The sequence below is a fragment of the Azospira inquinata genome (assembly GCF_018905915.1).
GTDB classification, from domain to species: Bacteria; Pseudomonadota; Gammaproteobacteria; order Burkholderiales; family Rhodocyclaceae; genus Azospira; species Azospira inquinata.
In genome coordinates, this window is the sequence record NZ_CP064782.1 from 3,182,631 (window position 1) to 3,240,301 (window position 57,671).

General features: G+C 60.5%; 50 protein-coding genes (2 of these 50 cut by a window edge). 14 read left to right on the top strand and 36 right to left on the bottom strand.

Annotated features, from left to right (window positions below):
* A protein-coding gene (locus Azoinq_RS14315; RefSeq protein WP_216128223.1) for a uracil-DNA glycosylase crosses the window boundary here: on the bottom strand, positions 1-380 show its 5' portion. It extends 280 nt beyond the left edge of the window; only the first 380 of its 660 coding nucleotides appear in the window; its start codon is at positions 378-380; its stop codon lies off the left edge, out of view.
* Positions 381-454: 74 nt separating this feature from the next.
* Between Azoinq_RS14315 and earP the strand changes: the two genes are divergently transcribed.
* Together earP and efp are read left to right on the top strand one after the other, a co-directional pair.
* Positions 455-1,630, top strand: coding sequence for an elongation factor P maturation arginine rhamnosyltransferase EarP (gene earP, locus Azoinq_RS14320; protein ID WP_216128222.1), 1,176 nt, complete (start codon positions 455-457; stop codon positions 1,628-1,630).
* A gap of 38 nt (positions 1,631-1,668) precedes the next feature.
* Complete coding sequence (efp, locus tag Azoinq_RS14325; RefSeq protein WP_216128220.1) at positions 1,669-2,226, top strand: elongation factor P; 558 nt, start codon at positions 1,669-1,671, stop codon at positions 2,224-2,226.
* A gap of 208 nt (positions 2,227-2,434) precedes the next feature.
* Here the strand turns inward: efp and nagZ are convergent, their stop codons facing one another.
* From nagZ to rpoE, 12 genes are read right to left on the bottom strand one after another with little or no spacing between them, the layout of a single operon-like run.
* Positions 2,435-3,472, bottom strand: coding sequence for a beta-N-acetylhexosaminidase (gene nagZ, locus Azoinq_RS14330; RefSeq protein WP_232368506.1), 1,038 nt, complete (start codon positions 3,470-3,472; stop codon positions 2,435-2,437).
* A complete protein-coding gene (gene acpS, locus Azoinq_RS14335; protein WP_216128218.1) occupies positions 3,469-3,849 on the bottom strand; it encodes a holo-ACP synthase in 381 nt (126 codons plus the stop codon). The genes nagZ and acpS overlap by 4 nt, the downstream gene beginning before the upstream one ends.
* A complete protein-coding gene (locus Azoinq_RS14340; protein WP_216128216.1) occupies positions 3,846-4,592 on the bottom strand; it encodes a pyridoxine 5'-phosphate synthase in 747 nt (248 codons plus the stop codon). The genes acpS and Azoinq_RS14340 overlap by 4 nt, the downstream gene beginning before the upstream one ends.
* Positions 4,589-5,305, bottom strand: a complete 717-nt coding sequence (gene recO, locus Azoinq_RS14345; RefSeq protein WP_216128215.1) for a DNA repair protein RecO — start codon at positions 5,303-5,305, stop codon at positions 4,589-4,591. The genes Azoinq_RS14340 and recO overlap by 4 nt, the downstream gene beginning before the upstream one ends.
* 24 nt (positions 5,306-5,329) lie before the next feature.
* Positions 5,330-6,232, bottom strand: a complete 903-nt coding sequence (gene era, locus Azoinq_RS14350) for a GTPase Era (protein WP_216128213.1) — start codon at positions 6,230-6,232, stop codon at positions 5,330-5,332.
* Complete coding sequence (gene rnc / locus Azoinq_RS14355) at positions 6,232-6,909, bottom strand: ribonuclease III (protein WP_216128211.1); 678 nt, start codon at positions 6,907-6,909, stop codon at positions 6,232-6,234. The genes era and rnc overlap by 1 nt, the downstream gene beginning before the upstream one ends.
* A complete protein-coding gene (locus Azoinq_RS14360; RefSeq protein WP_216128209.1) occupies positions 6,906-7,277 on the bottom strand; it encodes a DUF4845 domain-containing protein in 372 nt (123 codons plus the stop codon). Before Azoinq_RS14360 ends, rnc begins: the two co-directional genes overlap by 4 nt.
* A gap of 19 nt (positions 7,278-7,296) precedes the next feature.
* Entirely contained in the window at positions 7,297-8,085 is a 789-nt protein-coding gene (gene lepB, locus Azoinq_RS14365; RefSeq protein WP_216128207.1) for a signal peptidase I, read from the bottom strand.
* A gap of 11 nt (positions 8,086-8,096) precedes the next feature.
* Positions 8,097-9,890, bottom strand: a complete 1,794-nt coding sequence (gene lepA / locus Azoinq_RS14370) for a translation elongation factor 4 (protein WP_216132361.1) — start codon at positions 9,888-9,890, stop codon at positions 8,097-8,099.
* A 57-nt stretch (positions 9,891-9,947) separates the two neighbouring features.
* The gene (locus Azoinq_RS14375; protein ID WP_216128206.1) at positions 9,948-10,220 is read right to left on the bottom strand and encodes a glutaredoxin family protein; all 273 of its coding nucleotides are present in this window, start codon (positions 10,218-10,220) and stop codon (positions 9,948-9,950) included.
* A gap of 3 nt (positions 10,221-10,223) precedes the next feature.
* On the bottom strand, positions 10,224-10,661 hold the full coding sequence (locus Azoinq_RS14380; protein ID WP_216128205.1) for a SoxR reducing system RseC family protein: 438 nt from the start codon (positions 10,659-10,661) through the stop codon (positions 10,224-10,226).
* A gap of 48 nt (positions 10,662-10,709) precedes the next feature.
* Positions 10,710-11,309 carry an RNA polymerase sigma factor RpoE gene (rpoE, locus tag Azoinq_RS14385; RefSeq protein ID WP_216128204.1) on the bottom strand — a complete coding sequence of 200 codons (600 nt, stop codon included), beginning with the start codon at positions 11,307-11,309 and terminating at the stop codon, positions 10,710-10,712.
* Positions 11,310-11,513: 204 nt separating this feature from the next.
* On the opposite strand from rpoE, the gene nadB reads away from it, so the two are divergent.
* On the top strand, positions 11,514-13,094 hold the full coding sequence (nadB, locus tag Azoinq_RS14390; protein WP_216128203.1) for an L-aspartate oxidase: 1,581 nt from the start codon (positions 11,514-11,516) through the stop codon (positions 13,092-13,094).
* Positions 13,095-13,112: 18 nt separating this feature from the next.
* On the opposite strand, the gene Azoinq_RS14395 is transcribed toward nadB, so the two are convergent.
* The 9 genes from Azoinq_RS14395 to Azoinq_RS14435 all read right to left on the bottom strand — a co-directional run bounded on the left by Azoinq_RS14395 (position 13,113) and on the right by Azoinq_RS14435 (position 19,749).
* Positions 13,113-13,559, bottom strand: coding sequence for a protein YgfX (locus tag Azoinq_RS14395; protein WP_216128202.1), 447 nt, complete (start codon positions 13,557-13,559; stop codon positions 13,113-13,115).
* 22 nt (positions 13,560-13,581) lie between these two features.
* A complete protein-coding gene (gene fabF / locus Azoinq_RS14400; protein WP_216128201.1) occupies positions 13,582-14,814 on the bottom strand; it encodes a beta-ketoacyl-ACP synthase II in 1,233 nt (410 codons plus the stop codon).
* Positions 14,815-14,911: 97 nt separating this feature from the next.
* Positions 14,912-15,148, bottom strand: a complete 237-nt coding sequence (gene acpP / locus Azoinq_RS14405) for an acyl carrier protein (RefSeq protein ID WP_216128200.1) — start codon at positions 15,146-15,148, stop codon at positions 14,912-14,914.
* Between the two features lie 107 nt (positions 15,149-15,255).
* Positions 15,256-15,999, bottom strand: a complete 744-nt coding sequence (gene fabG, locus Azoinq_RS14410) for a 3-oxoacyl-ACP reductase FabG (protein ID WP_216128198.1) — start codon at positions 15,997-15,999, stop codon at positions 15,256-15,258.
* A gap of 4 nt (positions 16,000-16,003) precedes the next feature.
* Positions 16,004-16,930: an ACP S-malonyltransferase gene (fabD, locus tag Azoinq_RS14415; protein ID WP_216128196.1), complete on the bottom strand. Its 927-nt coding sequence runs from the start codon at positions 16,928-16,930 to the stop codon at positions 16,004-16,006.
* A gap of 33 nt (positions 16,931-16,963) precedes the next feature.
* Positions 16,964-17,923: a beta-ketoacyl-ACP synthase III gene (locus Azoinq_RS14420; protein ID WP_216128194.1), complete on the bottom strand. Its 960-nt coding sequence runs from the start codon at positions 17,921-17,923 to the stop codon at positions 16,964-16,966.
* A 1-nt stretch (position 17,924) separates the two neighbouring features.
* A complete protein-coding gene (gene plsX / locus Azoinq_RS14425; protein WP_216128192.1) occupies positions 17,925-18,962 on the bottom strand; it encodes a phosphate acyltransferase PlsX in 1,038 nt (345 codons plus the stop codon).
* A gap of 71 nt (positions 18,963-19,033) precedes the next feature.
* A complete protein-coding gene (rpmF, locus tag Azoinq_RS14430; protein ID WP_216128190.1) occupies positions 19,034-19,213 on the bottom strand; it encodes a 50S ribosomal protein L32 in 180 nt (59 codons plus the stop codon).
* Positions 19,214-19,254: 41 nt separating this feature from the next.
* Positions 19,255-19,749, bottom strand: coding sequence for a YceD family protein (locus Azoinq_RS14435; protein WP_216128188.1), 495 nt, complete (start codon positions 19,747-19,749; stop codon positions 19,255-19,257).
* Between the two features lie 125 nt (positions 19,750-19,874).
* Between Azoinq_RS14435 and Azoinq_RS14440 the strand changes: the two genes are divergently transcribed.
* Together Azoinq_RS14440 and Azoinq_RS14445 are read left to right on the top strand one after the other, a co-directional pair.
* Entirely contained in the window at positions 19,875-20,468 is a 594-nt protein-coding gene (locus Azoinq_RS14440) for a Maf family protein (RefSeq protein ID WP_216128186.1), read from the top strand.
* Between the two features lie 3 nt (positions 20,469-20,471).
* Positions 20,472-21,188 carry an SAM-dependent methyltransferase gene (locus Azoinq_RS14445; protein WP_216128185.1) on the top strand — a complete coding sequence of 239 codons (717 nt, stop codon included), beginning with the start codon at positions 20,472-20,474 and terminating at the stop codon, positions 21,186-21,188.
* A 62-nt stretch (positions 21,189-21,250) separates the two neighbouring features.
* Here Azoinq_RS14445 and Azoinq_RS14450 read toward each other — a convergent pair whose 3' ends face one another.
* Genes Azoinq_RS14450 through rluC form a run of 4 tightly spaced genes read right to left on the bottom strand, consistent with a single transcriptional unit; the run spans position 21,251 to position 24,184 of the window.
* The gene (locus tag Azoinq_RS14450) at positions 21,251-22,216 is read right to left on the bottom strand and encodes a S49 family peptidase (protein WP_216128184.1); all 966 of its coding nucleotides are present in this window, start codon (positions 22,214-22,216) and stop codon (positions 21,251-21,253) included.
* A gap of 9 nt (positions 22,217-22,225) precedes the next feature.
* Positions 22,226-22,579 carry a Rieske (2Fe-2S) protein gene (locus Azoinq_RS14455; protein ID WP_216128183.1) on the bottom strand — a complete coding sequence of 118 codons (354 nt, stop codon included), beginning with the start codon at positions 22,577-22,579 and terminating at the stop codon, positions 22,226-22,228.
* Positions 22,558-23,214 carry an HAD family hydrolase gene (locus tag Azoinq_RS14460; RefSeq protein ID WP_216128182.1) on the bottom strand — a complete coding sequence of 219 codons (657 nt, stop codon included), beginning with the start codon at positions 23,212-23,214 and terminating at the stop codon, positions 22,558-22,560. The genes Azoinq_RS14455 and Azoinq_RS14460 overlap by 22 nt, the downstream gene beginning before the upstream one ends.
* Positions 23,198-24,184 (bottom strand): 23S rRNA pseudouridine(955/2504/2580) synthase RluC, encoded by a 987-nt coding sequence (rluC, locus tag Azoinq_RS14465; protein ID WP_216128181.1) that lies wholly within the window; start codon positions 24,182-24,184, stop codon positions 23,198-23,200. The genes Azoinq_RS14460 and rluC overlap by 17 nt, the downstream gene beginning before the upstream one ends.
* Before the next feature lie 413 nt (positions 24,185-24,597).
* On the opposite strand from rluC, the gene Azoinq_RS14470 reads away from it, so the two are divergent.
* Positions 24,598-27,366 (top strand): Rne/Rng family ribonuclease, encoded by a 2,769-nt coding sequence (locus Azoinq_RS14470; RefSeq protein ID WP_216128180.1) that lies wholly within the window; start codon positions 24,598-24,600, stop codon positions 27,364-27,366.
* Between the two features lie 91 nt (positions 27,367-27,457).
* Here Azoinq_RS14470 and Azoinq_RS14475 read toward each other — a convergent pair whose 3' ends face one another.
* Both Azoinq_RS14475 and uvrB read right to left on the bottom strand, forming a co-directional pair.
* A complete protein-coding gene (locus tag Azoinq_RS14475) occupies positions 27,458-27,979 on the bottom strand; it encodes a low molecular weight protein-tyrosine-phosphatase (RefSeq protein ID WP_216128179.1) in 522 nt (173 codons plus the stop codon).
* An 85-nt stretch (positions 27,980-28,064) separates the two neighbouring features.
* Positions 28,065-30,146: an excinuclease ABC subunit UvrB gene (uvrB, locus tag Azoinq_RS14480; RefSeq protein ID WP_216128177.1), complete on the bottom strand. Its 2,082-nt coding sequence runs from the start codon at positions 30,144-30,146 to the stop codon at positions 28,065-28,067.
* A gap of 143 nt (positions 30,147-30,289) precedes the next feature.
* Here uvrB and Azoinq_RS14485 point away from each other — a divergent pair, with 143 nt between their 5' ends.
* The 6 genes from Azoinq_RS14485 to Azoinq_RS14510 all read left to right on the top strand — a co-directional run bounded on the left by Azoinq_RS14485 (position 30,290) and on the right by Azoinq_RS14510 (position 40,748).
* The gene (locus Azoinq_RS14485; RefSeq protein ID WP_216128175.1) at positions 30,290-31,489 is read left to right on the top strand and encodes an amino acid aminotransferase; all 1,200 of its coding nucleotides are present in this window, start codon (positions 30,290-30,292) and stop codon (positions 31,487-31,489) included.
* Positions 31,490-31,784: 295 nt separating this feature from the next.
* Positions 31,785-32,633: a phage tail protein gene (locus Azoinq_RS14490; protein ID WP_216128174.1), complete on the top strand. Its 849-nt coding sequence runs from the start codon at positions 31,785-31,787 to the stop codon at positions 32,631-32,633.
* A gap of 58 nt (positions 32,634-32,691) precedes the next feature.
* Entirely contained in the window at positions 32,692-33,666 is a 975-nt protein-coding gene (locus Azoinq_RS14495; protein ID WP_216128173.1) for a tetratricopeptide repeat protein, read from the top strand.
* A gap of 28 nt (positions 33,667-33,694) precedes the next feature.
* On the top strand, positions 33,695-36,151 hold the full coding sequence (locus Azoinq_RS14500) for a two-partner secretion domain-containing protein (protein ID WP_216178426.1): 2,457 nt from the start codon (positions 33,695-33,697) through the stop codon (positions 36,149-36,151).
* Positions 36,141-39,053: a beta strand repeat-containing protein gene (locus Azoinq_RS14505; protein WP_216178428.1), complete on the top strand. Its 2,913-nt coding sequence runs from the start codon at positions 36,141-36,143 to the stop codon at positions 39,051-39,053. Before Azoinq_RS14500 ends, Azoinq_RS14505 begins: the two co-directional genes overlap by 11 nt.
* Positions 39,054-39,056: 3 nt before the next feature.
* Entirely contained in the window at positions 39,057-40,748 is a 1,692-nt protein-coding gene (locus Azoinq_RS14510; RefSeq protein WP_216128171.1) for a ShlB/FhaC/HecB family hemolysin secretion/activation protein, read from the top strand.
* Between the two features lie 60 nt (positions 40,749-40,808).
* Here the strand turns inward: Azoinq_RS14510 and Azoinq_RS14515 are convergent, their stop codons facing one another.
* A complete protein-coding gene (locus tag Azoinq_RS14515; RefSeq protein ID WP_216128170.1) occupies positions 40,809-41,936 on the bottom strand; it encodes an AI-2E family transporter in 1,128 nt (375 codons plus the stop codon).
* Positions 41,933-42,373 carry a cyclic nucleotide-binding domain-containing protein gene (locus Azoinq_RS14520; RefSeq protein ID WP_232368507.1) on the bottom strand — a complete coding sequence of 147 codons (441 nt, stop codon included), beginning with the start codon at positions 42,371-42,373 and terminating at the stop codon, positions 41,933-41,935. The genes Azoinq_RS14515 and Azoinq_RS14520 overlap by 4 nt, the downstream gene beginning before the upstream one ends.
* Positions 42,374-42,698: 325 nt before the next feature.
* On the opposite strand from Azoinq_RS14520, the gene moaA reads away from it, so the two are divergent.
* The gene (gene moaA, locus Azoinq_RS14525; RefSeq protein WP_216128168.1) at positions 42,699-43,706 is read left to right on the top strand and encodes a GTP 3',8-cyclase MoaA; all 1,008 of its coding nucleotides are present in this window, start codon (positions 42,699-42,701) and stop codon (positions 43,704-43,706) included.
* A gap of 237 nt (positions 43,707-43,943) precedes the next feature.
* Here moaA and typA read toward each other — a convergent pair whose 3' ends face one another.
* On the bottom strand, positions 43,944-45,782 hold the full coding sequence (typA, locus tag Azoinq_RS14530) for a translational GTPase TypA (protein ID WP_216128166.1): 1,839 nt from the start codon (positions 45,780-45,782) through the stop codon (positions 43,944-43,946).
* A gap of 151 nt (positions 45,783-45,933) precedes the next feature.
* Positions 45,934-46,350: a group II truncated hemoglobin gene (locus Azoinq_RS14535; protein ID WP_216128164.1), complete on the bottom strand. Its 417-nt coding sequence runs from the start codon at positions 46,348-46,350 to the stop codon at positions 45,934-45,936.
* Positions 46,351-46,409: 59 nt separating this feature from the next.
* On the opposite strand from Azoinq_RS14535, the gene Azoinq_RS14540 reads away from it, so the two are divergent.
* Positions 46,410-47,705, top strand: coding sequence for an EAL domain-containing protein (locus Azoinq_RS14540; RefSeq protein WP_216128162.1), 1,296 nt, complete (start codon positions 46,410-46,412; stop codon positions 47,703-47,705).
* A gap of 93 nt (positions 47,706-47,798) precedes the next feature.
* Here the strand turns inward: Azoinq_RS14540 and Azoinq_RS14545 are convergent, their stop codons facing one another.
* The 4 genes from Azoinq_RS14545 to Azoinq_RS14560 all read right to left on the bottom strand — a co-directional run.
* Positions 47,799-50,027, bottom strand: coding sequence for a YgiQ family radical SAM protein (locus Azoinq_RS14545; protein WP_232368634.1), 2,229 nt, complete (start codon positions 50,025-50,027; stop codon positions 47,799-47,801).
* 265 nt (positions 50,028-50,292) lie between these two features.
* Positions 50,293-53,298, bottom strand: coding sequence for a bifunctional diguanylate cyclase/phosphodiesterase (locus tag Azoinq_RS14550; RefSeq protein WP_216128160.1), 3,006 nt, complete (start codon positions 53,296-53,298; stop codon positions 50,293-50,295).
* A gap of 202 nt (positions 53,299-53,500) precedes the next feature.
* Positions 53,501-55,102, bottom strand: coding sequence for a peptide chain release factor 3 (locus Azoinq_RS14555; protein ID WP_216128158.1), 1,602 nt, complete (start codon positions 55,100-55,102; stop codon positions 53,501-53,503).
* A 118-nt stretch (positions 55,103-55,220) separates the two neighbouring features.
* Positions 55,221-57,671, bottom strand: the 3' portion of a protein-coding gene (locus Azoinq_RS14560) for an ABC transporter permease (protein WP_216128156.1). 60 nt of this gene lie beyond the right edge of the window; 2,451 of the gene's 2,511 nt are visible here — the last part of the coding sequence; the start codon falls outside the window, past its right edge — the gene reads right to left on this strand; it ends in the stop codon at positions 55,221-55,223.

Sequence of the window (57,671 nt, forward strand, 5' to 3'; positions counted from 1 at the left end):
TCCGCGGCCACCGGCTTGTTTTGGGGGGGCAGACAGCGCACCGCATTGGTAATCCGGCAGTCGTAAAGCGCCATGGCTGGATTGGCCCACCCGGTTTCGTCCAGGGGATTGGGCTGGGAAGCGAAGCCGAACTTGTGCAGAGCCGGATAAAGCAACTCCCCCGCGATGTCCCCGGAAAAAGGCCGTCCGGTACGGTTGGCGCCCCGTTCCCCGGGGCCCAGGCCCACCACCAGAAGGCGGCCGTCCAGGGGGCCGAAGGACGGTACGGCCCGGGCATGCCAATTCGGGTCCCGCTGACGGATGGCGGCTAGGTGATCGGCGAGACGGGGGCAGAGGGTGCAGCGGGAACAATCGGGGGCTTGGGGGCGGAGGCTGGTCATGGCAACGGCGGAGAAGGAAGGAAACGGTGGAGCGATGGAGCGACACTTCGGGAGGGGATGGTACCATCCCGCCCATGAATGCGCCGCGCCAACCAGTCTGGGATATTTTCTGCAACGTCATCGATAATTTCGGGGACATTGGCGTGTCCTGGCGCCTGGCCCGGCAACTGGCTCGGGAACGGGGCTTTCGGGTACGCCTCTGGGTCGATGATCTGGATCGATTCTACCCCCTCCTTCCCAGCCTGGACCCGGGGCGGAAAGGCGCTCCCCAAACGGCGGAGGGGGTGGAAATCCACCGCTGGACAGCGGTTTTTCCTCCGGTCATCCCTGGGGAGGTGGTGATTGAGACCTTCGGCTGCCGCTTGCCCGAGCCCTACCTCCAGGCCATGGCTGCCCTGCCTCACCCGCCGTTCTGGGTGAATCTGGAATATCTCAGCGGGGAAGACTGGGTGGGGGAGTGCCACGGCCTCACCTCCCCCCATCCCCGTCTACCTTTGGTCACCCACTACTTTTTTCCCGGCTTTACCCCAGCCAGCGGCGGCTTACTCCGGGAACGAGATCTGCTGGCCCGGCGGGAGCGCTTTGCCGCCGAGCCAGCCCTAGCCGCCCGCCTACGGGATCGCTTGGGTTTGCCGGCGGATACCCTGGAAGGGGACGCCCTACGCGTACTCCTCTTTACCTACGGCCATCTCCCCGTTGGCCCCTTGCTTGACGCCTGGTCCTGGGGAGAACGGCCGGTCCATTGCCTGTTGCCCCCCTCCCCGGCCCTGCCCCAGATCCAGGCCTGGGTTGGGGATGGGTGGGAGCCGGCCCAGGGATCAGTACAGCGGGGCCAGCTACGCTTGAGTCCCATCCCCTTCCTGCCCCAGGAAGATTTCGATGCCCTGCTCTGGTTTTGCCAGATCAACTTCGTGCGGGGGGAAGATTCCTTTGTCCGGGCCCAATGGGCCGGGCAGCCCCTGGTCTGGCAGATTTATCCCCAGGAGGAAGAGGCCCATCTGGTGAAATTACGGGCTTTTCTCAAACTTTATCTGGCCCAGGCCCCGGCGGATCTGGCTCGGGCTATCCGGGACTTCTGGGAAGCCTGGAATAAGGGGCTGGCGGTGGATGGGCCCTGGCGGGCCCTGATGGAGCGCTTACCCCAATGGCAGCAACACAGCCGCCTATGGAGCCAATCCCTGGCGGCCCAAGGGGATTTATGTAGCCAACTCCTGACTTATATGGGAAAACGCCAGGAATCTCCGGTATAATCCCGCGCTTATTTTTCAAATCCAAAGCAGGACAGACGATGAAAACCGCACAGGAACTCCGCTCCGGCAACGTGATTATGGTTGGCAAAGACGCCCTGATCGTGCAAAAGGCCGAATACAACAAATCCGGCCGTAACGCCGCCGTGGTCAAGATGAAACTGAAGAACCTGCTGACGGGCGCCCCCAGCGAAACCGTTTATCGGGCCGACGACAAGTTCGAACTGGTGCAGCTGGACCGCAAGGAAGTGACCTACTCCTACTTTGCCGATCCCATGTACGTCTTCATGGATGCCGAATACAACCAGTACGACATCGAAGCGGACAACATGACCGATGCCCTGAAGTACCTGGAAGACGGCCTGCCCTGCGAAGTGGTCTTCTACAACGGCAAGGCTATTTCCGTGGAACTGCCCACCTCCGTGGTGCGGGAAGTGGTTTACACCGAACCCGCCGTCAAGGGCGACACCTCCGGCAAGGTGCTGAAGCCCGCCAAGATCGTCAGCGGCTTTGAACTGATGGTGCCCGCCTTCGTGGAAATCGGTGACAAGATCGAAATCGACACCCGCACCGACGAATACCGGAACCGGGTGAAATAAGTTACCCCGCTCCGCAACGAAAAAAGCCCGGAAGTTTCCGGGCTTTTTTGTATCCATTAACACAACTAAAGTATTTTATTAATCAATACATTAAGCAATATTCTTAATAATTAGGATTAAAGCTTGGAGAAAAGCCGGGGCAAAGACCGAAACCCGTCTTCCCCCCGGGGAAGCGTCGCCTCCCAAGCCTTACTTCCCCCCCCCAGCGCTACTCCTGCCCCAGACGCTCCGCCCAGGCAACCCCTTCTTCATAACGGGCTTCCTGCTTGAGTTGTTCCCGACTCAGGGCTTCCCCTTTGGGTTGGAGCCCCATGAGGCGTTGGATCTTGTCTTCCGGCACCTCCACCCGCCAGGCACCCAGCAGTTCATCCACCGCCTCGGGCTGGTTGCACACCAGCAATACGTCGCAGCCCGCATCCCAGGCCGCCTGGGCCCGTTGTTGGATGCCACCCACCACGCCGGCCCCCGCCATGGACAGGTCGTCACTGAAAATCACCCCGGTAAAGCCCAGTTCCCGGCGCAGTTTGTTGATCCAATAGGGGGAAAAGCCCGCCGGATGGCCGTCCATGGCCGGGTAGGTGACGTGGGCGGGCATCACTGCCTTTAGACTGCCGTCCTGGACCAAGGCCTGGTAGGGGGCCATATCCTCCCCCATCTCCGCCAGGCTGCGTTCATCCACGGGAATGCTCACATGGGAATCCGCCGCTACCCAGCCGTGGCCGGGGAAATGCTTGCCGCAATTGGCCATGCCGGCAGCCCCCATGCCCCGGATCAAGGCCCGGGCCAGGTCCGTCACGGCCTGGGGGTTGCGGTGCAGGGAACGGTCTCCGATCACCGAACTGCGGCCGAAATTCAAATCCAGAACCGGCGCATAGGAAAAATCCACCCCAACTGCCCGCAGTTCCGACGCCAGCACATAACCCAAGGCCTCGGCACTGGCCAGGGCTTCCCCTGGATTTCGATCCCAGTGGCGACCCAGGGCGGCCATGGGGGGCAAACGGGTAAAGCCTTCCCGGCAGCGCTGCACCCGGCCGCCTTCATGGTCGATGGAAATCAACAGGGCGGGCTGGCGCAGGCCGTGGATATCCCGACACAGGGCGGCCAGCTGCTCCGGGTCCCGGTAGTTGCGGGAAAACAGGATGACTCCACCCACCAGAGGATGGATCAGGCGTTGCCGGTCTTCCGGCGTCAGGGCAATACCGGCCACGTCCGCCATGAGCGGGCCGAGGGGCAGGGAAGGAATCACAGCAGAGTCTCCAGAACGACAAAGGCCAGCACCGTTTCCTTTTCGTCGCTCAGGGAAAGGTGGGCCCGCAAATGACGGTTTTCCAGGTAACGGGCCAGGGGCGGGGCAAAGGCGAAGCCCGGTTTCCCTAGGGCATCATGGGTAATGGCCAGGGCGGTTAGGGAAGCAGGTGCCCGTACGCCGGTACCCAGGGCCTTGGCAAAGGCCTCTTTGGCGGCAAAGCGCTTGGCCAGCAGGCGGGCCGGGTCGGCACAGACGGAGAATTCTGTCCATTCGTCAGGCGCCAAAATGCGCCGGGCGGCCCGTTCCCCGTGGCGTTGCCACAGGGTTTCCAGGCGGGCCACCTGGACGATGTCCGTGCCGATGCCGAAAATCATTGGGCCACGGCCAGCATCAGGGTTTTCATTTCCGTCACTGCCTGGCGCAGGCCGACAAACACGGCCCGGGCGACGATGGCATGGCCGATGTGCAATTCCCGGATACCCGGCAGGGCGGCCACGGGCTGGACGTTGTAATAATTCAGGGCATGGCCCGCATTAAAGCGCATCCCCGCCGCCAGAATGGCGGCCCCGGCCTGTTTCAGCTTAGCCAGCTCCGCCAGGACGGCCGGGCTTTCCCGGTCCCGCCCCTGGTCGTGGAAGGCGTGGGCGTAGGGGCCGGTGTGCAGTTCGCACACCCGGGCGCCAATATGGGCGGCGGCTTCGATCTGCCCCAGATCGGCATCGATGAAGACGCTACTCACAATTCCCGCATCTTGCAGCCGAGCCACCACGGCCTTCAGATGGGCCTCCTGGCTGCGCACGTCCAGACCACCTTCCGTGGTGATTTCCTGGCGCCCTTCCGGCACCAGCATGGCCATCTGGGGCTTGAGACGGCAGGCGATATCCACCATTTCATCCGTGGGCGCCATTTCCAGATTGAGCTTCACCTGGGTGCTTTCCTTGAGGCGCCGCACGTCCTCGTCCTGGATGTGACGCCGGTCTTCCCGCAGGTGCACCGTAATGCCTTCCGCCCCGGCCAGATGGGCTTCCACCGCCGCCCAGACCGGGTCCGGCTCATAGGTGCGACGGGCTTGGCGCAGGGTAGCTACGTGGTCGATATTGACGCCGAGTTCAATCATAATTCCTGCAACTCCTTGAAAATTTTACGGCTTTCCAGGGGGCGCCCTTCCAGATAATAGCCGATCAGGGCGCGCATCAATTGTTTTGCTTCGCTGCGGGAGCGGGGCCGCTGCCAGTCTTCACTGGCCAGATCCAGGAGGCTTTGGCCGGAGACGCAGAGTTCGCTCCCCTCCCCGCTCTCCAGGGGAACGGCCCCATGCTCGATTTCGTAACGGTAGCGGCGTTGGGGAGCGATGGGCTCACCCCGGGCATCCGCCTCCAGATTCAGGCCGTAGCCCAATTCCTGGAGCAGGGCTTTTTCAAAATGGCGCAGATCCGCTTCCCGCAATCCCTGGGAAATGCGTCCCAGGGTTTCCCCATAGACCTGGAACAGGCCTTCATGGGCGTCTTCCCGGGGCAGGAGTTTGAGCAGCAGCTCATTCAGGTAATAGCCACAAAACAGGGCCTGGCCGGACAGCAGGGGTTGCCCCCCTTGCCATTCAGCCTTCATCAGGGTCAGCACTTCGCCCTTGCCCGCCCAGCCTAGTTCCAGGGGCTGGAAGGCCATGAGCAGGCCCCGGATGGCGGCCCGGGGGCGACGGGCCCCCTTGGCCAGGAGGGCCACCCGGCCAAAATCCCGGGAAAAGACTTCTACAATCAGGCTGGTTTCCCGGAACGGCCGACCATGGAGCACATAGGCCGGTTGCCGATCCACCCGCTGGCGCAGATTCACCTTGGCAGCTCCCCAGACCGGGGCTTATTCGTAACCCAGGCTGCGCAGCAGACGGTCATCGTCCGCCCAGCCGGATTTCACCTTGACCCACACTTCCAGGTACACCTTGCCATCGAACAGGCGCTCCATATCCTGGCGGGCCTCCGTGGAAATGCGCTTCAGAGTGGCGCCTCCCTTGCCGATGACGATAGCCTTATGGCCGGGCCGATCCACCACAATGGCGGCGTAGATGCGCCGCAGGCGCCCTTCTACCTCGAACTTTTCAATCTCCACGGTGGCGGCGTAAGGGAGTTCGTCTCCCAGGAGGCGGAAGAGCTTTTCCCGGATATATTCGGCAGCCAGGAAACGTTCGCTGCGGTCAGTAATTTCATCTTCGCTAAACATCAGCCCCGGATTGGGTAGGTGTTTGCGGGTCTCGGTAAGCAGTTCATCCAGCTGGCGTCCCTTGGCGGCACTGACCGGCAACAGGGCGGCAAAGTTCCGCTTTTCCGCAATCTGGGCCAGGAAGGGCAGCAGCCGCCCCTTGTCCTCCAGCTTATCCACCTTATTCACCACCAGGATCACGGGCCGGTCTTTGGGCAGCAGATCCAGCACCTTCTGATCCTTGGCGTCGAAACGCCCGGCTTCGATAACGAAGAGCACCACATCCACATCCGCCAGGGCCTGGGTCACCCCCCGGTTCATGGCCCGGTTCAGGGCGTTGGTGTGCTGGGTCTGGAAACCCGGGGTGTCCACGAAAACGAATTGGGCGTCATCCTGGGTAAGGATGCCCGTAATCCGGTGCCGGGTGGTCTGGGCCTTGCGGGAGACGATGCTGATCTTTTCCCCGATCAGATGATTGAGCAGGGTGGATTTGCCCACATTGGGGCGACCGACGATGGCCACATAGCCGGAGCGGATTTTTTCGTTATCGGGCGGGGTATCCATTAGCGTCCTTCCAAAAGTTGCAGGGCAGCTTCCGCCGCTTTCTGCTCCGCATTGCGTCGGCTGGAGCCTTCGCCCTGGGTACGCAGACCGAGAAAATCGATATCGCAGGCCACCACGAAATGCTGGGCGTGGGACTGGCCTTGGGCGCCCAGCATGGTGTACTTGGGCAGGGTGTGGTGCCGGGCCTGAACCAGTTCCTGCAAGCGGGTCTTGGGGTCCTTGATGGGCTGGCCGGGAATAATGGCCTCAATGTCATCCTTGAGCATGCGGGCCACCAGAGCGTGGGCCGTATCAAAGGAGCTATCCAGATAGACCGCGCCAATAATGGCCTCGCAGGCATCCGCCAGGATGGAGGGACGCTGGTGGCCGCCACTCTTCAGCTCCCCTTCCCCCAGGCGCAGATAATTGCCCAACTGGAGATGGGTGGCTACCCGGTAAAGACTGTCCTTATTGACCAGATTGGCCCGCAGGCGGGACAAATCCCCCTCGGGCATCTGGGGGAAGCGCAGGAACAGTAAATGGGCAGCCGTGCAGTTAAGGACGCTGTCCCCCAGAAATTCCAGGCGTTCGTTATGGGGAGAACTGTGGCTGCGGTGAGTGACGGCGGTCTGTAACAGTTCCGTGCGTTTAAATTGGTATTGCAGCGCTGTTTCCAGCGCTTTGAGCGGTGCGTTCAATTACCCTTGTCCTTGCCTGCGGTGCTGCCCTTGAAGTCGATATCCAGGCTGACGGGCCCACCCAGGGGAATTTTTTTGGTGTATGCAAAAGCGATCACGATATCCCCGTTATCCTTGGAAATATCCAGATCCGTGCCGTTAATGCTGGTGATGTTGTCGATATCCGCCTGTTTGTCGAAGGCGGTGCGTACCTCGGCCACCGTAGCGGTACTCAGGCTGCCGTTGCCCGTGATGGTCTTCAAGGCCTTGGTAATGCTGAAATATTCCACCACTGCCGGTACCACCCGCATACCGGTAATGGCGATGATGACCACCAGAAAACCGACCACCAGCAGGCCGGAAAGACTCACACCCCGTTGGCGAAACATGGGCTTCTCTCCCTTGAAGTTACTGGAAACCGCCAATGCGCTTCAAATCCCCGAAGTTAAACCAGATGAAGAAGGCCTTCCCCACTAGGTTGGCGTCCGGCACAAAGCCCCAGACCCGACTATCCCGGCTGTTATCCCGGTTGTCGCCCATGGCGAAATAGCTATCGGCGGGCACCTTGCAGATGAAGCCTGCCTCATTGTAGGTGCAGTTTTCCCGATGGGGAAACTGGCTGATTTCCGGAACCCCATCCGGGGCATCCTCATCATTGAGAATGCGGTGCTTGACGCCTCCCAGGGTTTCCTCAAATTGCTTGGAGTAGTAGAGCCGCTCCGGATGCTCGTAATCTCCCAGGGCTTTGACCGGCACGGGCTGGCCGTTGATGGTCAGGCGCTTGTGCTGGTAAGCCACCGTATCCCCAGGCAGCCCCACCACCCGCTTGATGTAGTCCACGGAGGGATCTTCCGGATAGCGGAAGACAAACACATCCCCCCGCTTGGGGTGGCCCACTTCGATGATTTTTTTGTCCAGGATAGGTAGGCGGATGCCGTAGCTGAACTTATTCACCAAGATGAAATCCCCCACCTGCAGGGTGGGAATCATGGATCCGGAAGGAATCTTGAAGGGCTCGGCAACGAAGGAACGGAGCAGAAACACCAGCAGGATCACCGGGAAAAAACCGGAGCCGTATTCCACCCACCAGGGGTCTTTGGCATCCCGGGGGCGTTTTTTCTTCAGCCAGAGGGAATCCGCTATCCAGATCAGCCCGCTGGCTAAAAGCAGCAGGAAAAGAATCAAGGCAAAATTCAAAACGTTCTCCGTTATTTGCTATCCACGCGCAAGACGGCCAGGAAGGCTTCCTGGGGGATTTCCACGGCACCCACCTGCTTCATGCGCTTCTTCCCCGCCTTTTGCTTTTCCAGCAATTTCTTTTTCCGGGTGATATCCCCGCCGTAACACTTGGCCAGCACGTCTTTGCGCATGGCTTTGACGTTTTCCCGGGCGATGATGGTGGAGCCGATGGCGGCCTGGATGGCTACTTCGTACATCTGACGGGGAATCAATTCCCGCATCTTGGCGGCCAGTTCCCGGCCCCGGTATTGGGCATTGGCCCGGTGCACGATGACCGACAGGGCATCCACCTTATCCCCGTTGATGAGGATATCCAGCTTCACCACGTCGGCAGCCCGGTATTCCTTAAATTCGTAATCCAGGGAGGCGTAGCCCCGGGACACGGATTTGAGCTTATCGAAAAAGTCCATCACCACTTCCGCCATGGGCATGTCGTACTTCAATTGCACCTGGCGGCCGTGGTAAGCCATATCCACCTGATTGCCCCGTTTGGCGTTGCACAAGGTAATGACGGCCCCCACGTAATCCTGGGGCACAAAAATGGTGGTGGTAATGATGGGTTCCCGGATTTCCTCGACCTTGGAAACTTCCGGAAGCTTGGCCGGATTTTCCACCTGGATGAGGGTGCCGTCCCGCAGCACCACCTCATAGACCACCGTAGGAGCGGTGGTAATCAGGTCCTGGTCGAATTCCCGTTCCAGACGCTCCTGCACGATTTCCATGTGCAAGAGCCCGAGGAAGCCACAGCGGAAGCCGAACCCCAGGGCCTGGGAGACTTCCGGTTCAAATTGTAGGGCGGCGTCGTTGAGCTTGAGCTTTTCCAGGGATTCCCGCAGGGAGTCGTACTGGTTGGCTTCCACTGGATAGAGTCCAGCGAAAACCTGGGATTTGATTTCTTTGAAACCGGGCAAAGGCGCGGCAGCGGGACGATCCGCCAGGGTGACCGTATCCCCCACCTTGGCAGCGGTTAGTTCCTTGATACCGGAAATGATGAATCCCACGCCCCCGGCGGCCAATTCGGGCAGGCTCTGGGACTTGGGAGTAAACACCCCCACCTGCTCGCAAAGATGGACCGTGCCGGTGGACATGAGGCGAATCCGGTCCTTGGGACGCAGCACCCCATCCACTACCCGGACCAGCATGACCACGCCCACGTAATTATCGAACCAGGAGTCAATGATCAGGGCCTTCAGGGGAGCTTCCGGGTCCCCCTGGGGCGCCGGTATCCGGACTACGACGGCCTCCAGGATGTCTTCCACCCCCAGGCCGGTTTTAGCAGAGGCCAGTACGGCCTCGGATGCATCCAGGCCGATCACATCCTCGATTTCCTGCCGGGCGTTGTCCGGATTGGCTGAGGGTAGGTCAATCTTGTTCAGCACGGGGACGACTTCCACCCCCTGCTCGATGGCGGTATAGCAATTGGCCACCGTCTGGGCTTCCACCCCCTGGGAGGCATCCACCACCAGCAGAGCGCCTTCGCAGGCCGCCAGGGAACGGGATACCTCATAGGAAAAGTCCACATGCCCCGGGGTATCGATCAGATTCAGGTGATAAATCTGCCCGTCCTTGGCTTTGTAGCGCAGCGCCGCTGTCTGGGCTTTGATGGTGATGCCCCGTTCCCGCTCGATATCCATGGAATCGAGCACCTGGGCTTCCATTTCCCGGTCAGACAACCCGCCGCAGCTCTGGATGAGCCGGTCGGCCAGGGTGGATTTACCGTGGTCGATGTGGGCGATAATGGAAAAATTGCGAATGTGCTGCATCAGGTAAAAAAGGGTGCCGCTGGGCACCCTTTATCTGCTGGCCGTAAAGCCAGGATTCTAGCGGATTTTGGCCAAAACAGCACCTACGGCCGCCGGGTCCAGGAAGTAATGACACACCTCCTGCCCCTCATGGAGCAGTACCGGCACCAGTTCCCCCCAGCGCTCTTCCAGTTCAGGAAACTGATCCACGTCCACGGTTTGAACGGGCAGTCCCAAGGGAGCCAGCAGGGGTTCCAGGGCTGCCTCCATGTCATGGCACAGGTGGCAGTAGTTTCGCCCCAGGAGGGCAAAGCCGGAGGACAGGTCCGGCGTCGCAGCCTTATTTCCCATGGTTTAGGACAAAAGCCCCAGAATCACCGGCATGGCCTCGGGGCGCCGCACCAGGCGATGCTGCCAACGCTTGGCCCCCACAAAGCCCAGGAGACCGCCCACCAGGGCGCCCCCTACCCCACCCCACTCTTGCAGAGCCTCGGAAACCAGTCCCTGGCCCAGGGCCGCCCCCGCAAAGACGCAGAGCAGCGGCAGCAGGTAAAGCAGAGCAACGCTTTTCAGCAACACCCCTTCTGCCAGACCGATGGTGACCGTTTGTCCCACCTGGGCGCCGACGCTGTTCCGCACCCGAAAAACCCGGGGAGAAGAACAGAACATTTTGGCGGAGGAAGCACCGCAACCACCAGATTCGTGACAATGGCCACAGCCGCCCCCCATGGCTTCCACCAGGGCGGTATCGCCCTTTTCCAGGGCCCGGACTACTGCTTGGGTTTCGTTCATGATATTTCGCCTCGCCACAGGGCTAGGCGCCTAGGGTTGAGACCGGAACTACCAGCGCCGATCCGGCGCCGTATCCAGCAAGGGCTTCAATTTTCCGGCCACCGCTTCCCGCGCCCGGAAAATCCGGGAGCGCACGGTGCCGATTGGACAGTTCATGATCCGAGAAATTTCCTCGTAGCTCATGCCTTCCAATTCCCGCAACATGATGGCGGTGCGGAGTTCTTCCGGCAGGCCTTCCATGGCGGCGTTCACCGTTTCCCCGATCTGCTTGGATAGGAGCAGGCTTTCCGGGGTGTTGATGTCCCGCAACTGCTCCCCGTCGTCAAAGCTTTCCGCTTCCTCGGAGTCGTATTCCGTGGACGTGGGGGCCCGGCGCCCCTGGGCGACTAGGTAATTTTTCGCCGTATTGATGCCGATCCGATACAGCCAGGTATAGAAAGCGCTGTCGCCGCGGAAGGACGGAAGGGCCCGATAAGCCTTGATAAAGGCTTCCTGGGATACGTCCTCCACTTCCGACGGGTCCCGGATGAAACGGGCGAGCAAGCGGGAAAGCTTGCGCTGGTATTTGGCCACAAGCTGGTCGAAAGCCCCCTTGTCACCGGACTGGGCGCGTTCCACCAACTGCCGGTCTATTTCGCGTTCGCTCATGCCTGTGGGAATGACAAAGAATTAATTGGTTTTTTTGAAATCCCTGGAAGTATAACCCAACCGGCCTTCACCGCCCGTGGGCTATTCAAGAAATGCCCGTTTTGCTCCGCCCATTATCCGTCCCGCCGGATACCCCCGTCCCTGCACCGTGCTATAGTACGGGCCGTCCAAAACCCGCGCCATTGCTAAAGAAAAGGCTTAATCGTGGTTCATAATTTCGACGTTCTCATTATCGGTAGCGGCCTGGCAGGCCAGTCTGCCGCCCTGCGTCTGGCAGACAAATGCCGGGTCGCCCTGATTAGCAAACGCCACCTGGAAGACAGCGCCAGCGCCTGGGCCCAGGGGGGAATTGCAGCGGTTCTCGATAGCCAGGACTCCATTGAAGCCCACATTCGGGACACCTTTACTGCCGGCGCTTTCCTAAACGACCCCAAGGCCACCCGCTTTGTGGTGGAAAACGGCCGCCGCGCCATCGAATGGCTCATTGAGCAAGGGGTACCTTTCACCAAGGGTGACAAAGGCTATCACCTGACCCGGGAAGGCGGTCATAGCACCCGCCGAGTCATCCACGTGGCGGATACCACCGGGCTGGCGGTTCAGGAAACCCTCACCAAGAAGGTCCGCAAGCACCCCAACATCACCATTCTGGAACAGCACATCGCCATCGACCTGATTACCGGGACCAAGATGGGGGAAAAGGAAAATCGTTGTTACGGTGCCTACGTGCTGGATACGGAAACCGGAGAAATCACCACCTACGGCGCCCCGGCCACCCTCCTGGCCTGCGGCGGTGCGGGTAAAGTCTATCTGTGCACCACCAATCCGGATACTTCCACCGGTGACGGCATTGCCATGGCCTGGCGGGCGGGTTGCAGCGTTTCCAATATGGAATTCATCCAGTTTCACCCTACCTGCCTCTACCACCCCAACGCCAAGTCCTTCCTCATTTCCGAAGCGGTACGGGGCGAAGGGGGCATTCTGCGCCTGCCGGACGGCACCCGTTTCATGCCCAACCACGACGCTCGGGCCGAACTAGCCCCCCGGGACGTGGTAGCCCGGGCCATCGACTTTGAAATGAAGAAGCGGGGTCTGGACTGCGTTTATCTGGATATTTCCCACAAGCCCCAATCCTTCCTCAAGGAACATTTCCCCAACATCTACGCCCGCTGCCTGGAACTAGGCATCGATATGGCCAAGCAGCCCATTCCCGTGGTGCCGGCTGCCCACTTCACCTGTGGGGGCGTTATCACCGACCTCAATGCCCGGACCGAAATCCCGGGCCTTTACGCCACCGGAGAAACGGCCTGCACCGGCCTTCATGGCGCCAATCGGCTGGCTTCCAATTCCCTGCTGGAATGCGTGGTGTTCTCGGAAGCGGCGGTCAAGGACATTCTGGCCCAGCCCAAACGGGAAGTGCCCGCCCTGCCCCACTGGGACGCCAGCCGGGTAACGGACGCAGACGAAGAAATCGTCATTTCCCACAACTGGGATGAACTGCGCCGCTTCATGTGGGATTACGTGGGTATTGTGCGCACCACCAAGCGTCTGCAACGGGCCCAGCACCGTATCCGCCTCTTAAAGCGGGAAATCAACGAGTATTACGCCAATTTCCGGGTCACCCATGATCTGCTGGAGCTGCGCAATCTGGTCACCACCGCCGAATTGATCGTGCGTTGTGCCATGAAGCGCAAGGAAAGCCGGGGGCTGCATTACTCCCGGGACTACCCGGATCTGTTGCCCAAGGCCAAGCCCAGCCTGCTGCGTCCGCCCAAGGCTCGCCGTTAAAGCGTCGCACCAACCGGCTTACGGTTCGGGCTTTCGCCAGCGCAGCCAAAGCTGCAACTGGCGAAAGCCCGTTTTCTTTTCTACCAGACTATCCGCCAACACCACCAGCCAGGCTGCCCGGTCCTGCCCTTCCCGGCGGCACCGCAGCACCAGGATACAGGACCACAGGGTGCTTTCCCTAGGAATCAGCTCCACCGGCTGAAAATCCACCTGGGACGATGGGCGCCAATCCAGGTTGCCGTTTTTCTCCAGGCGCAGCTCCCCCAGCCAGCAGGCTTCCCCCTTCTTCTTTTCCCGTCCCACCCACCAACAGACCATGCCCCAGGCTAAGCCATAAAGCAGCCGAATTCCCAGATTGGGTGCGGGCAAAACAAAAACGCCACCCCCAAGGGTGGCGCAGAAACCGGCCAGTAACCATCCTAGCCGGCGGGACGGGGTGAGGCCCAGGATCAGAGGAAAGCGCATGGCTTGCCTCCACTCCGTCGCCTTACGCCCGCTTAAATACCAGAGAGCCGTTGGTGCCGCCGAAACCGAAGTTGTTTTTGACGGCAAATTCGATCTTCATCTCCCGGGCCGTATTGGCGCAGTAATCCAGATCGCACTCCGGATCCTGATTGAAGATGTTGATGGTGGGCGGGGAAATCTGGTTATGGACCGCCAAGATGGTGAATACGGATTCAATGCCCCCCGCACCGCCCAACAGGTGGCCAGTCATGGACTTGGTGGAATTCACCACCAGTTGCTTGGCCGCATCACCGAAGGCCAGCTTAATGGCATCCGACTCGTTCTTGTCTCCCAGAGGGGTGGAGGTGCCGTGGGCATTCAGGTACTGCACCTGATCCGGATTCAGTCCCGCATTACGCAGGGCGGCCTGCATACAGCGCTTGGGACCGTCCGTGCTAGGGGCGGTCATGTGGTAAGCGTCACCGCTCATGCCATAGCCCACCAACTCGGCGTAAATCTTGGCGCCCCGGGCCTTGGCGTGTTCGTATTCTTCCAGAACCACCACACCGGAGCCTTCGCCCAGAACGAACCCGTCCCGATCCTTATCCCAGGGCCGGCTGGCGGTCTGGGGATCATCGTTGCGGGTGGACAGGGCCCGGGCGGCACAGAAGCCCCCCACGCCCAGGGGCGTCACCGTGGATTCGGCGCCACCGGCTACCATCACGTCCGCATCCCCGTATTCAATGATGCGCCCGGCTTCACCGATACAGTGGGTACCGGTAGTACAGGCGGACACCAGGGCGATGTTGGGGCCCTTGAAACCGAACTGAATGGAAAGATTGCCGGAGATCATGTTGATGATGGAGCCGGGCACGAAAAACGGGGAAATCTTGCGCATCCCGCCCGCCGTGTAATCTTCCTTGGTGCTTTCGATCAGGGGCAGGCCGCCGATACCGGAGCCGATGGCAACGCCGATACGCTCACTATCCACCTGCTCCGAATCCAGCCCCGCATCCCGCACCGCCTGAATGGCGGCCGCCATACCAAAATGGATGAAGGTATCCATGCGGCGGGCATCTTTGGGGGAAATGTACTGGGTGATGTCGAAATTCTTCACTTCCCCGGCGATTTTGGCGGGAAAGGTGGAGGTATCGAACTTGGTGATCTGGCCAATACCCGAGCGCCCGGCCAAAATATTTTGCCAGGCATCATCAACGGTATTGCCAACGGGGCTAACAATCCCCAGACCGGTAACTACGACTCGACGGCGTGCCAATATGAGCTCCGGAGAAAAAGTAGTTAAAAACAGTGCTTCTTAAGGACAGGGCCGGTATCTTGCGATACCGGCCCCAGAAAAGCGACGCAAAAAGGAATTACTTTTGGTGGGAAGTAACGTAGTCGATCGCTTGTTGCACGCTGGTGATCTTTTCGGCTTCTTCGTCGGGGATTTCGGTTTCGAATTCCTCTTCCAGGGCCATCACCAGTTCCACGGTGTCCAGCGAGTCCGCGCCAAGGTCATCCACGAAAGACGATTCGTTTTTGATATCGGCTTCGTTGACGCCAAGTTGTTCGGCAACGATCTTCTTGACGCGCTGTTCAATGTTTTCCATCAAAGACTCCTTCCCTATTATTGGGTATGTGATACAAACTTGCGTATTCTACCAAACAAGCGGCGCCGCACAAAATTTCGGCCGCCGCCGAGTGGTAACCAGATAACTCAATCCATGTACATGCCGCCATTCACGTGCACGGTGGTACCGGTCACGTAGGCGGCGGCAGGGGAAGCCAGGAAAGCCACGGCCGCAGCAATGTCTTCCGGCTTACCCAGGCGGCCCAGGGGGATGTTGGACAGAAGGCCCGCCTTCTGCTTTTCATCCAGGGCCTTGGTCATGTCCGTATCAATGAAGCCGGGGGCCACGCAATTGACGGTGATATTGCGGCTGCCCAGTTCCTTCGCCAGGGAGCGGGAAAGACCGGACACCCCAGCCTTGGCGGCACAGTAATTGGCCTGACCCGGGTTACCCGCGTGCCCTACCACGGAAGTGATGTTGACGATGCGTCCTTGGCGGGCTTTCATCATGCCCCGCATTACCGCCTTGCAGAGGCGGAAAACGGACTTCAGGTTGGTGTCGATCACCCCATCCCATTCATCGTCCTTCATGCGCATGGCCAGATTGTCACGAGTGATCCCGGCGTTATTCACCAGGATGGTCACGGGAGCAAATTCTTTTTCGATGCGAGCGATAAGAGCATCCACCTGGGCTTGGTCCCGCACTTCCAGTACCGCCCCCTGCCCCTTGGCGCCGGCTTCCTGCAAATAGGCGGTAATGCGCCCGGCGCCCTCTTCCGTGGTGGCCGTGCCGATTACCGTGGCCCCTTGGCGAGCCAGTTCCCGGGCCACCGCCTGGCCGATTCCCCGGGAGGCCCCGGTGACCAGCGCAACTTGTCCTTCCAGCACCATCTTCTTACTCCAGAGAAAGGTTGTTTTCGATGGCGCCCGCATCCGCCAGGGCCACCCCCGTTACGCCGTCGGCGCAACGCTTGGTGAGTCCGGCCAGGACCTTGCCCGGACCGCATTCCGCTACCGTAGTGACGCCCATTTCGGCCATTTTGCCAATGGTTTCCACCCAGCGCACCGGATGGAAAGCCTGGCGCACCAGGGCGTCCTTGATCTTTTCCGGTGCGGTTTCTACCTTCACATCCACGTTATTGATGACCGGGATGGTGGGGGCAGCAAAGTCCAGGGCTTCTAGGCGCTGGGCCAGTTTTTCCGCCGCCGGGCGAATTAGGCTGGAGTGGAAGGGGGCAGACACGGGCAGCGGTAGGGCCCGCTTAGCGCCCTTGGCCTTGCACAGGACCATGGCCCGTTCCACCGCATCCTTGTGACCGGCAATGACGGTTTGGCCCACTGCGTTGAAATTCACCGGCTCCACCACCTCGCCCTGGGCTGCTTCGGCGCAGGCCGCCAAAATCCCGGCATCATCCAAGCCCAGAACCGCCGCCATGGCGCCGGTCCCCAGAGGCACCGCTTCTTGCATGGCCGCAGCCCGCAGACGCACCAGGGGTACGGCCTCGGCAAAAGGCAGGACGCCAGCGGCCACCAGGGCGGAATATTCCCCCAGGCTGTGGCCGGCCAGCACCGCCGGACACTTGCCTCCCTTTTCCTGCCACAGGCGCCACACGGCGATTCCCGCGGTAAGCATGACGGGCTGGGTATTGACGGTCTGAGCCAGGGCTTCCGCTGGGCCTTCGGCCACCAGTTGCCACAGATCTTCGCCCAACGCCCGAGAAGCTTCATCAAAAGTGGCGCGCACCACCGGCGCGTCCCCGTAGGCCGCCATCATGCCGATGGATTGGGAACCCTGTCCGGGAAAAACAAACGCAAAGCTCATTTTTTTCTCCGTGTTGCCCGATGGCTCGGGACGTTAAAACTGCACCAGGGCGGCACCCCAGGTAAACCCGCCCCCTACCCCTTCGAGGAGCACCTTCTGCCCCGGCTGAATGCGCCCGCTGCGCATGGCTTCATCCAGGGCCAGGGGAACGGAAGCGGCGGAGGTGTTGCCGTGGTGATCCACCGTAACAATCACCCGCTCCATGGGCAGCCCCATTTTTTTTGCCGTGGATTCGATAATGCGGATATTGGCCTGATGGGGAATGAGCCAATCCACGGACTCCGGCGCCACGCCTGCGGCGGCACAGGTTTCCCCGGACACTTCCGCCAGAATGCGCACCGCAAATTTGAAGACCGCCTGGCCATCCATGCGCAGGAAAGGGTCACCGATGACCTGGCCGCCGCTCACCTGGCCGGGCACGGACAACATGCCCGCCATACTGCCGTCTGCGTGCATGGTGGTAGCCAGAATCCCCGGGGTTTCCGAGGCCTCCACCACCACCGCACCAGCCCCGTCGCCAAAGAGGACGCAGGTGGCCCGGTCCTGCCAGTCCAGGATGCGGGAAAATACTTCCGCCCCCACCACCAGGGCCCGCTTATGGGAGCCGGAACGAATAAATTTTTCCGCCACCCCCAAGGCATAGACGAAACCGCAGCAAACCGCCTGGAGATCGAAGGCGGTCGCCCCCTTGTTTCCCAAGCGCCCCTGCAACAGGCAGGCGGTGGAAGGAAAAATAAAGTCCGGAGTGGAGGTGGCGACAATAATCAGATCCAGATCGCCCGCCTCAACCCCAGCTTGGGCCAGGGCCCGATTGGCGGCATGAAAGGCTAGATCGGAAGAAGTCTGGCCTGCCTCGGCGAAATGGCGGGAACGAATGCCCGTCCGGGTCGCCACCCATTCATCGCTGGTATCCACACCCTGGGCAACCAGATCGTCATTAGTGACCACCCGGTCGGGCAGGTAACTACCAACACCAGTGATTTTGGCAAACATGTCAGGGCGACTCCTGATGAGAATGGGTGGATTCAGCCAGGGCGGGGGCGTAACGGGCCACCCGACCGGAAATCAATTCAAGCATCTTGCCCCGGACTTCTCCGGCAGCACAGGCGATGGCATGTTGGAAAGCAAAGGCATCGGCGGAGCCGTGGCTCTTCACCACAATGCCCTTCAGGCCCAACAGGGTGGCCCCATTATAGCGACGGTGATCCACCCGTTTCTTAAAGCCCTTGAGGACTGGCAGGGCAATCAGGGCAATGAGTTTGGTCAGCCAATTACGGCGGAACTCCTCTTTGAGGAAGAAGGCCAGCATCTGAGCCAGGCCTTCCGTGGTCTTGAGGGCCACATTGCCGACGAAACCGTCGCAAACCACTACGTCCGCGTCGCCCTTAAAGACCCCATCCCCTTCCACATTACCGACAAAGTTGAGGCCGGAATCTTTGAGCAGTTCGGCGGCGTGCTTCACCACGTCGTTGCCCTTGATGTCCTCTTCGCCGATGTTGAGCAGGCCCACGCTGGGGTGCTCTTTTTTGTCGATGGCGGAGGCCAACATGGCCCCCATGATGCCGAACTGGAGCAGGTTTTCCGGGCCGCAATCCACATTGGCCCCCAGATCCAGCATATAGACATGGCTGCGCATGGTGGGCAGCACGGTACAAATGGCAGGACGGTCAATGCCCGGCAGCATTTTCAGCACAAACCGGGAAATGGCCATGAGGGCCCCCGTGTTGCCCGCCGAAACGCAGGCATCCGCCTCTCCGGCTTTGACCATATTCACGGCCACCCGGATGGAGGAGTCCTTTTTGTTGCGCAGGGCCTGAGCCGGGGGATCGTCCATCGTGACCACTTCGCTGGCATGCTTAATGGACACCCGGGGAGGCAGGGGGGTGGGCAGAACGGCCCGAATTTTGTCTTCCTGGCCAACCAGGACGACTTCCACATCTTCAGCGCCAGACAAATAGGCAAGCGCCGCCGGCACGGTAACGCGGGGACCGTGGTCACCGCCCATGCAATCAATCGCTATTGTGATTCCCATCCGAGGGCTCGAATTGGGTAAAAGAAAAGGCAGGGGCCCGCAACGGGGCCGCCTGCCTTGGAATGGGGAGATTACTCGCCCTTGGCCTGGGTGACCTTCTTGCCACGGTAGAAGCCGTTGGGGCTCACGTGGTGGCGCAGATGGGTTTCGCCGGTGGTGGGTTCCACGGCCAGAGCCGGGTTGGTCAGAAAATCATGGGCACGGTGCATGCCACGCTTGGAAGGGGACTTCTTGTTTTGTTGAACGGCCATGTCAGGAAACTCCTAAATTGATCCAATTACAAATGCCAGCTTTATTGCGGTCGCGTTTTCAGATTTGCCAACACCCCAAAAGGAGAGGCTTCCTTCTGATCATCAGCTTTCGGTAGAGAAACGCAGCGTTCGTGACGGGGCACCACCGGCAGATTGAGAATGACCTCATCTTCCACCAGGGCGGCCACATTCATTTCCCGGGAAGCTGGAACAAAATCCCTGGAGTCATCCTCCAGGTCATCCTGAGAAATCTCGCGCCCTTCGGGCACCAACTCAAGAAGGCTATCCACGCTCAACGGGAAATCAACGGGCTCAAGGCAGCGCTGACAAACCAGGGAAAGAACCCCGGCCACGCGCAAACGCAACCTCAACTCGCCACGCTTTCCAACTTTCCCTTGGAGGGAATACTGGATGCTGCCGCTTTTCTCTGCCAGCAAATCATGCAGCCGCGTCAAGTCTGCTAACTGTAGTCGCCCTTCCTGGGTCTCCACATTCCTAGCAAAAGATTGGCTGTCGATCACTTTCTGTTGCGACATAGGGCGCGGATGATATTATTTTTGGCTTACCGTGTCAAAGAAATAGCCACTTTTCCCGCCTGTTTTTTCAAAATAGGCAAGACCTTACGGTCTCCACCTAGTCCGTTTTCTACGCCCATTCTCCTATGACCACCGCCCAACGCCAGCCCCTGGTGCTGGCTTCCACCTCCCCCTATCGCCGGGAACTCCTGGAACGCCTGAACCTTCCCTTTCTCTGTGCCGATCCCCAGGTAGACGAAACCCCTCTGCCGGATGAAGCACCGGAACCCCTGGCCCTGCGCCTGGCCGAAGCCAAGGCCCGAGCGGTGGCCAACCAGCACCCAGACGCCCTGATTATCGGCAGCGACCAGGTGGCCTACCTGGGGCAACAGCGCTTCGGCAAACCGGGCAATCACCCCAACGCGGTACGCCAGCTCAGTCTAATGAGCGGAAAAACCGTCAATTTCTTCACCGGCCTCTGCCTCTTTAATGCTCGTAGCGGCAAAGCGCACCTTACTGGGATTCCTACCCTGGTAACGTTTCGGGATCTGACAGAGGAGGAAATCCAGACCTATCTGCATCAGGAGCAGCCGTACAATTGCGCCGGCGCCGCAAAATGTGAAGGTCTGGGCATTGCCCTGCTGCGCAGCATCCGGGGGGATGACCCCAACGCCCTGATCGGTCTCCCCTTAATCGCCCTCTGCGATTTTCTCAAACTTGAAAACTATCCCATTCTCTAGCCCATGTCTTTTGGCACCCTCTACCTGATTCCCGTCCCCCTGGGCCCCAACAGCCCGGAACAAGTCCTGCCCCCTCCCGTCCTGGAGCAAGTACGCCAGCTGGAGCGCTTTGTGGCGGAAAACGCCAAGAGTGCCCGGGCTTTTCTGAAAAGCGCCGGGGTTACCCGTCCGTTGCGGGATATCCCCATCGCGGAATTGAATGAGCACTCCACCCCGGAACAGGTGCCTCCACTCCTGGAGCCTCTGCTGCAAGGGCAAGATGTAGGCCTGGTATCGGAAGCCGGCTGTCCGGCGGTGGCCGACCCGGGGGCGGCTTTGGTACGCCTAGCCCAGCAGCGGGGCGTCCCCGTGGTTCCCATGGTGGGCCCCTCTTCCCTGCTGCTGGCGTTGATGGGGTCAGGGCTTTCCGGTCAGCACTTCGCCTTCCACGGCTACCTGCCCGCCAAGGAAGAGGAACGGGGCCAGAAGCTGAAAGCCCTGGAAAAGGAATCCCGGTACCTGCAAAGCACCCAGATTTTTATCGAGACCCCCTACCGTAACCGGGCCATGTTCGAATCCCTGCTCAAGGCCTGCCAGGGAAATACCCTCCTTTGCCTGGCCACGGATATCACCCTCCCCTCCGAAGCCATCCGCACCCAGACCGTAAGCGCCTGGAAGGCATCCCCTTTGCCGCCGGATCTGGAGAAAAAACCCACAGTGTTCTTGTTCTTGGCCCAATAAAAAAGGCCTCCCAAAGGAGGCCTTTTTTGCGGCACCGGAAAACCGGCATCCGGGGGCAAAGCCTATTCCGCCTTGGCGGAGGCTTCCATCTTCAGGGAGTGGACGGCCCCCTGGATAACGTCAGCGCCAAAGCGCTTGGCGAAACGCTCGGCGATGTTTTCCCGCATGGTGTAATCCAGGATCTTGTCCGCCTTGATGACGTCCCGGGCCACGGAATCCACCGTGCCGTAGCCGTCGGCCAGCCCTAGCTCCACTCCTTTGGAGCCAGTCCAGACCAGGCCGGAGAACATGTCCGGGGTTTCCTTGAGGCGCTTGCCCCGCCCCTGACGCACCACGCTGATGAACTGCTGATGAATTTCCGTCAGCATGGTTTTTGCGTATTCCTTCTGTTTGGGATTCACCGGGGAGAAGGGGTCAAGAAAGCCCTTATTTTCCCCGGCGGTCAGCAGGCGCCGCTCCACCCCCAGCTTATCCATGGTACCGGTAAAGCCAAAGCCATCCATTAGCACCCCGATGGAACCGATCATGCTGGCCTTATCCACAAAAATCTTGTCCCCGGCCACGGCCACGTAATAGCCGCCGGATGCGCACATATCCTCCACCACCACATAGAGGGGGGTTTTGGGGTACTTTTGGCGCAGACGATGGATTTCGTCGTTAATCATCCCAGCTTGAACCGGGCTACCGCCGGGGCTGTTGATGCGCAGGATAACCCCGGCCGTCCCCTTGTCCTCAAAGGCGGAATCCAGGGCTGCGTTGATTTTTTCCGCGCTTGCCTCTCCGTTGGCTTCAATGGTGCCATGGAGATAAATCACCGCCGTGTGGCGGCCATCGGCCAATTTATCCGAACCGCCCCAGTCCACCACATAGACCAGAATGGCAGTGAGATAGGCAAATCCCAGAAGCTTGAAGAAAATCCCCCAGCGCCGGCGGGTTTTCTGCTCCTCCAGATGGGAAAGGGCTAGCTTCTCCAGGAGCTTATGCTCCCACTGAGGGTCTTGGGAGGGGGGGTGTTGGGGGGTATCCATGATAGGGGCTTATTCTTCTTCAGACATCAGATAGACGGAATCGCCTTCTTCGGCAACGGTGAGGGGAATCAATCCCCGTCCGTTGCATCGTCCGCCCAGACAGTGGCCGGATTCAGGGGCGTAAAGGGCGCCATGGGTGGCGCAAACCAAGTATAACTTGGAATAATCGAAAAACTCCCCTTCCTGCCAATCCAGCTCCACGGGCACGTGGGTGCAGCGATTAAGGTAAGCATATACCTTGCCGCGAAAGCGGACCACAAAGGCGGGAACCTCTTGGCCCCGGCGCACAAAGGAGAAGCGCACCCCTTTGCCACTCTCTTCCAGGTCCGAGGCAGCACAAATCAGGCGTTTTGTAGCAGCCATTCCCGGAGCTCCTCCACCGAATCACAACAGACTGCCGCCCCTGAATCCAATAACTGGGCCTTGGGATGGGCCCCATAGGTGACCGCCACCCCGGTAACTCCGCCGTTGCGGGCCATTTCCATATCGTGGGTAGTATCCCCGATCATCACCACCCGCTCCCGGGGCATCGCCAGTTCTTCCATCAACTCCTCCAGCATCTGGGGGTGGGGCTTGGAAAAACACTCGTCGGCACAACGGGTGGCATCGAAGTAACGTCTCAAACCACTATGTTGCAGGGCCCGGTCCAACCCCACCCGGCTTTTTCCGGTAGCCACCCCCAGAAGATGGCTGGTTTCCGCCAGGCGAGCAATCAGGGATTCAATGCCTGGGAACAGCACCAGGTCCTGATCCTGGGAAAGGTAATGGCGGCGGTAACTATCCACCATTTCCGGGTAACGGGAGGGGGGCAGGCCGGGTACGGCGGAGCGCAAGGCTTCCTCCAGGCCTAGGCCGATGACGTGGCGGGCCGCCGCATCGGAGGGGGGCGTTACCCCCAATTCCCGGCTGGCGGCCTGGATGGCCCCGGCAATGGCGCCAGCGCTATCCAGAATCGTGCCATCCCAGTCAAAAACCACCAGATCAAAGCGACGCGCCATATTCCAAAGACTCCGTACGATTCAGAAAATCCAGAAACTGTTGTAAAGGAGCGGGTAACGGGGCCTCCACAGACAGGGTTTCCCCGCTCAGTGGGTGGGGAAAGCGCATTTGGTAGGCGTGGAGGAACATGCGTTTTAGCCCCTGTTTTTGCAGGGCCTTATTGAGTTCAAAATCCCCGTACTTATCGTCCCCAGCAATGGGAAAGCCCGAATGGGCCAGATGCACCCGAATCTGGTGGGTCCGCCCTGTCTTTAACTGGGCCTCCAGCAGGGAAAACCGCTGCCAGCGGGACATGAGACGAAAGACCGTGTGGGAAGGCTTGCCCTCTGGCGCTACCCGTACCCGCCGCTCCCCGTTGTCCAACAAATACTTAAACAGCGGCTGGCGCACATTGCGCACTTTGTCCATCCAACGCCCGGATACCAGGGTCAAATAGCGCTTATCCGCACGCCCCCCTTCCCGAAACATATCGTGGAGGGCGGTCAGAGCAGAGCGCTTTTTGGCTACCAGGAGAATGCCTGAGGTTTCCCGATCCAGACGATGGGCCAGTTCCAGGAACTTGGCCTGGGGGCGCTGCTGACGCAAGGCCTCGATCACTCCGAAAGACACCCCACTCCCCCCGTGGACCGCAATCCCCGCCGGTTTGTTGATGATGACCAGGGCGTCATCCTCGTAGAGCACGGGTAAATCGGCCTTGAGGGCTTGCCCCCGCACCTCTTCGCTGGCTTCTTCCGCCTCGCTGGCGGCGAAGCGCATGGGAGGGAGGCGTACCAGGTCCCCGGCTTGCAGGCGATAGGCCGCCGCGACCCGGCGGCTGTTAATGCGGACTTCGCCGCTACGCAGGATGCGGTAAACGTGGCTTTTAGGAATGCCTTTGCAAATGCGGAAGAGGTAATTATCTAGGCGTTGCCCACCCTCTTCTTCGCCAATAATCAGCTTGGTTACAGAATTTTTGCTAAGGCCTGTCATTTTGAATATACTGGGGCAGGTTTTAGCCCCCCTGCGAAAGAACAATTCTTGCTATAAGACCGAACAGACTTACCCCGGCCACATTCCGATAAGGAAACGGGGTGGGAATTCCGGCAGGCCAAAGATTTTTCGCTTGTGCCAACCTGCACAAGGTCGCAACGGTGAAAACCAACTGGTTAAGTTCGCTCACCAAAAGCAGCGATACTACTCGTTTTGCGCTTAACTGGCACGTACGGATTCCCTCCCCAGCGAGTCACGCAGCCTGATTTTTCAGCCGGGCTGCGGGGCTTTCAGCGATTACTTTCCCACCTTTAGTTGCCATACCGAAATCCGGATGAAACCACGTATTTTCAACTAATTGTGTCGCTACCGGCGTAGGGAGCCCGTCCGTGCATGAGCGCGGGAGCCACCGAATGAAACGCATGCTGTTCAATGCGACACAGGCCGAAGAACTCCGTGTCGCCATTGTGGACGGTCAAAAATTAATTGACCTAGACATTGAATCGGCCGCCAAGGAACAACGCAAAAGCAATATTTACAAGGGTGTCATTACCCGCATCGAACCGAGTCTCGAGGCCGCTTTTGTCAATTACGGCGAGGAAAGACACGGTTTTCTCCCTTTCAAGGAAGTTTCCCGCTCCTACTTTCAACCCGGCGTGGAAGCCGGCAAGGCCACCATCAAGGAAGCCTTGAAGGAAGGCCAGGAAGTCATTGTTCAGGTTGAAAAAGATGAACGTGGCAATAAGGGCGCAGCCCTTACCACCTTCATTTCCCTGGCTGGCCGCTACCTGGTGCTGATGCCCAACAATCCCCGGGGCGGCGGCGTTTCCCGTCGCGTGGAAGGGGACGAACGGGCCGAACTGCGGGACATCATGGATCAGCTGGAAGCCCCCCAGGGCATGAGCCTGATCGCCCGTACCGCCGCTATCGGCCGTAGCGCGGAAGAACTGCAATGGGACTTGAACTACCTGTTGCAACTGTGGAGCGCCATAGAAGGCGCTGCTGCCCAGCAGACCGGCCCCTTCCTCATCTATCTGGAAAGCAGTCTGGTGATCCGGGCCATCCGGGATTACTTCCAGCCGGACATCGGCGAACTGCTCATCGATACGGACGAAATTTTCGAGCAAGCCAAAGCCTTCATGGGCACGGTCATGCCCAACAACATCAATCGGGTCAAGCGTTACGAGGATGATGTTCCCCTCTTCTCCCGCTTCCAGATTGAGCACCAGATCGAATCCGCCTATTCCCGTCAGGTCAATCTGCCCTCTGGCGGCGCCATCGTCATCGACCACACGGAAGCCCTGGTGGCCTGTGACGTCAATTCCGGCCGCGCCACCCGGGGTCAGGACATTGAGGAAACGGCCCTGAAGACCAACCTGGAAGCCGCCGAGGAACTGGCCCGCCAGTTGCGGCTGCGGGACTTGGGCGGTCTGGTGGTCATCGACTTTATCGACATGGAAAGCCCCCGCAACCAGCGGGAAGTAGAAAACCGGTTGCGGGACGCCCTGCGTCATGACCGTGCCCGGGTACAGATGGGCAAAATCAGCCGCTTCGGTTTGATGGAACTGTCCCGTCAGCGCCTCCGCCCCGCCTTGGCGGAAACCAGCTACATCACCTGCCCCCGCTGTACCGGCACCGGCCACATCCGCTCCACCGAATCTGCTGCCCTGCACATCCTGCGCATCCTGGAAGAGGAGGCCATGAAGGACAATACGGCCACCATCCATGCCCAAGTGCCAGTGGATGTGGGCACCTTCCTGCTCAACGAAAAACGCAACGAAATTCAGTCCATCGAGCTTCGCCACAAGGTCACGGTCCTGCTCATCCCCAACATCCACCTGGAAACCCCGGCCCACTCCATCGAGCGCCTGCGCCATGAGGATTTGAATCTAGAAGAGACGGCCCAACCCTCCTACAAGCGGGTTGCGGCGCCGGCAGACGAAGACAAGCTGCCTTCCCTGGCCGCCGCCACTTCGGCGCCCCGGCAGGAAGCTGCCGTGAAGCACATTGCGCCCACCCAGCCTGCCCCCATGGCCCAAGAGCCCAAGACTGCGGTCACCACGGAAGATGGCGGCATTATCGGCAAAATCTTCTCCTGGTTCCGGGGTAACAAAAAGACCGAACCGGCAGCCGAACCGGCCGCTACTCCCCGTACCCGCAGCCGCAGCACTCCCCGGGACAATCAAAACCGGGAAGGTCGGGGTCGGGGTCGGGGTCGCAACAACCGGAACGGGGGCGAAGAATCCCGTAACGGCAACGGCTCCCGCAACGAACGGAGCGGGGCTGCCAGCGAAGGGGATAGCCCCAAGGAAACCCAGCGGGAACCTCGGGAAAACCGACGCCAGCGCGGCGAACGGAATACCGAAGGCAACGGGGAGCGGAGCGAACGTCGCAGCCGTCAAAGCAATCGGGGAGAAACGGCCCCGGTGGCGGAGGAAATGAATAAGACCGCCGCCTTGATGACGCCCCAGGACAACAACGACGCCCAAGACCCGAACGCCAATCAGGAAGGGAATGGTCGGGGACGTCGGGGGCGGCGTAATAACCGGCGGGACCGCAACGAACGCCGGCCTCAGGAAGGTACGGCGGATGCCGGTGTAGAAAGCCCCCGGAACGAGGGGGTAAGCGAGCCCACTCCCACGGAGGTGGTCGCCCCTCAAGCCCATCAGGAAGCTGCCGTGATTGCTCCGCTGGTTTCTGTTCCGGAAGCAGTCCCGATGGTCGCCCAGGCACCGGAAGTCTCTGAACAAGAAGCAGTGGCTCCGGTGGTTGTCGAGGTCGCCCAGGCTCAGGACCCCGTGGCTCCGGCTCCCGTCCCGGCTCCGGTGGAGCCCGCGCTGACCCCGGTCGTCCCCCAAGAGGAAGCGGCTCCGGTTGTGGAAGAGGCTAAGGAAGAAGTGCCTGCGCCCGTCGCCCATACCCCTGTCACTGAGGCCGAACCCGAACCGGCTCCGGTACAAGCAGTTCCGGCCCCTGCCCCCCTGGTTGCTCCGGTGACGGTGGATTTGGATCAGGCTTTGGCCAGTAGCGGCCTGGTGCTGGTGGAAACCAGCCCGACCAAAGTTCTGGCTGCCGTCCCGGCTCCGGTGGAAGAAGCGCCCAAGCCCCGTCGGCGCCGCCCCGCTCCCGTGGCGGTAAGTAACGAGCCCTTGGTTCAGGTGGAAACTGGGCCTAAAGCCTAAACCGCTTCCACCCAATAAAAAAGCCCGGGAAACCGGGCTTTTTTATTATCCCTAAAGGGAAGAATGCTCCCCCGGAGTTTGCCCTCAGCTCCTACAATGCCGGAGAGGCCCGATTCCCAACCGCCTTGGCCCCCGGGGTCAGCCCCAACTCACGACGCAAACTGTCCAGCAGCCCCTGGGCGGCATCCTCCAGCATATCCAGCACCAGATCGAAGCCCTGGCCCAGCCCATAATAGGGATCGGGCACCTCTTCTTCGTGGAAGTGGCGGGAATAGGACATCATCAGGCGCAAGCGATGGCTGCGTTCCTGGGGGCACAAGCCCCGCAGGAATTCCAGGTTGGCTTTATCCATGGCCAACACCAAATCGAAGCTGCGCAGATCTTCTTCCACCACCTTGCGCGCCCGTAAGGTGGAAATGTCCAGCCCCCGGGCCTGAGCCGCCCGCTGGGTGCGGGAATCCGGCGCTTCGCCCACGTGGTAGCCATGGGTTCCAGCAGAATCCACCAGAATACGGTCGGTGAGCCCGGCTTTTTCCACCAGACGGCGAAAAACGCCCTCGGCCGTAGGGGAGCGACAAATGTTCCCCATGCAAACGAACAATATTTTTATCATGCCTGCCTCCTCCAGGGGCCACCGCTAAGTGAGTCCGGTGCCCTGGTTGTTACCTGCAAAAAATCTCCCCGTGCAGCCTTGGTGCCTATTCACTGTCCGGCACAACGGCACCGAACAGGGCCTGTTTGAGCTTGAAAAGCTGGTCTCTGGAAGCCGCAGCTTTTTCAAACTCCAGGTTCTTAGAAAATTCTTGCATTTGCTTTTCCAACCGTTTGATTTCTTTAGCGACTTCTTTTTCGCTCAAGGATTCGTAATTGGCCTGGGTTTGGGCTGCTTTCAGTTCCCGGGTAGCGGAATCCGCGTCATAGACTCCATCAATAATATCCTTGATTCGCTTGGCCACCCCCTTGGGAACGATACCGTGGGCCTCGTTAAAGGCCAACTGCTTGGCCCGGCGCCGCTCCGTTTCCCCGATGGCTCGCTGCATGGAGTCGGTCATCCGATCCGCGTAAAGAATGGCGGTGCCGTGAATGTGCCGGGCCGCCCGGCCAATGGTCTGAATCAGGGAACGTTCGGAACGGAGGAACCCCTCCTTGTCCGCATCCAGAATGGCCACCAGGGAGACTTCCGGAATATCCAGCCCTTCCCGTAACAGATTGATGCCCACTAGAACGTCGAATTCCCCCAGGCGCAGGTCCCGGATAATTTCCACCCGCTCCACCGTGTCAATATCGGAATGGAGGTAACGGATACGGATGCCGTTTTCCCGCAAATAATCGGTCAGATCCTCTGCCATACGCTTGGTCAGGGTGGTAACCAAAACCCGCTCCCCGACACCAATGCGTTTGTGAATTTCGGACAGTAGGTCGTCCACCTGAGTGGATGCGGGGCGCACCTGGATTTCCGGATCCACCAGGCCAGTGGGGCGTACCACCTGCTCTACCACCTGCCCCTGATGTTGCTTCTCGTAATCCGCTGGGGTGGCGGAAACGAAAACGGTCTGGGGCATGAGCTGTTCGAATTCGGCAAATTTCAAGGGCCGGTTATCCAGGGCGGAAGGCAGGCGGAAGCCATATTCCACCAGGTTTTCCTTACGGGACCGGTCCCCCTTGTACATGCCCCCCACCTGGGAAATGGAAACGTGGGATTCATCAATAAACATCAGGGAACCCGCTGGCAGGTAGTCCAGCAGGGTGGGAGGCGGGTCCCCGGCTTTACGGCCGGAAAGGTGGCGGGAGTAATTTTCGATCCCCTTGCAAAATCCCAGTTCATTGAGCATTTCCAGGTCAAAACGGGTCCGCTGCTCGATGCGCTGGGCCTCCACCAGGCGCCCTTCCTTATGGAAAAAGGCAACCCGATCCCGCAGTTCCGCCTTGATTCCCTCCATGGCCCGCAGCACGGTTTCCCGGGGCGTCACGTAATGGCTGGAGGGATACACGGTAAAACGGGGCAGCTTCTGCATCAGGTGCCCGGTGAGAGGATCGAAGAGCTGGAGAGTTTCGATTTCGTCATCGAAGAGGCAAATCCGTATGGCGTATTCCCCGTGTTCCGCCGGGAATACATCAATCACGTCTCCCCGCACCCGGAACGTGCCCCGGTGGAAATCCAGTTCATTCCGCTCATACTGCATTTCCGCCAGGCGCTTAATGATGTCCCGCTGGTCCATCCGGTCTCCGGTCCGGATGTGGAGGATCATGTTTTGATAATCCTGTTTGTCCCCAATGCCGTAGATGCAAGACACGGTGGCCACAATCACCGCATCCTGGCGCTCCAGCAGGCTTTTGGTGGCGGATAGGCGCATTTGCTCAATGTGGTCATTGATGGCCGAATCCTTTTCAATGAACAAATCCCGGGCAGGCACATAGGCTTCCGGCTGGTAGTAGTCGTAGTAGGAAACGAAATACTCCACCGCATTTTCCGGGAAAAACTCCCGGAATTCCGAATACAGCTGGGCTGCCAAGGTCTTGTTCGGGGCCAGCACCAGGGCCGGGCGCCCAATGTGGGCGATTACATTGGCCATGGTGTAGGTCTTCCCTGAGCCCGTCACCCCCAGCAGGGTCTGGAAGGACAGGCCATCCCCAATGCCCTCCACCAGCTGGCGTATGGCCTCCGGCTGATCCCCGGCGGGAGGGAAAGGCTGGTGCAGCCGAAAGGGACTATTGGGGAAAGTCACCACCGGTGTTTCGGAAGGTTCGGGCGGATTGCTGCTGTTGGGTGTTTGGGTCATGGTAGAATTATCAGTTGCGCCCGTGATTTTGAGGAGCTTTTTCGACTTCCACGGGGCGCGTTGCAATTTGGCTTTTATTATTCCGCAATTCGAGGCTCGACGCATGACGCCGCGCCCCGTGACTGGCAAACCAGGAGTGCCTAATGACCTCGATTTTCGCTGCCGTGGAGCAAGCTCCGCGGGATCCCATCCTTGGCCTGAACGAAGCGTTCAACGCCGATACCCGCCCCACCAAGGTGAACCTTGGTGTCGGCGTGTATTACGACGATAACGGCAAGATTCCGTTACTCGCGGCTGTCAAGGCGGCAGAGAAAGCCCGCCTGGAAGCCCAACCTCCCCGTGGCTACCAGCCCATCGACGGTCTGGCCGCTTACAACAAGGGGGTGCAAGCCCTGGTGTTCGGCGCCCAATCCCCCCTGGTCACGGAAGGCCGGGTGGTGACCGTTGAAGCCCTGGGCGGCACCGGTGCCCTGAAGATCGGCGCCGATTTCCTCAAGCGGACCTTCCCCAACGCCAAGGCTTACATCAGCAATCCTTCCTGGGAAAACCACCGGGCCCTATTCGAAGCCGCCGGTTTCACCGTGGAAACCTACGGCTACTATGACCCGGCCACCCGGGGTGTGGATTTCGCCGCCATGAAAGCGAGCCTGTCCGCTCTGGAAGCCAAGTCCATCATCATTCTGCACGCCTGCTGCCACAACCCCACCGGCGCCGATCTGAGCGCGGAACAATGGAAGGAAGTGGTCACCCTGTGCAAGGACAAGGGCTTGATTCCCTTCCTGGACATGGCTTACCAAGGGTTCGCCGACGGCCTGGAAGAAGACGGCATTGCCGCCCGCCTGTTTGCTGAATCCGGCATGCAGTTCTTCGTCTCCAGCTCCTTCTCCAAGAACTTCTCCCTCTACGGAGAACGGGTGGGCGCCCTGTCCGTAGTGACCGCCAGCAGCGAAGAAGCGGGTCGGGTGCGCTCCCAAGTGAAGAAGGTGATCCGCACCAACTACTCCAACCCCCCGACCCATGGGGGAGCCCTGGTGGCGGCGGTACTGAATACCCCCGAGCTTTACCAACAGTGGGTGGATGAATTGTCCGGTATGCGGGACCGCATCCGGGCCATGCGCCTGAGCCTGGTGGAAAAGCTCAACGCCAAGGGCGTGGCCCAGGACTTCTCCTTTGTGGTGAAGCAACGGGGGATGTTCTCCTTCACCGGCCTCTCCAAGGAACAAGTGGAAAAGCTGAAGACCGACTTCGGCATCTATGCGGTGGGGTCCGGCCGGATCTGCCTGGCTGCCCTGAACAGCAAGAACATCGACGCCGTGGTCAACGCCATCGCCGCCGTGCTCTAAGCCAGCAGTACCCGCTATCCCCCAAGGGGCGCTTCGGCGCCCCTTTTTTTTGTTCACAAACGCCTAAGCAATTCATTCAAAAACAAAATTCAAGAAAAACGTCCATCCCTTTTGATTTTCCTCAGGAAATCAGTTGCAAAACGGAACCTAAATAAATAGACAAAATAGCTAATGCTAATAGAATAGCAACATCCAAATGGAATCATGTTAATTGGATTTATTTGGAAAAACGGACTGTCCTTCCGTTGCGACAGGGCAGTGATTACCGAGACAAATCGTCTGCAAGGTGACCGATATGAAATATGCAAGCAAGAAAACCCTCTCTGCCGTTGCATTAATGTCCGGTTTAGCGGCGGCAATGTGGAGCCCGTCCGCTTTGGCCTGCTCCGGTGATACCCCGGTACTAGGGAGCGTCTGCATCATGGCAACCCCTGCCACGTATGGAAGCTTTAATCAGGGCTTTGTGGTGGCAGCGGGCCAGCAGCTTTCGGTTTCCCAATACACCGCACTTTTTTCTCTCATTGGTACCACCTACGGAGGGAACGGCCAAACCACTTTCAACCTACCCGATCTGCGAGGCAGGGTCGTTCTTGGGGCAGATACTAGCGGCACCTATCCCGCTGGTAAGACCGGCGGGGCCGCCAGCATTACCCTGAGCACCGCCCAACTCCCCCCCCACTATCTGGTGATTCCCCCCTTACCCATTGATCTAAGCAAAATCACCGCCACTACTACCTTGAGCGGGTTGGCCGCCACCGCCAACCTAGCTGGGGTAACGATCAGCGGCCCGGCCAGTGGCCTGGTAATCAAGGCTTCATCCACAGGAGGCGGCCAGGGGACCCCCAGTAACAATTACCTAGGAAAACCCTCCGCTGCCTCCGCGAATTTTTATACCACCAACACCCCTGACGTCTCCCTCAATTCCGCCAGTATCTCCGGCAATCTTTCCCTCACCATCCCGGCTGGGACCACTGCCCCCGTTACCATCTCCGGTAATGCAACCACGGTTTTGGGCGGCACAGCTTCCACGAGCGCGGCTACTACCAGCGGTATAGGCAATGGCGCGGCCATCCCCATCCTACCGCCTTATTTGGCCATGACTTACTACATTGCAACTGCTGGTCTCTATCCTTCAAGGAATTAAGCCTACGGGGGCGGAGCATCGGTTCCGCCCCCCCTTAAAGCGAGAGGGAGACCTGCAATTGCCCAATTTGTTGATTTACGCCCTCTGGGCCACACTGCTGGGAGCCAACCTAGCCCAAGCCGCTAGCGCCTTAGAAGGGGAACTGGGGGAAGCCAACCAGGCCCTTGCCAACCGGGACTACGCCAAGGCTTACCAGGGATATCTTCGCCGTTCCACGACCAATCCTCTGGCTCAGTTTGAATTGGGGCTTATGGAAGAACGGGGGTGGGGGCGCCCGGTCAACCAGGAGACAGCCTGCACCTGGTACGAAAAAGCCGCCCAGGGTGGCATCCCAGCGGCCCAGCAGTTTCTGGGGAATTGCTATAGGGCGGGGATAGGTCGCCCGGCTGATAGCAAGACCGCCCTTTACTGGTACGGCAAAGCGGCGGACTCCGGCATCCTCATCGCCCTTTGCAATGCAGGAGATCTCTATATTTCCGGCCAAGGGGTGGAAAAGAACATCAACTACGGTTTGGAACTTTGCACCCGGGCAGCCCAAGGTGAGTCCGTCCCGGCCATGAAACACCTGGCCGACTATTACCGTCATGGCCGAGGAATTCCCACCAATCCCGTCGCGGCCCGATATTGGTATCAGCAAGCGGCGGAACGCCATGACTTGGAAGCTCAGTTCGAATTGGCGCTCATGCTAAGTGAAGGTTTAGGCGGCCCGGCGGATAGAACCGCCGCCGCTTTCTGGCTGGAGCAGGCTGCGCGCCAGGGATACAGCTCGGCCTACCTGCCCCTTGCCGTTCTCTACGCCAATGCCCCGGTGGATTCCCAAAGCGGTGCCCTACCCCCCGAAGTATTGGCCAAGGTTTACCTCTGGAACCAAGCGGCTAAGGCTATCACTAGCAACCCGGAGACTTTGGCCCAGATCAGCCGTATCGAAAAACTAACGTTGGCGGTCATGCCCCCCCAATGGAAGCCGGCCCTAGACCGCCAGGTAACCGAGCATCTTGCCAAATTTTCTCAGCTCCCTGTTACCCAACCCTAAAGACCGCTACGTTTCGCGGGAGATCATCATGAAACATGCCGCATTGAACCGCATTTACCGACTTGTCTGGAGCAAATTACACCAAGGGTGGATCGCCGTTTCGGAAATCACCAAGGGTCGAAAAAAGCAGGGGGGTAAGGGGGCACTGGCCTTCATCCTCATCCTGCTCTCCCCTCCCCTCCTGGCGGCCCCGGTCGGTGGGCAAATTACAGCGGGTAGCGGCAATATCAGCCAGTCAGGGAATACCACTACCATCCGCCAGGACTCTTCTCGGCTCTCCATTGGCTGGACTTCTTTCAATACCACTAGCCAGGAAACGGTAAATTTCGTCCAGCCCTCGGCCAATGCTATTGCAGTAAATCGTATCAGCGATCCCAATCCCACCCAATTTCTTGGCCACCTCAACGCTAATGGCCAAGTATGGTTAATTAACCCTAATGGGGTTTTATTTGGACAGGGCGCTCAGATAAATGTGGGTGGGTTGGTGGCTTCCACTCTGGACGTAAAAGATAGCGCCTTAAACTCCCTATCCCGGAATCTTTCCGGCAGCGGCAACGGTAGCATTATCAATCAAGGCACCATTAATACCCTAAACGGTGGCTATGTTGCCTTAATTGGTAAAACCGTCAGCAACCAGGGGAGTATTAATACACCCTATGGTAGTACCCAATTGCTGGCCGGCAATGATGTCACCTTGACCTTTGCCGATAATGCCCTGGTTGGCATGCAAATCAACCAGAACATCCTTAATGCTCTCGTGGAAAACAAAGGAGCGATTTACGCGGACGGCGGTTTGGTTATTTTATCGGCCAGCGCAAAAAATGCCGTATTGGCCAGCGTTGTTAATAATTCCGGTTTAATCGAAGCCAATTCCGTTTCAGAAAAAAACGGCACCATCTTGTTGGATGGGGGGAATAAAGGGGTGGTGGAAAATTCCGGCACTCTGGATGCTTCAGGAAAAACGACAGGACAAACGGGGGGGGTAGTAAAAGTACTGGGGGAAACCGTATCCCTAGCCAGCAGTAGCACCATTGACGCCTCCGGCGACAAAGGGGGCGGCACGGTGCTGGTGGGCGGCAATTTCCATGGTGAAGGCCCGGAACAAAATGCCACTACCACCAACGTAGCCAGTGGGGCTCTTATTCGCGCCGATGCCTTGACCCAAGGGAACGGGGGAAATGTCGCCATTTGGTCCGATGGTCAAACCACCTTCAACGGCAGTATTACCGCCCGAGGTGGGGATGGAGGGGGAAACGGCGGACAGGTGGAAACCTCCGGGCATCAATTGAATGTTGGCAAAACGGCCAGCGTTAACACTCTGGCAAAAAATGGTAAGAGCGGTAACTGGCTGTTAGACCCAGAGGACGTGATAATTGGCAGCCTTTATGATTGGGGGGGTAGCTACAATATAACGGTTGATACTGTAGCGTTAACAAATGCCTTAAACACCACCAGCGTAACCATTCAAACGACTCATAATTTCCCAAATTGTACCGGCGGCATTTCATGCCCAGGAACATCCGGGAATGGCGATATCATTGTATTGGACCTGATCGGGGCTATATATGATGCTCAAGGAGTGCACAGCACCGTTTATTGGACGGGAAATACCACACTAACCCTGAGCGCATATCGCAATGTTATATTCAAAACCACCGACAACTACTACAGCAATGCAGGCGGGGGAAATACAAGCAATCTTGGTGGTATAGAACTGTATGAAAACAACAGCAATGCAAATGCTATTATCCGCGCGGATAATAGTGGTACCGGAAGTGGCACGGTAAAAATTGACCAACAAAATTTTTCCTTAGGGACAAACAACAGTATAAGCTTCTACCACAATGATAATAGCAGTCTTGGTACCACCAACGATTACTCTCAATACCTATATTCCGGCCTCGGTGATCCTGCCAGAGTTTTCTCCTATATCGCACTTAATGTCACCGCAACCATTAACGACAAGATTTACGATGGCACTAATGCCGCAACTATCAATACATTAAACCTGCCAGGCAGTGTTCCTAGCGGTATCAGCCTAAGCAGCGCGGGAGCCACAGCAACTTTCGTCGACAAAAATGCAGGCACAAATAAATCCGTATCGGTAAGCGGGGTCAGTTTCGTCGGAGGAATCAGCAGTTCTGGCGGCAACAACTACTACATCAACGGGCTGGAAAGCCTCACCGCCTCCATCACCAAGGCAAATCTATCCGTCTCTGGAGTGTCAGCCAGCAACAAGAATTATGACGGCACCACCACCGCCACTTTGACGGGGTCCGGCGCCATTTCCGCCTTAGGAAGTGATGTGGTTTCCCTCTCGGGCACCGGGGTTGGCACCTTTGCTGATAAGAACGTGGGGACCGGAATAGGGGTGACCGTCTCCGGTTACACACCTCTCCGGTACGGATGCGGCCAATTACAATCTGGTCCAACCCACGGGCCTTATCGCCAATATCTCCAAGGCCAATTTAACCTTGAGCGGTAGCAAGACCTATGACGGTACCACCGCCGTAGGAGGAGGGACTCTGATCGCTACCGGGGTCAATGGGGAGACCTTCACGGTCTCTGGTTCGGGGGATAGTTCCAACCTAAGCAGCAAAAACGTCCAAACCGGCACCACCCTCTCCAGCATCACCGGCCTGGCGCTAGGCACCAGCAGTAATGGCGGATTGGCCAGCAATTACAATCTCCTGGGCACCACCGGCAGCGTCTACTCGGTTTCCGCAAAAGCCGTTTCCTTGAGCGGCATTACCGCTAGCAACAAGGTTTACGATACTTCCGTCAGCGCCTCTCTGAACACGGCCAGCGCCACCCTGGCAGGCCGGGTCGGTGCAGACGACCTCTCCTTCACGGGCGTGGGGGTGGGCGCCTTCGCCGATAAGAATGTGGGTACGGGCAAGACGGTGACCGTCTCCGGCTACTCCCTTTCTGGTTCGGATGCAGGTAACTACACTCTGGCCCAACCCACCGGCCTTACCGCCAATATCACCAAGGCTAATCTGGATGTCTCAGGCGTATCGGCCATTGATAAAACCTATGACACCACCACCGCCGCCACCTTGACGGGAACCGCCGCCATTTCCGCCCTGGGCAGCGATACGGTTACTCTTGCCGGAACCGGGGCGGGCACCTTCGCCGACAAGAATGTGGGTACGGGTAAGGCGGTGACCGTCTCTGGCTACACCATTTCCGGCGCAGATGCGGGTAACTACAACCTAGTCCAACCCACGGGCCTTACCGCCAATATCACCAAGGCCAATCTAGGGGTTTCTGGGGTATCGGCCAGCAATAAAACCTACGATGCCACTGTTACGGCCACCTTGACGGGAACCGCCGCCGTCTCCGCCCTGGGTAGCGACGCGGTTACCCTTTCCGGCACCGGGACCGGCACCTTCGCCGACAAGAATGTGGGTACGGGCAAGGCGGTAACCATCTCTGGCTACACCATTTCCGGCGCGGATGCGGGTAACTACAACCTGGTCCAACCCACCGGCCTCACCGCTAATATCACCAAAGCCGATCTAACGGTTTCTGGCTTATCGGCCAGCAGCAAGGTCTATGACACCACCACCGCCGCCACCTTGACGGGGACAGCCGCCATTTCCGCCCTGGGCAGCGACGCCGTTACCCTTTCCGGCACCGGGGCTGGCGCCTTTGCGGACAAGAATGTGGGTACGGGTAAGACGGTGACCGTCTCTGGCTACACCATTTCCGGCGCGGATGCGGGCAACTACAACCTGGTTCAATCCGCTGGCCTCACCGCCAATATCACCAAGGCAGATATGGCCCTCTCCGGATTGTCCGCCAGCAGCAAGATCTACGACGCCACCACTGCCGCCACCTTGTCCGGCACCGCCACCGTTTCCGCCCTGGGCAGCGACACGGTTACCCTTTCCGGTACCGGGGTAGGAAATTTTGCGGACAAGAATGTGGGTACGGGCAAGGCGGTGACCGTCTCCGGCTATACCCTTTCTGGCGCGGACGCGGGAAACTACAACCTAGTCGCCCCCGCTAGTCTTACCGCCAATATCACCAAGGCCAATCTAGCCGTCTCCGGCGTCACGGCCAGCAACAAGGTCTATGACGGTACAGCTGCTGCCACCCTAGCGGGGAGTGCCGCCGTTTCCGCCCTGGGCAGCGATACGGTTACCCTTAACGGAACCGGGGCAGGCACCTTTGCGGACAAGAATGCGGGCACGGGCAAGGCGGTAACCGTCTCGGGCTACACTATTTCCGGCGCGGATGCGGGCAACTATAACCTGGTCCAGCCCGCTGGTCTCACCGCTGATATCACCAAAGCCAATCTGACCTTGAGTGGTAGCAAGACCTATGACGGTACCACCGCCGTGGGAGGAAGTACGCTCACCGCAGCCGGGGTCAACGGGGAAACCTTCACGGTCTCCGGCTCGGGGGATAGCTCCAACCTAGCCAGCAAAAACGTCCAAACCGGCTCCACCTTAAGCAGCGTCACTGGCCTAACCTTGGGCGCCAGTGGAAATGGCGGTCTGGCCAGCAATTACAATACCTTGGGCGCTACCGGCAGCACCTACTCCGTCGCCGCCAAGCCCCTGACCCTCAGTGGCATTACCGCCAGCGATAAGGTTTATGACGGTTCCGTCGCCGCCACCCTGAACACCACCGGAGTCACCTATACGGGGCTTATCGGTGGGGACAGCGTTTCCTTCGGCGGCACCGGCGTCGGCGCCTTCGCCAACAAAAACGTAGGCACCAATAAGGTGGTGACGGTCTCCGGCTACACCCTTTCCGGCACGGATGCGGGCAACTACACCCTGGCCCAGCCTACCGGCCTTACCGCCTCGATTACCCCGGCCAACTTGATGGTTTCCGGTATTACCGCCAGCAATAAGAGCTTTGATGGGAACACCTCCGCCACCGTGAGCACGGCCCAGTCCCAGCTTTCCGGGAAAATTGCTGGGGATGACGTCACCGTTGCCGCCACCGGTAGCTTCGCTGACCCGGGCCCCGGCAACGGCAAATCCGTCAATTTGCAGAGCACCTATGGGGGGAGTGATGTGGGGAATTACCACATTACGGGCCAAACCGTGGCCTACGCGGATATTTTCCCGGCCCAGGCCACCACGCCTCCCGCCCCCCTTCCCCCGGTGATTCAAAACACCGTCACCCAGGTTCAGTCAGCCATCCTGCCTCCCCAGGCAGCCACCCAACCCCAAGCCCTCAGTCTGTCTTCCACCCTGACCATCCAGCAAAGTAGCGGGGAAAGCGGCCAGGGTTCCAGCACACCGCCCACCCGAGGAGCTTCCGGCATTGCCACGGCGGTCGCCGGCTTTGGCCAGGGCGGCCCCACCCTGCAAATCCTCAATGGGGGGGTACGCCTCCCGGATAACGCGCCTCTTATCACGGAATAATCCATGTCCAGCAAATCCCCGGCTTTCTCTCGCCCCCTCTGGGTCGTCGCCCTATGGGGCGCCTTCAATACGGCCTATGGGGCAGATGCGGCTCCCCTGCCCGGGGCCGGCTCCATTCTTCAGGAAATCAAACCGCCCGCCCCAGCCGCCCCCCCTGCCCGAGCTCCGGAGTTAAATTATCCGAGCCACCAGGTCGCTCCCTCCCAGGACACCACCCTGTTCTCTGTGGAGAAAATCGAGTTTTCCGGCAATACCCTGTTTTCCAGCCAAATCCTGCATTCCCTGGTGGCTGACGGGGAAGGCAAGAAGTTGAATCTGGCGAGTCTGCAAGAGATCGCGGCCCGGATTACGGAGTACTACCGCCAGCAGGGCTACCCCCTTTCCCGGGCCTACATTCCGCCCCAGTCCATTAGCCAGGGGGTGGTGACCATCAAGGTGCTTGAGGTCAAATACGGGGAGGTCCACCTGCAAAACTCCAGCCGGGTGGATAACTCCCTCGTCAATGCCACCCTGGCGCCCCTGGGCAATGGGGAGGCCATTCAGAGTCAAACCCTGGACCGAGCCCTGTTGCTCCTATCCGACCTACCGGAACTCCAGGTAGGCGCCACCCTGAAACCCGGACGGAACGTGGGCAGCTCGGACCTGGAGGTGGAAGCCCTCCCGAGAACCACCAGCTACGCCAATCTGAATCTGGACAACTACGGTAACCGCTACATCGGCCGAACCCGCTTGACTGGCACGGGTTACCTACTCAATCCCCTGCGCCACGGGGACACCCTGACCGCTTCCGCCATCACCACCGGGGAAGGCATGAATTACGGCCGCCTGGGCTACGACATCACCCTGAATGGCCAAGGCACTCGCCTGGGGGGAAGCTATTCCACCCTGTATTACAAGCTCAGCGGCACGGCCAGCGCCCTGGACGCCCACGGCACGGCGGATATCACCAGCCTATGGGTTAAACACCCCCTGATTCGGGGCAAACAATTCAACCTCTACGGCCAGGTTGAATTCGATGCCAAGCAACTGCGGGACCACGTGGATACCAGCCAGACCAAGACGGATCGGAAGCTGGCTAACTGGGTGCTGAGTCTGAACGGGGACCATCGGGACGGGCTGCTGGGAGGAGGTGTCAATGTCTGGAGCCTGGGATGGACCTCCGGCCAGGTTAGCTTTGACAATCGGGAAGCCAAATCGGCGGACGCTCAAACCGCCAAATCCTCCGGAGGCTTCGCCAAAGTTAACGGCAATTTCTCCCGGCTCCAGGGGCTCACCGCCAAGGACTCCCTCTACCTGAATCTGTCCTTTCAATGGGCCAATGAAAACCTGGATTCTGGGGAAAAAATGTCCGTCGGCGGTCCTTACAATGTGCGCGCCTACGATATTGGCGCCGTTTCAGGAGACAGCGGCTACCTGGGCACCCTGGAATACCATCGGGACCTGGGCAATATGGGGGGCGGCAATCTGCAAGGCGTCGCCTTCCTGGATAGCGCCCACGTCAACGTGAATCGCCACCCCTGGACCGCCAGCAGTAATAGCGCCACCCTATCCGGGGCAGGCCTGGGGGCCAACTGGAACGGGCCGGACCTGTGGCGGGTGAGCGTTTATGTCGCTTCCCGGATAGGCGCCCAACCCACCCTGGTCACCAAGCCCAGCCAATTTACCGGCTGGCTGGTGATCAATAAGGCTTTCTAAGGAGAAAGGAACCTGCCCCGACCCGGGGGGCAGGCCGCTTTCCTGGCAGGCAAAAGGAAACTACTTCAAATCCGCCGTTACCGCCGCATGGCGCAGTTTGCGGGCATAGGCATGGCGGGCCCGAAGGCGGGGATCGTTGAGGATCTGCCCCAGGGTTTCCCCCAACACCATCACCACCCCCAGCAGGGGCAGCACTAGCATTAAACCGGCCACTCCAGCCACCGCGCCCCCCACGAAGATCATCAGAACCGTGAGCAAGGGGTGAAGGTGGAGACTACGGCCAATGGTGAGGGGCATGAAAAAGAAGTCATCCAACATGCGCACAAAAAGAAATAGGGCAATGGTGCCGTAAGCCATGCCCGGATTGCCGGGGAAATCCGTGGCGGCCACCAGGACCACCAGGGCACAGCCGATGATGGAACCCACATAGGGCACCCAGGCCAGCACCGCCGTCACCACCCCCAGCAACAGGGGAGTGGACATGCCCAATAGCCAGAGGCCAATGCCCAGGGCGGACGCATCCAGGGCCGTCAGTTTCAGCAGGCCTTGGAAATAAAGCCGAGCCGTCCGGTCCAGCTCGTCCAGTAGGGACAGGGTGCGTTCAAAAAAGGCATTGGGGACGGATTTAACGATGAATTTCTTCAGACGCCGTCCATCCCGCAAAAAGAAAAAGGCCATGAACGGCGCCAGCAGCAGGGAGGGTAGCCAAGCCGCCAAATTCACCAGGGCCGTGGCCAGATAGCGATTCACAAAGGTGGAGGAGAAATTCCTAATGCCTTTGCGCACCTCTTCCGACCAGTGGGCGTGGGCCAGCAGATCCGTGCTGCGTTCCAAGCGCCCCAGGGCATGGACAATGAAACGTATGCCCCCTTCCAGGTAATGGGCCACCCAGTCCTGCCAGCTCACCGCGTGATTGGCGATCCAGGGGGCAGCCAGGGCCAGGGCGCCCCCCATGGCGCTGAAGGCCACCCCGGCCACAATGGCGGCCGCCCGTTCCACGGAAACGCCAGCCAGGACCAGGCGCCCCTGCCAGGGCAACAGGGTGTAATAGATCACCAGGGCCAGTAGAAACGGCACCACCAGCCACAGCACCTGCTGGAAAACCACCAGCAACAGACTAGTGGTGGCCAGAATAGCCAGCCACACCAGGGGTCCGGCGGCGATGGTGTGCCGGGAGTAATGGCTCACAGCACCTCCCGGCGCCCTTGGGCCAGGGCCGCATTACGCAGGCGGTGGCCCAGATGGCGGGCCAGCTGGAGGGAAATCTTAGAGGCGATCACCGCGTGGGTCTCCAGCAACTGGAGAAATTCGCCCCGGAACATGACCACCAGACTGGAATCTTCCATGGCCCGGGCCTGGGAAGTGCGGTGGATATCGTCGTCCAGCAGGGCCAGTTCGCCGAAAAAGCTACCGGCCTCATGTTCTCCCAGGGCATGGGGGCTGGTATCCGGATTGAAAATCCCAACCCGGCCCTGGAGCACAATATAAATGCCCTGGCCTTCTTCCCCCGCATCGAAAATCACTTCCCCCGCCAGGTAATAGCGCTCGTGGAGCATCATTTCGATGATGTTCAATTCCCGCCGGGTCAGGCCCCGGAACAGGGAAATGGATTCCAAACGCTTCAATCTGGGGGAAGTTTTCGTAAAACCGAACATGGGGGCGCCAAACGGAGGGATTTCTTCACATCATAAGCCAAGCACCATTATGGAAAAAGCCGGATGGGCCTTATTCATCCCGCCCCATGGTGAGATGTCGCTAGAACGCTACAATTCCAGCAAGCAAACGGAAAAGAAAAGGCAGCCCGGCATCAGCCAATCACCCCGAGTGAAGGAACCTCCTAAATTGCTGAGGTTTTTCGGCTTTCTTTCTTTTTCTTTCAATTTCCCAACCCCGGGCAAACTTTCCTTCTTTCTCCCTGGTCCAATTTATACCACCCCCCCATCCCCTTCCATGCCCTCTTTCGCCCCCCCCCTCCCCGTTGCAGACCCTTTTGGGCGAAAAATCACCTATCTGCGCCTTTCTCTCACGGACCGGTGCAACTTCCGTTGCACTTATTGCATGGCAGAGGACATGGAATTTCTGCCCCGGGCCAGCATTCTCACCCTGGAAGAAAACCTGCGCCTAGCCCGCATTTTCGTGTCCCTGGGGGTGGAAAAACTGCGATTAACCGGCGGAGAGCCCATGGTGCGCCATAACTTCCTCTGGCTGGTGGAGCAACTCGGGGCCCTGCCCGGGCTTCAGGAACTGGTCATGACCACCAACGGTTCCCTGCTTACCCGCTACGGGAGGGATTTGGCTAAAGCAGGGGTAAAACGCCTTAATGTCAGCCTGGACAGCCTGAACCCCGCCACTTTTCAGCGGATTACCCGCACGGACCGGCTAGCCCTGGTGCTGGAGGGGATCCAGGCGGCCCAGGCGGCCGGCCTTGGCCCCATCAAGCTCAACACGGTAATGCAGCGGGGCATCAACGACGGAGAATTGGTAAGCCTGACCCGGTACGCCCTGGGCCAGGGGTTGGATATCGCTTTTATTGAGGAAATGCCCCTGGGGGACCTGGGCCACGGCAGGAACACCACCTTTTACAGCGCGGAGGAAGCCCTAACCCAGCTTAAGAGGGAATTCCCCCTGATTCCTTCCCTGGAAAGCAGCGGCGGCCCGGCCCGTTACTGGCGGGTGCCTGGCTATTCCAGCCGAATCGGCTTCATCGCCCCCCACAGCCACAATTTCTGCGATAGCTGTAACCGCTTGCGGGTCACCGCCCGGGGAGACCTCTACCCTTGTCTGGGGCAAAACGGCGGGGTGGCTCTGCTTCCCCTCCTCCGCGCTCACCCGGATGAGGATGAGCCGGTACGTCAGGCCATTCTGGAAGCCGTGGCCCAAAAACCTCAGGGCCATGACTTCGCCAGCCAGATGGACCAGCCCCAGGTTCTGCGTTTCATGTCCATGACCGGGGGATAGGGGAATCACTCGGTCCCCAAGCCGGGCAAGGCCCATAAAAAAACCGCCGGAAACGGCGGTTTTTTGTAAGCCAGCATGGCGCCCCTCAAGGATAAACCAGGCAAAAGCCAGGGGCACTGATGGGGCTGACGACTCGGCCCACCCAGAAGAAAAACAGGGCCAGGAGCAGCAACCACCCCGCCCGGACCAGGCCCTGGCGGTGACGCCGGCAGAAGTCCAGACAGGGGCGGCAGGTCATTAGTCGAAGCGGGCAGCCCGCCGACGGTCGATTTCCGTCAGGTAGCGCTTGCGCAGACGAATGGTTTGGGGGGTCAGTTCCACCAGTTCGTCATCCGCAATGAATTCGATGGCCGCTTCCAGGGACAGCTCGATGGGGGAGTTCAAACGCACCGCTTCGTCCGTGCCCGAGGCCCGGATGTTGGTGAGCTGCTTGCCCTTGATAGGATTCACCACCAGGTCGTTTTCCCGGGTGTGGATGCCGATGATCATGCCTTCGTACAGCTTGTCCCCGGGCTTAACGAACATCCGGCCCCGATCCTGAAGCTTCCACAGGGCGTAGGCCACCGCTTCCCCGTCTTCCTGGGAAATTAGTACCCCGTTACGCCGTTCGGCCACCTGGCCGTCCTTGATGGGGGCGTATTCGTCGAACACGTGGCTCATTAGCCCCGTGCCCCGGGTCAGGTTCATGAATTCGCCCTGGAAGCCGATCAGGCCCCGGGCCGGAATGCGGTATTCCAGGCGGGTCCGACCCCGGCCATCCGGCACCATGTCTTGCAGGTCGCCGCGGCGCAGGCCCAGGGTTTCCATAACGGCGCCCTGGCTGGCTTCTTCCACGTCCACCGTGAGCAGTTCGTAGGGTTCGCATTCCACCCCGTCGATCACCTTTTTCACCACCCGGGGACGACCCACGGCCAGTTCATAGCCTTCCCGCCGCATGTTTTCCAGCAGGATGGACAGGTGCAATTCGCCCCGACCGCAAACGTCGAACACTTCCGCGTCTTTGGTATCGGAAACCTTCAAAGCCATATTGGTGAGCAGTTCTTTTTGCAGCCGTTCCCGAATCTGGCGGCTGGTGACGAACTTGCCTTCCGTCCCGGCCAGGGGGGAAGTATTCACCATGAATTGCATGGACAGGGTGGGTTCATCCACCTTCAGCAGGGGCAGGGCTTCCGGTTGTTCCGGATCCGTCACCGTAGCGCCCAGCACCAGGTCTTCAATACCGGTAACCTGGACGATGTCCCCGGCCAGCCCCTCTTCCAGGGGTACCCGGTCCAGGCCTTGATAGCCAAACACCTGGCCGATCTTGGCCTTCAGGGGGCTGCGACCGTGTTCGGCCATTTCTTCTTCTGTACCGAACATCACCAGCACTTGTTGGCCGGTCTTGACCCGGCCACGCTTGATGCGGCCCACGCCAATACGACCCACGTAGCTGGAGTAATCCAGGGCGGAAACCTGCAATTGCAGGGGGCCTTCCACGTCCGCATCAGGAGGCGCCACATGGGAAAGAATGGTTTCAAACAGAGGCTTCATGTCTTCCCGGGGGGCGTCCAGGGACATGGCGGCCCAGCCGTTCAGGCCGGAAGCGTAAACAATGGGGAAGTCCAGCTGTTCGTCAGTGGCGCCCAACTTATCGAACAGGTCGAAAGTCAAATCCACGGCCTGGTCAGGCGTGGCGCCATCCCGGTCCACCTTATTGACCACCACGATGGGCTTGAGGCCCAGGGCCAAGGCTTTTTTGGTCACGAAACGGGTTTGGGGCATGGGCCCTTCCACCGCATCCACCAACAGCACTACGCCGTCCACCATGCCCAGCACCCGTTCCACTTCGCCGCCGAAGTCGGCGTGCCCCGGGGTGTCCACGATGTTGATGTGCACGTCGCCGTACTGGACGGCCGTATTTTTAGACAGAATGGTGATGCCCCGTTCCCTTTCCAGGTCATTGGAGTCCATCACCCGCTCGGCCACCTGTTGATTTTCACGGAAAGTGCCGGATTGGCGAAGAAGTTGATCCACGAGGGTGGTCTTACCGTGGTCAACGTGGGCGATGATGGCAATGTTACGAATAGGACGGGACATGCTTTCTCTGAATTTGGCTTAAAAAATGAACATTAAATGATAACACATAGCCCCACTCCCCTGCGGGGAATGACGCACTCTTGACCACAAACCTGGTTTTCCGTTCCTTACCCTGGGCTCCAAGGGGAACTTTCGCCCCAGGACCGGGGACTCAGGGATTGTCCGACGGACCGATGACGATCTTGTTATCCCGATTGCGCATGAAGTCCGCCGTCTTGAAGAAATTCACCCCCAGACGCAGGCGCAGGCCTTCACTCACGTCCATCTCTTCCATGGCCCGGACCATGCATTTGACCCACTGATCCCGTTCCGCCTCCCCGATGGAGAAGGGCAAATGGCGGGCCCGCAGCCGGGGATGGCCAAAGCGCTCCATATAGAGCTGGGGGCCGCCCAGCCAACCGGAAAGAAACCAGAATAGCCGGTTGCGGGCTTCTGACAAATCTTCCGGATGAAGGGAGCGGAGCAGGGCGAATTCCGGCTCCAGGAGCATGAGGTCATAAAACCGGTCCACCAAGGCCCGCAAAGGGGCCTCGCCACCGATCATGTCATAAGGGGTTTGTTCTTCCATAGCCTCGTTCATTCTGCATTACAATGGAGCGCTTTTTTTCACCGACCCGCGGAGCCCACTTGGCCTCAGACCTCGCCCAGACGCCTTTTCCCGGCCAAAGCCTGGAGGAAATTCTCGCCTCCCTCGCCGCTACGCCGGGGGAAGCGGAAGTACGGGCGGGACGTTTCCGGGAATTCACGGTTACCAGCCACTTTCAGCCCATCGTCAGCCTTTCCCACCGGCGCATTGTGGGTTACGAAGGCTTGATGCGCGGCCGGAATGATAGCGGAGCGCCGGTTTCTCCGCTGGATCTTTTGGCGGCAGCCGCCAGCAATTTCAACGACCTGCACTATCTGGACCGGCTTTCCCGGATCGTGCATATGGCCAATTACACCCGTCAGGATAGCGGCAACAACTGGCTATTCCTGAATATGCACCCCCAGGTTTTCCTCCAGTCGCCCCAGGTCCATGACACGGGCTTTCTCCTGGATATTTTCCACGCCCTGAACATTTCCCCCCACCGTCTGGTGATCGAAGTGCTGGAACAGGCGGTTCGGGAAAACGCAGAGTTCGGCCAGGCCGTGGATTTTTTCCGGGAGCTGGGCTGCCTCATCGCCCTGGACGACTTCGGCGCCGGTCACTCCAATTTCGACCGGGTGTGGAGCATCCGCCCGGAAATCGTCAAACTGGACCGTTCTCTCATTCTGCAGGCCGGCCAGGACATCAAGATCCGCCGCACCCTGCCCCAGATCGTTTCCCTGCTCCACGAAGCCGGGGCCATGGTGCTGATGGAAGGGGTGGAAACCAGCGACGAAGCCTATATCGCCCTGGAATCGGACGTGGACTTCGTCCAGGGTTTCCACTTTGGTCACCCGGCCCCCCGCCTAGTGGATGAAAGTACCGCCTCTGCCCAGCTTAACGCAGTCTGGGAGGCCTTTGACCACCGCTGGCAGAAGGAACAGGAAACCTACCACCAGCACATCGCTCCCTACATCAACGCCCTGGGCTACGCCTCCGTGTTGCTGTCCGCCGGGCGCAGCCTGGAAGAATCCTGCCACTCCTTCCTGTCCCTGGAAAACAGCGAATTCTGCTACCTGCTGGACAGCCAGGGGCGCCAGCAGGGCACCAACCTCTGGGGTCAGAATGCGGCGGCCCGGCGGGACATCCGTTTCGCCCCCTTAAGCGACACACGGGGCGCCCGCTGGTCCCGGCGCCCCTATTTCCGCCGCGCCATCGGCAATTTCAGCAAGGTTCAGGTCACCCGCCCCTACCTGTCCATTTCCAGCGCCACCCTGTGCGTCACCCTGTCCTGTAGCTTCAAGGTGGATGGGGAAATCCAGGTGGTGGCCGGGGACATGCGCTGGCCCTACGCCTAGGCAGGAAAGGGCTTTAGGGGCCGGGCTTGGGGCCCTCCCCTACCCTTTTCTTTCCGCACCTCCCCGGGCCTTTTCAGGCCCCAACCTTCCCTGCTAGCGCCCCCGCCCCGTATTGCCCCGCCCCCGGCCAGGGGACCGGCCTCCTGGGGCACCGCTGTGGCCAGTTCCCCCCGTGGTCGAGCGCCCCCCTTTTCCGGCCTTACCGTACCGCTCTCCGCTCCCGCCCTGGGGCTTGTGCCCCGTTGACGCAGGAGAAGGCGCCAGCCGGGGCCGGTGCAGCATATCCGTGTCGCCCCGATAGCCATGGCGTTCCCCGGTGCCCGCCGGTTGGAAGTTGGGAATCAGGTGGCGCTTGCCGTTGCCGATCAGGTCAGCCCGACCCATTTCCTTCAGCGCCTCCCGCAGCAGGGGCCAGTTCTCCGGATCGTGGTAACGCAAAAAGGCCTTGTGCAAACGGCGTTGGCGCCCGGCCCGGGGGGTCTCCACCACCTCGCTCTGCCGCCCCACCCGCTTCAAGGGATTGCGTCGGCTATGCCACATGGTGGTGGCCAGGGCCATGGGGGTGGGCAGGAACGTCTGAACCTGATCCAGGCGGAAGCCATTGCGCTTCAGCCATAGGGCCAGATTGAGCATGTCCTCGTCCTCTGTCCCCGGGTGGGCGGCAATGAAATAGGGGATCAGGTACTGTTCCTTGCCCGCTTCCCGGGAGAAGCGCTGAAACATTTCCTTGAACCGGTCATAGGTGGCGATGCCCGGCTTCATCATTTTGGAAAGGGGCCCGGCTTCCGTGTGTTCCGGGGCGATTTTCAGGTAGCCCCCCACATGGTGGGAAACCAGCTCCTTCACGTATTCCGGGGAGCGCACCGCCAGGTCATAGCGCAGGCCGGAGCCGATAAGCACCCGCTTCACCCCGGGAATGGCCCGGGCCTTGCGATAGAGGCTGATCAGGTGGGAGTGGTCCGTGTTCATGTTTTCGCACACCTCCGGATAGACGCAGGAGAGGCGTCGGCAGGAGGACTCGATTTTCTTGTCCTTGCAGGCCAGGCGATACATGTTGGCGGTGGGGCCGCCCAGGTCCGAAACCGTGCCGGTGAAACCCGGGGTTTTGTCCCGAATTTCTTCGATTTCGTGGAGGATGGATTCCTCGGAACGGCTCTGGATAATGCGCCCCTCATGCTCCGTAATGGAGCAGAAAGTGCAGCCTCCGAAACAGCCCCGCATGATATTGATGGAAAAACGGATCATCTCCCAGGCCGGAATGGGGGCTTCCCCATAGGACGGATGGGGAGCCCGGGCATAGGGCAGGCCGTAAACATGGTCCATTTCCCCCATGGACAGAGGAAGGGGGGGCGGATTGAGCCACACATCCCGCTCCCCGTGGGCCTGGACCAGAGCCCGGGCATTGCCCGGATTGGATTCCAGGTGAAGACAACGGGAGGCGTGGGCATAGAGCACCGGGTCCTCCGCCACCTGCTCATAGGACGGCAGGCGCACCACGGTCTTGGCCCGCAGGGCCTTACGAGCGGCCACCCGGTCGGCGGGGGGCACAAAGTGCAGCGGACGAAGGTCGGCGCCCTCCCCGGCCCCCTCGGCTTGACGACGGAAGGGGGGCTCCTGGGCCGGGCCTTCATCGGACACAGCATAGGGATTGACCGGCGGCGCCACCGGGCCGGGCTGATCCAGACTGGTGGAATCCACCACGGACCAGTCCTCCCCGGGCATCCAGCCCCGGGGCACCATGAAGGCGGTGCCCCGCAGGTCCCGGATTTCCTGGATGGGCACGCCCCGAGCCAGACGGTGGGCCACTTCCACCAGGGCCCGTTCCGCGTTGCCGAAAATGAGCATGTCCGCCTTGGAATCGGGCAGCACGGAGCGGCGCACCTTGTCGCTCCAATAATCGTAATGGGCGATGCGGCGCAGGGAAGCTTCGATGGAGCCCAGGATCACGGGCATGCCCGGATAGGCCTCCCGGGCCCGCTGGGCATAGACCGTGACGGCCCGGTCCGGGCGCTTGTTGGGTTCTGCGTTGGGGGTATAGGCGTCGTCGGAGCGGATTTTCCGGTCCGAGGTATAGCGGTTCACCATGGAATCCATGTTCCCCGCCGTAATGCCGAAAAAGAGATTGGGTTTGCCCAGGCGCTGAAAATCCTTGGCCGAATGCCAGTCCGGCTGGCTGATGATGCCCACCCGAAAGCCCTGGGCCTCCAGGAGCCGCCCCACCAGGGCCACGCCAAAGCTAGGATGGTCGATGTAGGCGTCCCCCGTAATCAGGATCACGTCACAGGAATCCCAGCCCAGGCGCTCCATTTCCTCCCGGCTCATGGGCAGAAAAGGGGCGGTACCGAAACGCTGGGCCCAGTATTTACGGTAGGAAAAAATGGCTTTGGGGGCTTCCTGGGACAACATGGATTCCTGACAAAAAATAGGTGAAACGACAAAACCGCCCCGGGGCGGCGGGGGCGAATCTACACAATCGGGCGGGGAAAGACAAAAGCACCGGCGGAGGCGGCTCCCCAAGGCCCTTTCCGGGAAGGCAAATTAGGCCGCCTACCGGCCCCCCGGGGAAACCTACCCCCAAGAACGGCGGTCAGCGGGCGGCAGCCTGCGCCGCCATGGCTACCCGCAGGGCGGGAATGCGGCTACCCGGCACGGGGCGGCTGCAATAGAAGCCCTGGTATTCGTGGCAGCCGTGGCGGCGCAGGAAGGCCAGCTGGCCTTCCGTCTCCACCCCTTCGGCAATCACCTGGCGATCCAGTTCCCGGGCCATGGCCACCACCATACGCACAATGGCCTCGTCCCCCGGGCTGCGCTCCAGGTCCCGGATAAAGGAGCGGTCGATTTTGATCTTGTCGATGGGGAAACGTTTCAGATAGGCCAGACTGGAATAGCCGGTGCCAAAGTCGTCGATGGCCAGGCGGGCTCCCAGGGTTTTCAGCTCGGCCAGCACCGGAATCATTTTTTCCGGTTCTCCCATCAGCACGCTTTCCGTAATTTCCAGTTCCAGCCAGCGGGGAGCCAGCCCCGAGGCCACCAGAGCCTCCGACACCTGGGCCACCACATCGTTGTCCTGGAACTGGATGGCGGACAAATTCACCGCCATGAGCAGGTTTTCTCCGGATTCCTCCAGCCAGGCCTTGGCCTGACGACAGGCTTCCTTCAGAGCCCAGGCGCCAATGGGGACGATGAGCCGGGTTTCCTCCGCCAGGGGGATGAAGCTGTCCGGCATCACCAGTCCCAGTTCCGGATGCTGCCAGCGGATCAGGGCTTCCACCCCCACCACCCGGCCGGTTTCCAGATCCACCTGGGGTTGGTAATAGAGCACCAGCTCGTTCCGGTCCAGGGCCCAGCGCAAATCGTTTTCCAGATGCAGGCGCTCCGCCATGCGCACATTCATTTCCGGGGCGAAAAACTGGTAGCTGCCCTGGCCCAGGAATTTGGCCTGGTGCATGGCCGCATCCACATTGCGCATGAGCTCGGACGCCGTGGTGCCGTCGTCCGGGAAAAGGCAGATCCCGGCGCAGGCGGAGGCCACCACGTCCGCCGCATCCAGATGCACCGGGCGGGAGAGAAATTCCAGCAGCTTCTGGGCCACCATCTCCACGCTGGCCCCGTCTTCCCGGCTGGCGGTCAATACACCGAACTGGTCTCCTCCCAGGCGCCCCAATACGTCCGTTTCCCCCAGGGCCCGGCGCAGCCGTTCCCCCAGGCGGCGCAGAAGCTGATCCCCCGCTTCGTGGCCGTAGGCATCGTTGATCCGGGCCAGCCGATCCAGGTCCAGCACAATCAGGCCGCCCCGGCGCCCCATGGACAGCCAGTTGTCCAGCAAATGGGAAAAATACAGCCGGTTGGGCAGGGCGGTAAGCTGGTCCAGGTTGGAGAGGGACTCGATCCGGGCCGTATCCGCCCGTTTATCGGAAAGGTCGCTGAGGAACAGCATTTTATGGGTGACCTGATTGCCGTCATCCCGAATCAGGCTGAGGTTGATACGCACCGGGCAATCCCCCCCCTCCCGGCGCCGCACCCAGGCTTCTCCCCGCCAGCCCTCTTCCCGCTCCAGGGTATCGGCCAGGGTAGTCAGCAGGGCGCTGCCCTGGTGGTCCGCCACCAGGCAATCCGGCATCCGGCCGGTGAGGCTGCGGCTATCGTAGCCGGAAAGCTGGGTAAAAGCATGGTTACAGGTACTGATCCGGTCTTCTCCATCCAGCACCAGCATGGCTTCCATGCCGTGGTCAAAAAAGTGGGTGATGAGCCGCTGCCGTTCCTGGGCTTCATAGCGGCTGGAAATATCCCGGGCCACCCCGGCCAGGCCGATGAAATCGCCCCGTTCATCCTTTACCGGAACCCGCACCACCTCGTAGGGACGGCTCCCTTCCCCCAGATCCAGCTGGCGCTCTTCCCGAAATACGCCCCCGAGCCGGTAGGTGGCCTGCTGGCCTTCCCGCAGGGCAGGCCACATGGATTCTCCGAACAGGTCCTTGCCCCGGAGACCTAGCACGGCCTCTTGGGTCTTACCGGCCCGGCGGCAGAACGCTTCATTGACCGCCAGAAAACGGCCTTCCCGGTCTACCAGCCAGGCGGAATCCGGAATGGAGTCCAGGAGGGCCCGGCCCTCCCTTTCCTTTTTCTGGAAGGCCTGGGTCATTTGCATGGCCTGATTTTCGGCCCGCACCAGGCCCCGCAGCCAGACCCAGAACAGGGCCCCCAGGGCCAGGGTGAGGCAGCCCATCAGGCCCAGATAGGCCCCCACCCGGGCGTACCAGGGGGCCAGCACATCGTCCACGTTACGACTGACCACCACCACGAAGGGGGTGCCGGCCACGGAACGGAACGCAAAAACCCGGTGGGAGCCATCCAATATGCCCTGCTGGACAAAGCTGCCGTCCTGTTCCCCCCTGGCCACCCGTTGCAGCACCGGTACATTGGGAAAACGGTGACCCAGCAGGTGGGTCGCTTTAGGCCAGCGCAGCACCAGGCGCTGGTCCAGGCTCCAGATGGAAATGGCGCCCTGATCCATCCCCAGGGATTGATACACCCCTTCGAAATAGGAGAGCTTGATGGAGGACAGGACCACGCCCTGGAAGCGCCCCCGGGAATCGTTGAGGCGACGGGCCAGGGTCATCACCCATTCGCTGCTGACCCGGGAATAAATGGGGGCGGCCATCACCAGCCCGGCTCGGGGATTGTTTTTAAGCCGCTGAAAGTATTCCCGGTCGGCGATATTCACCCCGGTGGCCAGCTCGCCGGAGGCATCGTAACGGTAAATGCCGTTTTCATCCGCCACCCGGAAGCTCAGCACCTGGGGGAAAAGGCCCAGGTTGTGGGTCAGATCCGGCTCAACCTGGGAGCGGGGTGCCCCCGCCGCAATAGGGGACTCATAGCGGCTGACAAAATCCCGGAGCTGGAGATCAATGGTCTGAATGGAAAGCTGGAGATTGCCTTCCAGCACCCGGGCCAGGGTGCTCTGCTGGGCCGCCGACCCGGCCAGGGTTTCTTCCCGGGCGTGGAATAAATCCAGGGCAACCCAGACCAGCAAGCCCAGCCAAAGCAGGCCAACGGTGAAACCGGTGATAAAAAAGGAGCGCCGGGAGCCCATGGGTCGCAAACCCTAGTTATGGATAATCAGGAAGCCATTATACGGGGCATGAGGGCGGGGTAAGCCTTTTGCAACATACGCCGGGGCGGAGCACCAGTATTTACGCCGCCCCGGGGCAGCCCCTCACTCCCACGGAAAAGGCCCCAGGAGAGAGGAAACGGCCCGGCGGGACTAAGCCCGCCCCTCCCCGGCCTATTCCGCTTCAGGCGTCCGCCCCCAGGGTCACGGTCAATTCCCGGGTAGTGTGGAACTGGATCAGGGGAAAACGCTCCTGGGTCAGTTCCAGATTGACCCGGGTGGGGGCCAGGTAAGCCATGCTGCCAGACGCATCCTGGGCCAGATTGGCGCCGTTTTCCCGCTCGAAACGGGCCAGTTCTTCGGGCTGCTCGCAGGTCACCCAGCGGGCCCCGTAGAGGGATTTGGGCTCCAGCAACACTTCCACCCCGTATTCCGTGGCCAGCCGGTGGGCCACCACTTCAAACTGGAGCACCCCCACGGCCCCCAGAATCACCTCATAGCCCGATTCGGGCTTGAAGACCTGGATCGCCCCTTCCTCACCTAATTGTTCAAGTCCCTTATGGAACTGCTTCATTTTTGAGGGATTTTTAGGACGCGCTGCCCGGAACATTTCCGGGGCGAAATAGGGAATCCCGGTGTAATGGAGGGTTTCCCCTTCGGTAAAAGAATCCCCGATCTGGATGCTGCCGTGGTTGAAGAGACCAATGATGTCCCCGGGCCAGGCGTCTTCGATGGTCTCCCGCCGTTGAGAAAGGAAGGCCACCACCTGGGTCGCCCGGATTTCCTTGCCGGTCCGCACCTGCCAGAGTTTCATGCCCCGCTCGAAGTGGCCGGAGCAGACCCGCAGGAAAGCCACCCGGTCCCGGTGGGCCGGGTCCATATTGGCCTGAATCTTGAAGATGAAGCCGGAGAATTTGCTCTCATCCGCCCCCACCATGCGTTCCGAGGTATGCCGGGGCATGGGGGCCGGGGCTTCCGCCACCAGGGCGTCCAGAATTTCCCGGACGCCGAAATTATTGATGGCGGAGCCAAAAAACACCGGGGTCAGGGTACCGTCGAGGAAAGCTTCCTGATCAAAGGTATTGGCCGCCGCCAGGAGTTCCAGATCTTCCTTGAGCTTGGCGATTTCTTGGCTAAACCCGGCCAGGGACGGGTGATCCAGACCATGGACGATTTCCGGGTCCTTGCCCTCCCCGGCCTTGAACAGGGCCACGGTCTGATTGGCCAGGTGATACACCCCCCGGAAGGTCTTGCCCATGCCGATGGGCCAGGTGATAGGGGCGCAGGTGATTTTCAGCACCGATTCCACTTCGTCCAAGAGGTCGAAGGGGTCCCGCACTTCCCGGTCCAGCTTGTTGATGAAGGTGAGGATGGGGGTGGTGCGCAGGCGGCAGACCTCCAACAGCTTGATGGTCTGGGGTTCCACCCCCTTGGCCCCGTCAATAACCATGAGGGCCGAGTCCACGGCGGACAGCACCCGGTAGGTATCTTCCGAAAAGTCCTGGTGCCCCGGGGTGTCCAGCAGATTCACCACATGGTCCCCGTACTCGAACTGCATCACGGAAGAGGCTACGGAAATGCCCCGCTGCTTTTCGATTTCCATCCAGTCCGACGTGGCGTGGCGGCCGCTCTTCTTGGCTTTCACCGTCCCGGCGGCCTGAATGGCTCCCCCGAAGAGGAGGAGCTTTTCCGTCAAGGTGGTTTTACCCGCATCCGGGTGGGAAATAATGGCAAAGGTGCGCCGCCGCTGGGCTTCGGCCGCAATTGCCTGGAGTTCTGCGCTCATGGAGAAAAGGCTTTCGGAAACAGTCAAGGGCCGGGGCGGAAAAGGCCGGGGTCCGGGCGTTCAAGGGGCGGAATTGTACCATTCCGGGCCCCGCCGTCGCCCCTCCCCGTCCCACCCCCTATTCCCCCGCCCGCAGGGCCTCCATGGGCGGCGCCTGGAACAGGGGCCGGGCAAACCAGCTCCCCAGGGCGGCCACCACCAGGGCACCGCCCAGGCTGGCCAGAGGGAAGGCCCATAGGGAGGCCCCGTAGCTCAGGTGAAACACCTCCCGGGCCAGAAGCCAGCCCACGGCCTGGCTGCCCCCGGCAGCGATGAGCCCAGCCAGCCCCCCCACCAGGGCAAATTCCCCGAACACGGCCAAGGACAACTGCCGCCGTCGGGCGCCCAGGGCCCGCAATAGGGCCAACTCATAGCGCCGCTCGTCCCGGGACACGGCCAGGGCGGCATAGAGCACCAGCAGACCGGCGGCCAGGGTGAAGAGAAAAACAAACTGCACCGCCGCCGCCACCTGATCCAGAATGTCCTGCAACTGGGCCAGAATGGCCCCCACATCAATAACCGTGAGATTGGGGAAGGCCTGAACCAGGGCCCCTTCCACCTCGGCCCGGGCAGGGGGCAGATAAAAGCTGGTAATCCAGCTGGCCGGATAATCCTCCAGCACCCCGGTGGGGGTCAGCACAAAAAAATTCACCCGCATGGAATCCCAGGACAGGCGGCGCAGGCCCACCACGGTCACGGCCAGCCGCTCCCCGGCCACGGTAAAGTTGAGCCGGTCCCCCACCCCTAGGCCCAGGGTCTTGGCCAGCCCCTCTTCCAGGGAGGCCACCCCCTTGTCCCCGGGACGAAACCAGCGTCCCGCCCCCTGGCGATTGCCCTCAGGTAGGGTGTCCCGCCAGGAAAGATTGAATTCCCGCTCCACCAGGCGCCGGGCCTGGTCCTCCGGATAGCTGTCTGGAGTCACCGGGCGACCATTCACCGCCACCAGCCGGGCCCGCACCATAGGGGCCAGGGTTACGGGTAAGCCCCGGGCCCGAAGAAAGGCCCCCACCGCCTGACGCTGTTCCGGCTGAATGTTGATAACAAAGCGATTGGGGGCGTCCGCCGGCAGGGCCCGGTGCCAGGACGCCAGCAAATCCCCCCGGGTCACGGTAAGCAACAGCAGGGCGGTCAGGCCCAGGGACAGGGCCACCACCTGGGCCACCGTAGCTCCCGCCCGACGCTCCAGACCCATGAGGGCGTAGCGCCAGCCAAAATGGCCCAGCCCCCCCGGCCCCCGGTGGCGACGCCAGCGGCCCAGGAGGTACAGCAGGCCCCAGGCCAGGGCCCCGTCCACGGCCAGCAGGCCGAGAAAGCCCAGGCTGGCGTAGGCCCCCAGGCGAGGTTCCCCGGCGGCCCAGAACACCAGCCCGGCCAGGGCTGCCAGCCCCAGGCCGTAGGAAGCCAGGGCCCCGGCGGCGGGCGCCCCCAGTTCCCGGCGCAGCACCCGCAGGGTATCCACTCGGCCCAATTGGATCAGGGGGGGCAGGGCGAAGCCAAAGAGCAGCACCAGCCCCGCCGCCAGCCCCTGGAAGGCGGGCACCGGAGACGGGGGTGGCAGGGGCGTGGCCAAGAGGCCCGCCAACAGCCATTGGAGCAGCCAGTGGGCGCCCCACCCCAGGGCCACCCCGGCGAGGGAGCCCCCCAGGCCCAGGAGCAGGAACTGGCCGAGGAAGAGGCCCAGGAGTCGTCCCTGGGTGGCCCCCAGGCAGCGCATGACGGCGCAGGCATCCAGATGGCGTTGCAGATAGCGGCGGGCGGCCAGGGCCACCCCGGCGGCCGCCAGTATCACTGCCAGCAGGGAGGCTAGCCCGAGAAACTGGCGGGCCCGGTCCAGGGCGTTGCGCATTTCCGGCCGGGCATTGCCCCCGTCTTCCAGGTGTTCCCCCCGGCCCAGCCGGGGCAAGGCCCAGGCCCGGTAGGCGGCGATGGGCCCCGGCGGCCCAGCCAGCAGGAGCCGGTACTGCACTCGGCTGCCGGGCTGGATCAGGCCGGTGGCGGGCAAATCCCCCTCATTCATCAGCAGCCGGGGAGCAACGCTGAAGAGGCTCACCCCCCGATCCGGTTCCTGGGTGAGCACCCCGGCCACCCCCAACTGGCTCTGCCCCACCTGGACCCGGGAGCCCGGGGGAAATTCCCGGGCCAGCCGTTCCTCCAGCCAGATTTGGCCGGGAGCAGGAATGGCCCGGGTCTCCCGGTCCGGCGCACCGGGGGCCGGGGCCAGGCGCAGCCGCCCCCGCAGGGGATAGGCCGGACTGACCGCCTTGATTTCCGCCAGCTGGGGCCGGTCGCCCTGGCCCATCAACATACTGGGGAAGGTGGCGCTGCGGGCCTGGATTAAGCCCCGCCGGGCCGCCTCCGCGGCAAAACGGGGGGCCCAGGGATGATCCGCCGTGAGCAGCAGGTCCGCCCCCAGCAGCTGGTGGGATTCCAGTTCCAGGGCCCGCTGTACCCGGTCGGTAAAAAAGGCCACGGAACACAGGCTGGCCACCGCCACCACCAGGGAAGCCGCCAGCAGACCCAGCTCCCCGGC

Coding starts and splice junctions, on each gene's coding strand:
- earP (WP_216128222.1), top strand. CDS start 455: ATGAATGCGCCGCGCCAACCAGTCTGGGATATTTTCTGCAACGTCATC.
- efp (WP_216128220.1), top strand. CDS start 1,669: ATGAAAACCGCACAGGAACTCCGCTCCGGCAACGTGATTATGGTTGGC.
- acpS (WP_216128218.1), bottom strand. CDS start 3,849: ATGATTTTCGGCATCGGCACGGACATCGTCCAGGTGGCCCGCCTGGAA.
- Azoinq_RS14340 (WP_216128216.1), bottom strand. CDS start 4,592: ATGATTGAACTCGGCGTCAATATCGACCACGTAGCTACCCTGCGCCAA.
- era (WP_216128213.1), bottom strand. CDS start 6,232: ATGGATACCCCGCCCGATAACGAAAAAATCCGCTCCGGCTATGTGGCC.
- Azoinq_RS14360 (WP_216128209.1), bottom strand. CDS start 7,277: ATGTTTCGCCAACGGGGTGTGAGTCTTTCCGGCCTGCTGGTGGTCGGT.
- lepA (WP_216132361.1), bottom strand. CDS start 9,890: ATGCAGCACATTCGCAATTTTTCCATTATCGCCCACATCGACCACGGT.
- Azoinq_RS14375 (WP_216128206.1), bottom strand. CDS start 10,220: ATGGGAAATAAGGCTGCGACGCCGGACCTGTCCTCCGGCTTTGCCCTC.
- Azoinq_RS14380 (WP_216128205.1), bottom strand. CDS start 10,661: ATGAACGAAACCCAAGCAGTAGTCCGGGCCCTGGAAAAGGGCGATACC.
- rpoE (WP_216128204.1), bottom strand. CDS start 11,309: ATGAGCGAACGCGAAATAGACCGGCAGTTGGTGGAACGCGCCCAGTCC.
- Azoinq_RS14395 (WP_216128202.1), bottom strand. CDS start 13,559: ATGCGCTTTCCTCTGATCCTGGGCCTCACCCCGTCCCGCCGGCTAGGA.
- acpP (WP_216128200.1), bottom strand. CDS start 15,148: ATGGAAAACATTGAACAGCGCGTCAAGAAGATCGTTGCCGAACAACTT.
- fabG (WP_216128198.1), bottom strand. CDS start 15,999: ATGGTGCTGGAAGGACAAGTTGCGCTGGTCACCGGGGCCTCCCGGGGA.
- fabD (WP_216128196.1), bottom strand. CDS start 16,930: ATGAGCTTTGCGTTTGTTTTTCCCGGACAGGGTTCCCAATCCATCGGC.
- Azoinq_RS14420 (WP_216128194.1), bottom strand. CDS start 17,923: ATGTTTGCCAAAATCACTGGTGTTGGTAGTTACCTGCCCGACCGGGTG.
- plsX (WP_216128192.1), bottom strand. CDS start 18,962: ATGGGAATCACAATAGCGATTGATTGCATGGGCGGTGACCACGGTCCC.
- rpmF (WP_216128190.1), bottom strand. CDS start 19,213: ATGGCCGTTCAACAAAACAAGAAGTCCCCTTCCAAGCGTGGCATGCAC.
- Azoinq_RS14435 (WP_216128188.1), bottom strand. CDS start 19,749: ATGTCGCAACAGAAAGTGATCGACAGCCAATCTTTTGCTAGGAATGTG.
- Azoinq_RS14440 (WP_216128186.1), top strand. CDS start 19,875: ATGACCACCGCCCAACGCCAGCCCCTGGTGCTGGCTTCCACCTCCCCC.
- Azoinq_RS14445 (WP_216128185.1), top strand. CDS start 20,472: ATGTCTTTTGGCACCCTCTACCTGATTCCCGTCCCCCTGGGCCCCAAC.
- Azoinq_RS14450 (WP_216128184.1), bottom strand. CDS start 22,216: ATGGATACCCCCCAACACCCCCCCTCCCAAGACCCTCAGTGGGAGCAT.
- Azoinq_RS14455 (WP_216128183.1), bottom strand. CDS start 22,579: ATGGCTGCTACAAAACGCCTGATTTGTGCTGCCTCGGACCTGGAAGAG.
- Azoinq_RS14460 (WP_216128182.1), bottom strand. CDS start 23,214: ATGGCGCGTCGCTTTGATCTGGTGGTTTTTGACTGGGATGGCACGATT.
- rluC (WP_216128181.1), bottom strand. CDS start 24,184: ATGACAGGCCTTAGCAAAAATTCTGTAACCAAGCTGATTATTGGCGAA.
- Azoinq_RS14470 (WP_216128180.1), top strand. CDS start 24,598: ATGAAACGCATGCTGTTCAATGCGACACAGGCCGAAGAACTCCGTGTC.
- Azoinq_RS14475 (WP_216128179.1), bottom strand. CDS start 27,979: ATGATAAAAATATTGTTCGTTTGCATGGGGAACATTTGTCGCTCCCCT.
- uvrB (WP_216128177.1), bottom strand. CDS start 30,146: ATGACCCAAACACCCAACAGCAGCAATCCGCCCGAACCTTCCGAAACA.
- Azoinq_RS14485 (WP_216128175.1), top strand. CDS start 30,290: ATGACCTCGATTTTCGCTGCCGTGGAGCAAGCTCCGCGGGATCCCATC.
- Azoinq_RS14490 (WP_216128174.1), top strand. CDS start 31,785: ATGAAATATGCAAGCAAGAAAACCCTCTCTGCCGTTGCATTAATGTCC.
- Azoinq_RS14500 (WP_216178426.1), top strand. CDS start 33,695: ATGAAACATGCCGCATTGAACCGCATTTACCGACTTGTCTGGAGCAAA.
- Azoinq_RS14510 (WP_216128171.1), top strand. CDS start 39,057: ATGTCCAGCAAATCCCCGGCTTTCTCTCGCCCCCTCTGGGTCGTCGCC.
- moaA (WP_216128168.1), top strand. CDS start 42,699: ATGCCCTCTTTCGCCCCCCCCCTCCCCGTTGCAGACCCTTTTGGGCGA.
- typA (WP_216128166.1), bottom strand. CDS start 45,782: ATGTCCCGTCCTATTCGTAACATTGCCATCATCGCCCACGTTGACCAC.
- Azoinq_RS14535 (WP_216128164.1), bottom strand. CDS start 46,350: ATGGAAGAACAAACCCCTTATGACATGATCGGTGGCGAGGCCCCTTTG.
- Azoinq_RS14545 (WP_232368634.1), bottom strand. CDS start 50,027: ATGAGCCGGGAGGAAATGGAGCGCCTGGGCTGGGATTCCTGTGACGTG.
- Azoinq_RS14550 (WP_216128160.1), bottom strand. CDS start 53,298: ATGGGCTCCCGGCGCTCCTTTTTTATCACCGGTTTCACCGTTGGCCTG.
- Azoinq_RS14555 (WP_216128158.1), bottom strand. CDS start 55,102: ATGAGCGCAGAACTCCAGGCAATTGCGGCCGAAGCCCAGCGGCGGCGC.